Annotated in this window: 55 protein-coding genes and 2 pseudogenes (2 of these 57 cut by a window edge); 26 read left to right on the forward strand and 31 right to left on the reverse strand. The window is 53.7% G+C overall.

Translation table 11 applies throughout. The features are described 5' to 3' along the window. Positions 1-141, reverse strand: the start of a protein-coding gene (locus HACJB3_RS16650) for an electron transfer flavoprotein subunit beta/FixA family protein (protein ID WP_008415615.1). The gene continues 636 nt to the left of window position 1, outside the view; only the first 141 of its 777 coding nucleotides appear in the window; it begins with the start codon at positions 139-141; its stop codon lies beyond the left edge, outside the window. A 357-nt stretch (positions 142-498) separates the two neighbouring features. Between HACJB3_RS16650 and HACJB3_RS16655 the strand changes: the two genes are divergently transcribed. After that, positions 499-1278 carry an enoyl-CoA hydratase/isomerase family protein gene (locus HACJB3_RS16655; protein WP_238532946.1) on the forward strand — a complete coding sequence of 260 codons (780 nt, stop codon included), beginning with the start codon at positions 499-501 and terminating at the stop codon, positions 1276-1278. Between the two features lie 3 nt (positions 1279-1281). On the opposite strand, the gene HACJB3_RS16660 is transcribed toward HACJB3_RS16655, so the two are convergent. The 3 genes from HACJB3_RS16660 to HACJB3_RS16670 all read right to left on the reverse strand — a co-directional run bounded on the left by HACJB3_RS16660 (position 1282) and on the right by HACJB3_RS16670 (position 3341). Continuing rightward, positions 1282-1875: a flavin reductase family protein gene (locus HACJB3_RS16660; RefSeq protein WP_008415613.1), complete on the reverse strand. Its 594-nt coding sequence runs from the start codon at positions 1873-1875 to the stop codon at positions 1282-1284. A gap of 553 nt (positions 1876-2428) precedes the next feature. After that, complete coding sequence (locus HACJB3_RS16665) at positions 2429-2617, reverse strand: hypothetical protein (RefSeq protein WP_238532947.1); 189 nt, start codon at positions 2615-2617, stop codon at positions 2429-2431. A 121-nt stretch (positions 2618-2738) separates the two neighbouring features. After that, positions 2739-3341 (reverse strand): polysaccharide deacetylase family protein, encoded by a 603-nt coding sequence (locus HACJB3_RS16670; protein ID WP_238532960.1) that lies wholly within the window; start codon positions 3339-3341, stop codon positions 2739-2741. Here HACJB3_RS16670 and HACJB3_RS20855 point away from each other — a divergent pair. Further along, positions 3225-3509 carry a hypothetical protein gene (locus HACJB3_RS20855; protein WP_238532965.1) on the forward strand — a complete coding sequence of 95 codons (285 nt, stop codon included), beginning with the start codon at positions 3225-3227 and terminating at the stop codon, positions 3507-3509. The two genes, HACJB3_RS16670 and HACJB3_RS20855, sit on opposite strands and share 117 nt — an antisense overlap. Positions 3510-3511: 2 nt before the next feature. Here HACJB3_RS20855 and HACJB3_RS16675 read toward each other — a convergent pair whose 3' ends face one another. The 3 genes from HACJB3_RS16675 to HACJB3_RS16685 are packed head-to-tail and all read right to left on the reverse strand — an operon-like array spanning position 3512 to position 6401. Beyond that, a complete protein-coding gene (locus HACJB3_RS16675; protein WP_008415610.1) occupies positions 3512-4462 on the reverse strand; it encodes an HpcH/HpaI aldolase/citrate lyase family protein in 951 nt (316 codons plus the stop codon). Positions 4463-4503: 41 nt separating this feature from the next. Continuing rightward, entirely contained in the window at positions 4504-5502 is a 999-nt protein-coding gene (locus HACJB3_RS16680) for an LLM class flavin-dependent oxidoreductase (RefSeq protein WP_274378068.1), read from the reverse strand. 2 nt (positions 5503-5504) lie between these two features. Continuing rightward, positions 5505-6401: a DUF6282 family protein gene (locus HACJB3_RS16685; protein WP_008415608.1), complete on the reverse strand. Its 897-nt coding sequence runs from the start codon at positions 6399-6401 to the stop codon at positions 5505-5507. A 154-nt stretch (positions 6402-6555) separates the two neighbouring features. Here HACJB3_RS16685 and HACJB3_RS16690 point away from each other — a divergent pair, with 154 nt between their 5' ends. After that, on the forward strand, positions 6556-7470 hold the full coding sequence (locus HACJB3_RS16690; protein WP_008415607.1) for a ketopantoate reductase family protein: 915 nt from the start codon (positions 6556-6558) through the stop codon (positions 7468-7470). Between the two features lie 9 nt (positions 7471-7479). Here the strand turns inward: HACJB3_RS16690 and HACJB3_RS16695 are convergent, their stop codons facing one another. The 3 genes from HACJB3_RS16695 to HACJB3_RS16705 are packed head-to-tail and all read right to left on the reverse strand — an operon-like array spanning position 7480 to position 9686. Next, positions 7480-7911, reverse strand: coding sequence for a PaaI family thioesterase (locus tag HACJB3_RS16695; protein WP_008415606.1), 432 nt, complete (start codon positions 7909-7911; stop codon positions 7480-7482). A 5-nt stretch (positions 7912-7916) separates the two neighbouring features. After that, on the reverse strand, positions 7917-8696 hold the full coding sequence (locus HACJB3_RS16700; RefSeq protein WP_008415604.1) for an SDR family oxidoreductase: 780 nt from the start codon (positions 8694-8696) through the stop codon (positions 7917-7919). Between the two features lie 54 nt (positions 8697-8750). Continuing rightward, complete coding sequence (locus tag HACJB3_RS16705; RefSeq protein ID WP_049934800.1) at positions 8751-9686, reverse strand: BKACE family enzyme; 936 nt, start codon at positions 9684-9686, stop codon at positions 8751-8753. Between the two features lie 386 nt (positions 9687-10072). On the opposite strand from HACJB3_RS16705, the gene HACJB3_RS16710 reads away from it, so the two are divergent. The 3 genes from HACJB3_RS16710 (at position 10073) to HACJB3_RS16720 (ending at position 13157) form a co-directional block, all read left to right on the forward strand. Then, positions 10073-10846, forward strand: a complete 774-nt coding sequence (locus HACJB3_RS16710) for an IclR family transcriptional regulator (RefSeq protein ID WP_238532948.1) — start codon at positions 10073-10075, stop codon at positions 10844-10846. Positions 10847-10963: 117 nt separating this feature from the next. After that, the gene (locus tag HACJB3_RS16715; RefSeq protein ID WP_238532949.1) at positions 10964-12235 is read left to right on the forward strand and encodes an acyl-CoA dehydrogenase family protein; all 1272 of its coding nucleotides are present in this window, start codon (positions 10964-10966) and stop codon (positions 12233-12235) included. Positions 12236-12380: 145 nt separating this feature from the next. Next, entirely contained in the window at positions 12381-13157 is a 777-nt protein-coding gene (locus HACJB3_RS16720) for an enoyl-CoA hydratase/isomerase family protein (protein ID WP_008415599.1), read from the forward strand. 11 nt (positions 13158-13168) lie between these two features. On the opposite strand, the gene HACJB3_RS16725 is transcribed toward HACJB3_RS16720, so the two are convergent. From HACJB3_RS16725 to HACJB3_RS16735, 3 genes are all read right to left on the reverse strand, one after another. Continuing rightward, entirely contained in the window at positions 13169-14632 is a 1464-nt protein-coding gene (locus HACJB3_RS16725; protein ID WP_008415598.1) for an aldehyde dehydrogenase family protein, read from the reverse strand. A gap of 187 nt (positions 14633-14819) precedes the next feature. Further along, positions 14820-15866, reverse strand: coding sequence for a TAXI family TRAP transporter solute-binding subunit (locus HACJB3_RS16730; RefSeq protein WP_238532950.1), 1047 nt, complete (start codon positions 15864-15866; stop codon positions 14820-14822). Positions 15867-15981: 115 nt separating this feature from the next. Further along, positions 15982-16728 (reverse strand): SDR family oxidoreductase, encoded by a 747-nt coding sequence (locus tag HACJB3_RS16735; RefSeq protein WP_008415596.1) that lies wholly within the window; start codon positions 16726-16728, stop codon positions 15982-15984. A 233-nt stretch (positions 16729-16961) separates the two neighbouring features. Here HACJB3_RS16735 and HACJB3_RS16740 point away from each other — a divergent pair, with 233 nt between their 5' ends. After that, the gene (locus tag HACJB3_RS16740) at positions 16962-19001 is read left to right on the forward strand and encodes a TRAP transporter permease (RefSeq protein ID WP_008415595.1); all 2040 of its coding nucleotides are present in this window, start codon (positions 16962-16964) and stop codon (positions 18999-19001) included. Positions 19002-19038: 37 nt separating this feature from the next. Here the strand turns inward: HACJB3_RS16740 and HACJB3_RS16745 are convergent, their stop codons facing one another. The 4 genes from HACJB3_RS16745 to HACJB3_RS16760 all read right to left on the reverse strand — a co-directional run bounded on the left by HACJB3_RS16745 (position 19039) and on the right by HACJB3_RS16760 (position 22225). Beyond that, positions 19039-19470, reverse strand: a complete 432-nt coding sequence (locus HACJB3_RS16745; protein ID WP_008415594.1) for a universal stress protein — start codon at positions 19468-19470, stop codon at positions 19039-19041. A 55-nt stretch (positions 19471-19525) separates the two neighbouring features. Then, the gene (locus tag HACJB3_RS16750; protein WP_008415593.1) at positions 19526-20524 is read right to left on the reverse strand and encodes a hypothetical protein; all 999 of its coding nucleotides are present in this window, start codon (positions 20522-20524) and stop codon (positions 19526-19528) included. Then, a complete protein-coding gene (locus HACJB3_RS16755; RefSeq protein ID WP_008415592.1) occupies positions 20525-21130 on the reverse strand; it encodes a UGSC family (seleno)protein in 606 nt (201 codons plus the stop codon). A gap of 69 nt (positions 21131-21199) precedes the next feature. Next, positions 21200-22225: a hypothetical protein gene (locus tag HACJB3_RS16760; protein ID WP_238532951.1), complete on the reverse strand. Its 1026-nt coding sequence runs from the start codon at positions 22223-22225 to the stop codon at positions 21200-21202. A 68-nt stretch (positions 22226-22293) separates the two neighbouring features. Here HACJB3_RS16760 and HACJB3_RS16765 point away from each other — a divergent pair, with 68 nt between their 5' ends. Beyond that, on the forward strand, positions 22294-23481 hold the full coding sequence (locus tag HACJB3_RS16765) for a CaiB/BaiF CoA transferase family protein (RefSeq protein WP_238532952.1): 1188 nt from the start codon (positions 22294-22296) through the stop codon (positions 23479-23481). Between the two features lie 7 nt (positions 23482-23488). Here HACJB3_RS16765 and HACJB3_RS16770 read toward each other — a convergent pair whose 3' ends face one another. Then, the gene (locus HACJB3_RS16770) at positions 23489-24097 is read right to left on the reverse strand and encodes an RraA family protein (protein WP_238532953.1); all 609 of its coding nucleotides are present in this window, start codon (positions 24095-24097) and stop codon (positions 23489-23491) included. A gap of 83 nt (positions 24098-24180) precedes the next feature. Between HACJB3_RS16770 and HACJB3_RS20380 the strand changes: the two genes are divergently transcribed. Beyond that, the gene (locus HACJB3_RS20380) at positions 24181-24321 is read left to right on the forward strand and encodes a hypothetical protein (protein WP_008415585.1); all 141 of its coding nucleotides are present in this window, start codon (positions 24181-24183) and stop codon (positions 24319-24321) included. Between the two features lie 65 nt (positions 24322-24386). Beyond that, entirely contained in the window at positions 24387-24908 is a 522-nt protein-coding gene (locus HACJB3_RS16775) for a pyridoxamine 5'-phosphate oxidase family protein (protein WP_238532954.1), read from the forward strand. A gap of 4 nt (positions 24909-24912) precedes the next feature. On the opposite strand, the gene HACJB3_RS16780 is transcribed toward HACJB3_RS16775, so the two are convergent. Then, positions 24913-26337, reverse strand: a complete 1425-nt coding sequence (locus HACJB3_RS16780; protein ID WP_008415582.1) for an amidase — start codon at positions 26335-26337, stop codon at positions 24913-24915. Between the two features lie 144 nt (positions 26338-26481). Here HACJB3_RS16780 and HACJB3_RS16785 point away from each other — a divergent pair, with 144 nt between their 5' ends. Further along, positions 26482-27684, forward strand: coding sequence for an MFS transporter (locus tag HACJB3_RS16785; protein ID WP_049934712.1), 1203 nt, complete (start codon positions 26482-26484; stop codon positions 27682-27684). 59 nt (positions 27685-27743) lie between these two features. Then, positions 27744-28709: an alcohol dehydrogenase catalytic domain-containing protein gene (locus tag HACJB3_RS16790; protein WP_013199630.1), complete on the forward strand. Its 966-nt coding sequence runs from the start codon at positions 27744-27746 to the stop codon at positions 28707-28709. 4 nt (positions 28710-28713) lie between these two features. Here HACJB3_RS16790 and HACJB3_RS16795 read toward each other — a convergent pair whose 3' ends face one another. Then, positions 28714-29667: a malate dehydrogenase gene (locus HACJB3_RS16795; RefSeq protein ID WP_008415577.1), complete on the reverse strand. Its 954-nt coding sequence runs from the start codon at positions 29665-29667 to the stop codon at positions 28714-28716. Positions 29668-29709: 42 nt separating this feature from the next. Beyond that, positions 29710-30927 carry a CaiB/BaiF CoA transferase family protein gene (locus tag HACJB3_RS16800; RefSeq protein WP_013199631.1) on the reverse strand — a complete coding sequence of 406 codons (1218 nt, stop codon included), beginning with the start codon at positions 30925-30927 and terminating at the stop codon, positions 29710-29712. Between the two features lie 614 nt (positions 30928-31541). Here HACJB3_RS16800 and HACJB3_RS16805 point away from each other — a divergent pair. Continuing rightward, complete coding sequence (locus HACJB3_RS16805; RefSeq protein WP_013199632.1) at positions 31542-32081, forward strand: carboxymuconolactone decarboxylase family protein; 540 nt, start codon at positions 31542-31544, stop codon at positions 32079-32081. A gap of 19 nt (positions 32082-32100) precedes the next feature. Here HACJB3_RS16805 and HACJB3_RS16810 read toward each other — a convergent pair whose 3' ends face one another. Together HACJB3_RS16810 and HACJB3_RS19175 are read right to left on the reverse strand one after the other, a co-directional pair. After that, entirely contained in the window at positions 32101-32835 is a 735-nt protein-coding gene (locus HACJB3_RS16810; RefSeq protein ID WP_049934715.1) for a fumarylacetoacetate hydrolase family protein, read from the reverse strand. A 295-nt stretch (positions 32836-33130) separates the two neighbouring features. Further along, a complete protein-coding gene (locus HACJB3_RS19175) occupies positions 33131-34369 on the reverse strand; it encodes a Cdc6/Cdc18 family protein (protein WP_013199633.1) in 1239 nt (412 codons plus the stop codon). A 482-nt stretch (positions 34370-34851) separates the two neighbouring features. On the opposite strand from HACJB3_RS19175, the gene HACJB3_RS16830 reads away from it, so the two are divergent. Next, positions 34852-35163 (forward strand): hypothetical protein, encoded by a 312-nt coding sequence (locus HACJB3_RS16830; protein WP_008415568.1) that lies wholly within the window; start codon positions 34852-34854, stop codon positions 35161-35163. Positions 35164-35232: 69 nt separating this feature from the next. Here HACJB3_RS16830 and HACJB3_RS19180 read toward each other — a convergent pair whose 3' ends face one another. From HACJB3_RS19180 to HACJB3_RS16855, 5 genes and pseudogenes are all read right to left on the reverse strand, one after another. Then, a complete protein-coding gene (locus tag HACJB3_RS19180; RefSeq protein ID WP_081461368.1) occupies positions 35233-35631 on the reverse strand; it encodes a TRAM domain-containing protein in 399 nt (132 codons plus the stop codon). Between the two features lie 491 nt (positions 35632-36122). Beyond that, positions 36123-36413 (reverse strand): PadR family transcriptional regulator, encoded by a 291-nt coding sequence (locus HACJB3_RS16840; RefSeq protein ID WP_008415562.1) that lies wholly within the window; start codon positions 36411-36413, stop codon positions 36123-36125. Positions 36414-36578: 165 nt separating this feature from the next. Continuing rightward, a pseudogene (locus HACJB3_RS16845) lies at positions 36579-36919 on the reverse strand (PadR family transcriptional regulator). 3276 nt (positions 36920-40195) lie between these two features. After that, positions 40196-40762 (reverse strand): hypothetical protein, encoded by a 567-nt coding sequence (locus HACJB3_RS16850; RefSeq protein ID WP_008415559.1) that lies wholly within the window; start codon positions 40760-40762, stop codon positions 40196-40198. 977 nt (positions 40763-41739) lie between these two features. After that, the gene (locus HACJB3_RS16855) at positions 41740-42021 is read right to left on the reverse strand and encodes a helix-turn-helix transcriptional regulator (RefSeq protein WP_008415558.1); all 282 of its coding nucleotides are present in this window, start codon (positions 42019-42021) and stop codon (positions 41740-41742) included. Between the two features lie 296 nt (positions 42022-42317). Here HACJB3_RS16855 and HACJB3_RS21355 point away from each other — a divergent pair, with 296 nt between their 5' ends. Continuing rightward, the gene (locus HACJB3_RS21355) at positions 42318-42686 is read left to right on the forward strand and encodes a DUF7344 domain-containing protein (protein WP_008415557.1); all 369 of its coding nucleotides are present in this window, start codon (positions 42318-42320) and stop codon (positions 42684-42686) included. 899 nt (positions 42687-43585) lie between these two features. Here the strand turns inward: HACJB3_RS21355 and HACJB3_RS16865 are convergent. Next, a complete protein-coding gene (locus HACJB3_RS16865) occupies positions 43586-44086 on the reverse strand; it encodes an Lrp/AsnC family transcriptional regulator (protein WP_008415556.1) in 501 nt (166 codons plus the stop codon). Between the two features lie 234 nt (positions 44087-44320). On the opposite strand from HACJB3_RS16865, the gene HACJB3_RS16870 reads away from it, so the two are divergent. The 11 genes and pseudogenes from HACJB3_RS16870 to HACJB3_RS16910 all read left to right on the forward strand — a co-directional run bounded on the left by HACJB3_RS16870 (position 44321) and on the right by HACJB3_RS16910 (position 55191). Continuing rightward, a complete protein-coding gene (locus tag HACJB3_RS16870; RefSeq protein ID WP_238532955.1) occupies positions 44321-45970 on the forward strand; it encodes an ABC transporter substrate-binding protein in 1650 nt (549 codons plus the stop codon). Between the two features lie 108 nt (positions 45971-46078). Then, complete coding sequence (locus HACJB3_RS16875) at positions 46079-47056, forward strand: ABC transporter permease (protein ID WP_008415554.1); 978 nt, start codon at positions 46079-46081, stop codon at positions 47054-47056. A gap of 89 nt (positions 47057-47145) precedes the next feature. Further along, on the forward strand, positions 47146-48090 hold the full coding sequence (locus tag HACJB3_RS16880; RefSeq protein ID WP_008415553.1) for an ABC transporter permease: 945 nt from the start codon (positions 47146-47148) through the stop codon (positions 48088-48090). Between the two features lie 117 nt (positions 48091-48207). Further along, a complete protein-coding gene (locus HACJB3_RS16885; RefSeq protein WP_008415552.1) occupies positions 48208-49266 on the forward strand; it encodes an ABC transporter ATP-binding protein in 1059 nt (352 codons plus the stop codon). Further along, positions 49259-50311, forward strand: a complete 1053-nt coding sequence (locus HACJB3_RS16890) for an ABC transporter ATP-binding protein (RefSeq protein WP_008415551.1) — start codon at positions 49259-49261, stop codon at positions 50309-50311. The genes HACJB3_RS16885 and HACJB3_RS16890 overlap by 8 nt, the downstream gene beginning before the upstream one ends. Then, positions 50311-51069 (forward strand): creatininase family protein, encoded by a 759-nt coding sequence (locus HACJB3_RS16895; protein WP_008415550.1) that lies wholly within the window; start codon positions 50311-50313, stop codon positions 51067-51069. Before HACJB3_RS16890 ends, HACJB3_RS16895 begins: the two co-directional genes overlap by 1 nt. After that, the gene (locus HACJB3_RS16900; protein WP_008415549.1) at positions 51062-52411 is read left to right on the forward strand and encodes a M20/M25/M40 family metallo-hydrolase; all 1350 of its coding nucleotides are present in this window, start codon (positions 51062-51064) and stop codon (positions 52409-52411) included. The genes HACJB3_RS16895 and HACJB3_RS16900 overlap by 8 nt, the downstream gene beginning before the upstream one ends. 4 nt (positions 52412-52415) lie before the next feature. Continuing rightward, entirely contained in the window at positions 52416-52616 is a 201-nt protein-coding gene (locus HACJB3_RS19810) for a hypothetical protein (RefSeq protein ID WP_148258276.1), read from the forward strand. A 305-nt stretch (positions 52617-52921) separates the two neighbouring features. Continuing rightward, complete coding sequence (locus tag HACJB3_RS16905) at positions 52922-53680, forward strand: creatininase family protein (RefSeq protein WP_049934721.1); 759 nt, start codon at positions 52922-52924, stop codon at positions 53678-53680. A 30-nt stretch (positions 53681-53710) separates the two neighbouring features. Then, positions 53711-53878: pseudogene (locus HACJB3_RS20860) on the forward strand (tryptophan--tRNA ligase); the annotation flags it as partial. Between the two features lie 359 nt (positions 53879-54237). After that, on the forward strand, positions 54238-55191 hold the full coding sequence (locus tag HACJB3_RS16910) for a lysine exporter LysO family protein (RefSeq protein ID WP_013199636.1): 954 nt from the start codon (positions 54238-54240) through the stop codon (positions 55189-55191). A 560-nt stretch (positions 55192-55751) separates the two neighbouring features. On the opposite strand, the gene HACJB3_RS16915 is transcribed toward HACJB3_RS16910, so the two are convergent. Together HACJB3_RS16915 and HACJB3_RS16920 are read right to left on the reverse strand one after the other, a co-directional pair. After that, positions 55752-56765 carry a YeiH family protein gene (locus HACJB3_RS16915; RefSeq protein WP_049934723.1) on the reverse strand — a complete coding sequence of 338 codons (1014 nt, stop codon included), beginning with the start codon at positions 56763-56765 and terminating at the stop codon, positions 55752-55754. 150 nt (positions 56766-56915) lie between these two features. Beyond that, positions 56916-57413 carry the end of a tripartite tricarboxylate transporter permease gene (locus tag HACJB3_RS16920; RefSeq protein ID WP_008415539.1) on the reverse strand. The gene runs 984 nt beyond the window's last position, so the window shows 498 of its 1482 coding nt (coding positions 985-1482); its start codon lies beyond the right edge, outside the window; its stop codon occupies positions 56916-56918.

Here is a 57413-nt window from a genome sequence, read left to right on the forward strand (position 1 = left end):
GAGCCGGACAGCCTCCTCGATGGCGTAGTCGTCCCACTCGTTCAGGTCGTACTCGAGGTACCGTTCGTCGATAGCGGTGCCGTCGATCTCGAAGTCCTCCTCGACGGTAGCTACTTCTGCTACTGTGGTGAGAATTTTCATGGAGTGGTATCACTTGAGTACCATCCCGATTAAGTGTTTGGCAGAGATATCTCTATTTAGTTCAGTCAGTGAACAGTCATTGCACCCAAAAAATGCCGTGTCACTATCTCAGGAAGCCACTGACAAGATCACTCGAATGATGTTATGTAGCAACAGTAAAGAGACTCTTGGGAAGAGTCAAGTCAACCCCTCAGTATCGATAATGTGGCGCCGGCTCATTCAATGGCTTGACGGGATGGAAATCATCGTGATAATGGTCGCCATTCTTCCCAGACATTCTATCGGTGGGGTTCTCGCCGGAATTCACTCCAGAGTAGTTGTGGAAACCTTCATCTGCCGACGTGCTGTGCAGGACGTATGGCAGTTACACTCACACAACGAGACAATCACGAACATGTGGCGACGCTCCGTATCGACGGTAGTGAATTGAATCTCTTCGGGACAGATACCATTGCAACGATTCGAGAGAAAATCGAGGCTGTTCCGGTGAACGTGTCTGTATTAGTAATTCGTGGCACAGATGATGACGGCAAGGGAGGGTTGACAGCGGGTATCCCACTCGATAAGGTGAAAGACCTCTCGACAACGGAAGCCCGACAGATGCTGATGGGGCTTCATAGGATGATAGATGCCGTTCGGAACCTCGACGCCGTCACAGTATGTTGTTGTGGCGAGTATGCCCTTGGTGCGGGACTGGAGTTGGCGATGTCGTGTGACTTCCGGGTCGCGACCGCTGAGGCGAAACTCGGACTTCCTGAAATCAACATCGGACTCGTTACGGGGATTCAAGGTAACCTTCTCGTCCGACTTGTGGGCCTGCAGAAAGCAAAGGAACTCGTTTACACTGGCAAGGTAATATCGGGAACAGAAGCTGAGAACATCGGGCTAATCAACGTAGCCGTCTCACCCGGCAACTACGAGGCCAGCATCGACGCACTCGTGGGGCGATTGGCCGAAAAGAGCCCCTTAATCATACAGATGCAGACACGGGTGTTCCGGGGATTACGCTCAAACGGTATCGAGTCCGGCATCGACGCTAGCCTTGAAACCATAGCGGCCTGTTTCGATACTCACGACCAGACGGAGGCGATGGACGCCTTCCTTGAATCACGCGACCCGTCTTTCGTGGGCCAATGAATTTCAGAACTCCCGAGTCAGTTCCATTCGGTTGACGCTAGTGTAGTAGGGGCCGCCGAGGCGCCCGACAGTATCGAGGTGATCCATCTCCACCTTACCGTTGACGAGCACCTCATCGTCGATATGGAATGTCTCGACTTCACCGAAAAACACCGCTCGATCGTGGATATCTAGTGACTCAATGTTCGTGCATTCCAAACTGATGAGTGCGTCGGCGACTCGCGGCGGCGTTACGTGCGTTGAGTCAGCGCGCTCGAGTCTCGCGAAGTCGAACTCGCTTTCATCGGCGGGTAGTTCGGCAGACGTCTGGTCCATCTGTTCGGCGAGTCGTTCGGTTACTACGTTGACAACGAATTCGCCGGTATTGGCAACGTTCCATGCGGTATCTTTCGGCTTTCCTCCTTGCTTAACTTTTGAACTGAACATCACGACAGGGTAATCAGAACTGATGTAGTTGTAGCAACTAAACGGCGCGAGATTATCGACCCCGTCGGCACTCGTTGTACTAATCCACCCGATGGGTCGAGGTGTGACTGCAGATTTGATGATGCGGCTGCTCACCTGTGTATCAATATCGCTAACTCGAAACTCCTTCATTACTATTAATTCTCTCGCATCCGAGGATAAATAGTTTGAGAGTTCGGTCATGACAGGCCGCTCAGTGGTGTTAGAACCGGTGCGGACGTTTACGTCAAAGTATAGTCAAGTTTCTCGCCGGCTTTTTCCTCATGGGTGGGCTCTACGGATTCATCATTTCGGAACAGCCCGTCAACCGGGGAATAGAATCGGTCTCGATAAGTATCCTGATAATGATTAATATGCTGCAAGAATCGCAGTCGTATCTCTCCAAACTACGTCAAACGGCAGCCTCTCGTGCCCCAAATGACATCGAAGCATCTGTGCACTAATAACAAAGTTCTGATAATACGGGCGTTCACGCGTCTTAGCGTCGATGAGCAGTTCCGAGATGAACAGCCCGATGTCGAGTGCTGAACCACGCTGCCAACGGAAACCAAATCACATCACGGTCTTGGACGACCCGCCGCTCGGTCACGGTAGCGCGCTTCGCGAGGGGATGGTAAGCGTTGGGATATGTCGTCACTCGGCGGCCGTCAGCGAGCCCAGCTACAACTAATAGGAGTGCCTTCGTTTAGACGGAGACCTTGTACCGGTAGTTAGTGGCACTCCAGAGCCATGAGACGACGGGATGTTTCTCCACTGAAAGTGCAGTTTCGATACCACTGGGAACGATCATAGTGTCGTAGTCCTCCAGCGATTTGGACACTACGGTCGTCTCGGAGGTGAGCTCACCCGTCGCAGTCACTTGGGGGGCGATCATACATATCCCACTCAACCTCATTGCGGAAGTCCATCGTTCCGGCGCGTGAGGATGGAATCATATGCGCTGACGAAATTGAGTGCCGTGAGACCGTCGTAGACGGCTAAAGCTATTCACATCGCTATCGCACCTGAAACGGTGGGAAACAATCGAGGAGCAGTCCCAGTTGTTCTGTTTCGTCGGCCGCAGCAGTGCTCGGCTTCACGAAAGAACCCTCAGCGAGGAACGCCGCAAACGACTTACGGGCGTCGTGGACAGCATGAATGTTCGGATGACACAGCAACAACGACCCGCCCTCAGCCGTTTCGGCCATCCGTTCGGTGACTGCTGGACCGGCGTTGCCCCGCTCAAACAGTTGAAGGTCGTAGGGAGACTCCGGCTGGAGGAACGATATTGAGGTATCAACATCTGACGGTTCGGTGCCGACAATCCACTCGATTCCGTGTTCCTCGGCCGCTTGGACCGTTCCCCGACTACACCGCATGAAAGGGACGTGAAACCCCGCTGGCTGAACGCCAAGCCTCGAATCGAAGCAGCTGATGATGGCGGTAAGTTCCGCGTTGGCTGTTTCGTAGGGCGTCTCCATGTAAGAGGTGTGTCGGTAGCCGTGGACGACGACTTCGTTGCCCGTATTGACGAGTCGCCGAATCCCATCACGAACGGTCTTGTCTGTTTCAAGGTGACTTGCAGGTATGGAGACGCCGGCCGAGACCCCGGCTTTCACCAGAGCATCGACGAGCCAGTCGATTCCGTCTTCGAAGATGTCGTAGGCGACGTGTTCGATGCGCGTTTTGAGACTCGTCTCAGAATCAAGGTTCCGGACGAACTTGAGATACGGGCTGAGCGCTCGTCGTTTCTGTTCGTGAACAACCGTCGGGTTATCGATTGGTAGTGTCAATGGGATCGTATCTCGGAGAAATCGACGCTGCTGAACTCTACATTGAGATCGTCGGCGAACGCCTCGGCATACTCAATGTAGCGGCGAGCGGTCTCAATGTTGGCGATGTCTATCATATCGCCCTCGTATCGGACGGCGCTTTTTCCCTCGTTTTCGGCCTCCAGCAGTGTCTCCATCGCCCCAACCCAATACTCAATGGTCTCGGTGTCGGGCAGGAAGATTTCGTTGGCGTGTTCGACGTGAGAAGGATGGATGACGAGGTAACCGGTGTAGCCCATCTCCTGTGAGAATTGCATGTCCTTTCGAAGCCCTTCAATGTCGTCTACGTCGATGTACGTGCCTGCAAGTGGGAACTCAATTTCGGCAGCGCGGGCGTCCATCAACGCCTGCTCGCGAAGGTGTAGCGTCTCCAGTCCCTCCCGGCCGGGACCGGTCCACTCGAAGCCGAGCGCGCGGTTGGTGTCGGTACCTTTCACCGCGCCACAACCGATAGTACCGACCCGGTCGGCGGCTTCACAGAGGTCGTATACTTGTCGCATCGCTTGGGCGGTTTCGATGCTGACAGTCAGTTCGATACCGCCGACCGGCAGACCCTCTCGGCGTTCAATGTGGGTCAGTACCGTGTCGAGCCGTTCGATATCGTTCGGTTCCTGAACCTTCGGGACGGTAACCGCCTCTAGTTGTTCACAGGCGATGGCCTCAAAGTCGTGTTCGGCAAACCCCTTACTGGCGTTTGGATGGGCGTTAACACGGACGTGGACGCGTTGGCCCTTGGCGTGGAGCTTCGGAAGGTATTTAGCGACGGTCTTACGGGCAGCTTCCTTCTCGTCGGGTGGGACCGAATCCTCTAGGTCGAGGATAATGACGTCAGCGTCGTTTTCATGGGCGTTTGCGACCCAACTCTCACGATTTCCTGGGATGAACAGTACAGAGCGAGCGGGTTCCATGTATCAAACTCGTCGAAGGAGTGCTTATACCTTGCCCCGAATCATAGCTCGGCAACGCGCGGGCCGACCTCGCTACCAAGGAGTTCGATAGCATCGAGTGCGCGTTCGTGATCCATTCCGGGCCACTGAACACGAGCAATGAGGTGGTTGACATTAAGCGTCTCGCTGAGGAATTCGAGTTCGCCGGCCACCTTCTCGGGCGTACCGATGAGATACCGACCTTCGCTAACTCGCTCGAAGCGCTCGCGACGGCTCAATTCCTCTGCGTCGTCATCGATGATGCCCCATTCCGAGAGGGAGTCGAATTTATCGAGGATGTACGGCGCGGCGATATCAATTGCCTCCTCGGTCGTCTCGGCGACATACACGTCGCGGCGAATCGGTCGACACGTTGGCTCTTCGGTCAGCTCACGTTCGTAGAGCCCAACCGCCTTCTTCAGTTTTGAGACGGGCGAGACTGGGTCAATGAGCCACGCGTCACCGATTTCGGCCGCTCGCTTGACAGCTGCGGGTGCCGACCCCCCGAGCCATATCGGCGGTCTCGATTCTTGAATCGGTTGGGGACGGGTTGTCACGTTCTCGAAGACGTAGTAGTCGCCATCGTAAGAGACGTTGTTCTTACTCCACAGTGCCCGGATAATTTCGATGCCTTCAGTAATTCGCCCGGCGCGTTCGGCCTTGTCGACGCCGACAGTGTCGAACTCGGCATCGCGATAGCCGGCGGCCGCACCGAAAACGACGTTACCATTGGAGATCACGTCCAGCGTGGCAATTCGCTCGGCTACCAGTGCAGGGTTGTGCAGCGGCAGCAGGCAGACGCTCGTGCCAATATTCATTTCGTTACCAAGTTCGCCAGCCATGCGGGCGAGCGTCTGGAAGTTATCGAAGTAGATGTCGTCGGTGAAGTGGTGTTCGCCAACGAACAATCCCTTGAAACCGCTGGCCTCGGCGATTCGAGCCTGTTCGAGCAACTCGGCGAAACACGTCTTGGGGTCGCGGTCGGCGGGATGTTGGGTGAGTCCCATTAGGCTGAGTTCCATGCTTAGACTCCTCCAAACAATGTCTCAGGATTGTCACGTGCCATCTGCTCGATGTCCGCACGGGAGATGCCGGCGGTTTCGAGGTCTGCATGGAAGGCTGCTAAGGCATCCGGTGGCGACATCCGGCCCGGCTGGCCGTAGTCTGTCGACAAGAGGTTATGTTTGGCGCCAGTAGCCTCGATACCGGCGACGATTTCCTTGAACATTGCGCCGTCTGCGAAGGTGTCATGAGCCGACTGCGGTGCGTTCGGTAGGAACAACTCGCGAACCGTTTCATCGGCGACGATAAAGCATCGCTCGAAGTAGACGCCGTCTTTGGCCAAGTGCGCTTGCGACTCAAGGGTGAGACCGACACCATCGCGGGCTGCGTGGAACTCAGGATGCGTGACGATGACCTCACCGTCGGCCTCGGTGACCGCATCGATGACGGCTTCGACTTCCTCGACACCGATATGACCGGTTCCAATGACCAGCCCATGGTTTATCGCTTCGGTGAGGACGGACCAGACAGCATCTTTTAATCCACCGTTCTCATTTAGGAGGTCGATAGTCTTCGGCTCCCCCTGTTCGAGCATGTTCCGTTTCGCGGTCATGGTCGGAAGTTCGACGCGACTCGCGCCCATATTGGCGGCGGCGACAACGGCGTCGATGTTGATACCGCCGACCGAGCGGTTCAGAACAACTGTCGACGCGAGGTTGATATCGGAGTCACAGGCTCGCCCGACGAGCTCTGTGGCCATCGTCGTCGGTGCGTAGTGGTTCTTCAGGACCAATCCACCCATGCCGGCGTCGGCCGCGCGGCGAGCGAGTTCGACGATATCGTGCTTTCTGTCCGTTACGTCCGGTCCCGCGTGAACGTGTGTGTCCCATGCGTCGGAAATAGGGTGTGTAGTTGCCATCTGTTGTCCTCTAAGTATGGGTGTGACTGTCATGGATATTAAACCATCGGAGTAAGAGGCATCACTATTATCTGAAGCGCTCAAGTTATTTATGCTTGGGATGTGACTGGCAATACATGAATGCACGTACGATCGTCCACCAAGGTCGGTACCAGTGAATATCGCCGTCATCGGGGCTGGCGCACTGGGCTGTCTCTTCGGCGGCCGCCTCACCGAAAGCGGCCACGACGTATACCTCCTCCACTACCGTCAAGCGTATGTCGACCACTTGAACGAGGCGGGTTTGACTATCGAAAGCGAGAACGATGAGAAGACCGACATAGCGGTCACTGCGACGACTGATGCGAACGAGATCGGCGTCGCAGATTTGGTAATTGTCTTCGTCAAATCCCATCAAACCCGGGATGCGCTCGCGGAGCACGCCGCCTGTATCGGCCCGGAGACAGACCTGTTGTCGCTACAGAACGGCCTTAGGCACTATGATCGACTGCTCGATATTGCCGACGAAGACCACTCCTTCGCGGGCGTGACGTATCAAGGTGCAGTTGTTGAGGAACCGGGGTATATTCGAGTGACTTCCTCAGGGTCGTCGACGTTCGGCGGGGCCAACGATGGCGGCCTCCATCGAATCGAAGAAATCCTCGTTGAGGCCGGTTTCCCAGTCGAGTTGGTCGACGATCCGCGACCGTATATCTGGGCTAAGCAACTAGTGAGTCTGCCAATCAAGCCGCTGGCAGCGCTCACACACTTGTCGAACGGCGAACTTATTGAAACGCCGGAGACCCGGACGTTGATGAAGGAAATCGTCGCCGAAGCCGAATATGTCGCCGAGCATCACGGTGTCGACATCCCGATGGATGACCCAATGGCTGAAGTCGTTGCCACCTGTGAGGAATCTTACTCTCATTACTCCAGTATGCTACAAGACATTCGTGCCAAACGGAAAACTGAAATTGATGACGTGAACGGTGCCATCGTTGATATTGCCCGAGAGGAGGATGTCGACGTACCGATAAACGAACTCGCGACGAACCTCGTCCGGGCGCTCGAAAAGAGCTATCTCGACTGAGCATCGTTTTTACTCGCCTTCGTCAACGTAATAGGATGCACGTCCAACAACGACAGTCGTCCACTCTCCGGGAGTACGCTCAGAGACGATATCGACCTCGATGACGGCGAGTGACCGCCCGTGGCGGCGTACTCGTGCCTCCGCGCGTAAATCGCCAGTCGCTGGCCGGAGATATGAGAGGTTCATCTCCGTTGTAGCGTATAGTGCTGTCTCGGGGTCCTTGAGGACCGTCCGGAGCGCCGTTCCGGCAGCATTGTCGAGGAGCGTGGCGAGAACGCCACCATGGAGCGTGTCTCCGTTTGGGTTCGTAAGTTCCTTGCGGTGAGGTAGCCGCAGCACTGCATTACCCTCCGACTCCTCTACGATAGTGATGCCAAGCCACGAGAGGAGACCTGTCTCAGCGAGGACCCGCTCAGATGACGTCTTGGAAGGACCCGTCATGGGCGTCAGTTCGGGTCCTCGGAATGCGGCGGCACACCGCGGACGGTTAGAATTTCGCCATCGATAAACGAGGCTGCAGGACTGGCGAGGAACTCTACGACATCGGCGATTTCGGCAGTAGTACCGATCTTCCGATTCACATTCGAACGGTCGATATCGGCAGGGTCGGTATCGCCAGCAGTGACTGCACCAGGAGTGGCGATGAAGCCCGGCGAAACGCAGTTGACGCGGACGCCGGAGGCGGCCCACTCGCTGGCGAGTGATCTCGTGAAGTTGTTGACGCCGGCTTTTGCCGCGCCATAATGGATCTCGTGCGGGGCAGCCTCTTGACTCCGAATGCTAGAGATATTGACGACGGACCCACCGCCGTCCTGAAGTGCCTCTCTCGCGGCATGGGTACAGTTGAACACACCGTGGAGATTGATGTCGACGATGGTCTTCCAGCCGTTCTCGCTAAGGCCGTCGAAGTCACACTTGAAGGCCGCTCCGGCGTTGTTTACGAGAATATCGATAGCACCGAACTTTTCGACGGTGCGTTCAACCATTCGGTCGACTGAATCGCGGTTCCGAACGTCGCACTCGATAGGGAGGATATGTCCTATACTGTCACTGTCATTGTCGTTGATTTCCTCTGCAACCGGGTCGACGTTGCTCTGCTTGCGGGAGCAGATGGTTGTGTCGACGCCTTGATCGGCAAATCCTTCGGCGATGCGTCGTCCGATACCACTCGACGCGCCGGTGATGATGGCACTTGACCCGTCGACGTTGAACTTGTTGTGGGACATGTTGAAGCGTGATTGATTCGTTGTGTGCTTAATTGTATGTGTTGGATAGAGGTATCAGAACGCGACGTTGTCCTGTCCCTTTAGTCCGAGGAACGATCGTACCTCTTCGGGAGAGGCGACGTCGCGTCCCGACACCTCACGGGTCAACTCGACCATCTTTTCGACCTGTTGGGCGTTGCTCTCGGCCAGTTCCCCCTTTCGGATGTAGAGACTGTCTTCGAGACCAACTCGTGCGTTGCCTCCCATGTTGACTGCCGTGGTACCCAGCGCCATCTGCATGCGTCCTGCACCGATAACGGAGTACGAGAAATCGTCACCGAACAGTTTCTCGGCGGTATCGACGAGGTGTAACAGGTGGTCGTGGTCGGCGCTAATACCGCCGTGAATTCCCATTACAAACTGGATATGAATGGGTGTCTCCAGGATGCCGCGGTCGACAAAATGCTTGGCATTATAGAGATGTCCTACGTCGTAAACCTCCAGCTCGGGCATCGTCCCGTAGGACTGGAACATTGGGATGATCTTCTCGAGCGACTCGAACGTGTTCGGGAAGATAAGATCGCGGGACCCCTCCAGATACTCGGTTTCCCACTCGTACTCGAACTCGTCAAAGGCGTCGAGGATGGGGTAAAGTCCGAAATTTATTGAGCCCATGTTGCAGGATGCCATCTCTGGTTCCAACTCTGGCACAACTGCGGTGCGCTCCTCAACGGACATCGTTGGTGCACCTCCGGTTGTCAGCTGGATAACGGCGTCACAGCGGTCTTTGACGCGCTCAGCCACGCTCCGGAATAGCTCCAAGTCCGAAGTCGGTTCGCCTGTTTCGGGGTCCCGGACATGCAGGTGAACAATGCTCGCACCCGCGTCGGCGGCGACGACTGCTTCCTCAACGATCTTGTCAGGCGTTATTGGAAGGTATGGTGACATTGTCGGGACGTGAATCGCACCCGTCACAGCACAGGTCACTATTGCATTATCAAGCGTCCTCATGAGATTGAATGACACACATTCGAGGATAAATGTTCCGGTCAGGACGGATACGGAAGTCATGAGAGATATACTCTGCTGTTCAATAATGCTGAATTCAAGTTTATCATTCTGAGACCGTCTCATTGACCGACTGCAGTAGCTCCCCATAATCAACCTACTAGTCATCTTATTCCTATTACATTCGTATGATTGTCATAAACAGTAGTATGGGAGGGAATGTCACTGATTATATATCAATTTATCGTAATCAAACTGGCGAGTTACATCCGTATGCTTGTAATAGTAAACCGTGATAGTGGACACCACTGTGGCCTATACATAGTCATCGATTAGACCGAGTGTTCATTAATGGTGAACTTTATTACTATCGGTTCCTGATGAGGTGTATGGGAAGCCAACGGGCGCGCGGAAACGAGATCGGGGCGGTTCGAAAGACACTTCGTATCCTCGAGTTGCTGAAGAAGCACGACGGTGCTCGGGTAACAGAGCTCTCGAACGAACTCGAGTGGCCGAAGAGTACCGTCCATAGTCACCTCGAGACCCTCAAAAACGCCGGCTACATTGTGAAAAATGGTGATAGCTACCAACTTGGATTTCGGTTTCTTGACCTCGGTGAGCACGTCAAGTACCGCAGCGATGTATACATGATGATCGAGCCCCGACTCGACTCACTCGCCAACAACACCGGTGAGCGGGTTCAGTTCGTCATTAGTGAACATGGCGACTGTGTGTACGCACGAATTGCTGAGGGCGAACACGCCGTTAGTACGGGTAGCAGGCTTGGACGGCGGCGACACATGCTTCATGCAACTGCTGCCGGAAAATCCATCCTGGCTTTCACCGATCGCGAGGAGGTCAGGGAAATTATTGAGTCAAAAGGACTGCCCGAGTTAACGGAAAACACGATTACCAACGAGGATGCCCTTTTTGAGGAGTTAGCGGAAGTCAGAGAACGCGGCTATGCGTTCAACTATGAGGAACACATCGAAGGTCTTCGAGCGGTGGCCGCACCAGTTCAAAAACCCGATGGAACTGTCGTCGGTGCGATCAGCGTCTCCGGCCCAGCCCACCGAATGCATGGTGAGTCGTTTACGAAGAAATTACCCGAGAACATTCTCGGCGTCTGCAACGAAATCGAACTCGACATCGTCTACCGGTAGTTCCGCGTCGTTTCAACCATGTGCTCAGCCAGCTCCGCTCGAAGTGATTCGATTCAGTGAGAATGGTACCCAAACACTTACATTGTATTTCCGTCTATCTTGCTCTGGTAACACACGATGGAGCTAAAGTTCTCTAATGCAACGAAGATGCTTCGACAGGAGGTGCGGCGGTTTGTCGACGAAGAGTTTCGACCAATCCTCAACGACCTTCCGGACGAGATAGAACGGTACCACAACCTCGACCCTAAGAACCCTGAACTCACAGACAACGTTCGCCCGCACCCGATCAAGATCCCTGAGGAGGATCAACAACGCCTCCGGAAGAAAGCAAAAAAAGCTGGTTTTTGGGCGATGGGTGTCCCTGAGGAGTACGGTGGTGGCGGGCTGAACCTCGTCGAGCGATGTGTCGTCCTCGAAGAACTCTCGAAACACCGAATGGGCTTGTATCAAGCCGGTCTCGGTGTCATCGAATTGGGTCCAGGACTGACTGTCGGCGAGCCTGCGGCATATCTCGACAACGCTGACGACTACCAAATCAAGGAATTCTTCCAGCCGTGTATCGACGGTGAAAGGCAGAGCTGTTTCGGACTCACCGAACCGGCTGCGGGGTCGGACCCCCGTGGAATGGAAACTCGTGCCGAAAAGGACGGCGATGAGTGGGTTATCAACGGCACGAAACACTACATCTCCTGGGCCGGTGACTCCGATTTCATCATTCTTTTTGCCCGTACGAAGCCGAAAGGTGATGACATTAACGACCACGGTATCACGACGTTCCTTGTTCCCTCCGACAGCGACGGAATCTCGATGCGATCGATTCCGGTCATCCGTCCGGAATACCCCTTCGAGGTAACGCTCAACGACGTTCGTGTGCCTGACGAGAACGTCCTTGGAGAAGTTGATGGCGGCCTCGGTATCGCAAAGCAGTGTCTTGGCGAATCGCGCGTTCTCTACGCTGCGAACTCGCTAGGCCCTATCGACCAATCCATTCGGATGGGCATCGAGTGGGCCAACAATCGTGTTGTCGGCGACGAAAAATTGGCCGACAAACAAGCCATCCAGTGGAAAATCGCTAAATCAGCTGTCGACTATCAGGCCGCGAAGTACTCGGTGTATCACGCCGCCCAGCGTTTCGACGACGGTGAGGACATTCGACATGCGTCCTCGATTACGAAGTACCAGACAACCGAGACGCTGTGGACAGTTCTCGACCGGATGGTCCAGATCCACGGTGGTGCAGGCGTCGACGGCGATCTGCCGCTGGAACGGTGGCTTCGAGAGTCGCGGGTGCGTCGTATCGGTGAAGGGCCCTCGGAAATCCAACTTAAGACCATCGCTCGAAACCTCCTGAAGGGCTACGAGGATCCCGATCCGCTGCCACTGAATTGATCGCTTACTTCGCTTTGTCCCCACGGTAGTGTCTATCCATGGGGTTTCATCTATTAGTAAAAACGCGTGCGTGAGGAGAGGTAAATTCCCATCTCGTGATGGGTGCTAACAAAGAATTATATGCCCGTATGGCGACTATCGGTCGATGGCAGACAGAGTACTCATCGAACGAGAGAATGACATAGCGACGATCATCGTTAATCGGCCTGAGAAGCGTAATGCGATGGATATCCCGACGCGAAAAGCCCTCTATGCCGCCTTCGAAGAGGTTAGCGAGGATGACGATGTGCGGGCAATCGTGCTCCGCGGAGCAGGAGATGGGTCGTTTATCGCCGGTGGCGATATTGATTCTTTCGCCGACTTCGACCACATGGACGGCATGGAGTACAGCGAGAAGTACGCCCAAGGGCTGTACAACTATGTTGCGGACCGCCACAAACCAACCATCGCCGCGGTTGACGGCTACGCTCTCGGTGGAGGCACCGAAATCGCCCTCGCTTGCGACATTCGCCTCGCCACGGACGACGCGAAGTTCGGCCTGCCCGAAGTCGGCATCGGCGTCATCCCAGCCGGTGGTGGAACACAGCGACTCGTTCAAGTCGTCGGAGCCGGGCTTGCAAGCGAACTTATCCTCACTGGCCGCATTATCAGCGCCGACGAGGCAAAGAGAATTGGTCTTGCAAACCATGTCTACGCCGCCGAGGAATTCGATAATGAAGTCCGAGCCATGGCCGAAGATCTTGCCTCGAAGGCGCCTGTCGCCCAGCGACTTGCAAAAGAATCCATCCGACGTAGCCTTGATATCGACGCCGGCCTTGAATACGAGCGACTGGCCGGAGCGTTTCTGTTCGGCACCGACGACCAGAAAGAGGGTGCAAACGCCTTCCTTGAGGACCGAGAGCCGAAGTACCGAAACCGGTAATTGAACCGTCGTTACTCGCCGATACTTAGACAAACGTTCTTCGTGGTGGTGAACTGGTCAAGCGCCTCCAGTCCCTTCTCGCGACCGAAGCCGCTCTCGCGGTGGCCGCCGAACGGTGTCTCGACGCCGCCGGCGAACCACTCATTGATGTACACCTGCCCAGCAATCACGTCGCGGGCGAATCGGTGGGCCCGTTCGAGGTCGTTGGTGAAGATCCCGGCCGACAGCCCGTAATCGCTGTCGTTGGCTATTTCGAGTGCCTCCGTCTCCGTTTCGAACGGAATCACAGTGAGCACCGGTCCAAAGATTTCCTCGCGTGCGATGCGAAGGTCATTGTTTGCATCGTCGAAAATTGTCGGCCCAACGAAGTAGCCCGCCATCTTATCCGTGTTCTTGGGAACGCCGTTGACAAGCGGCTCGCCCAGTTCTCGCCTGCCAATTTTGATGTACTTCCGAACCTTCTTATACTGTTCTTCGGAGACTAGCGCTCCAATATCGGGATCCTCCAATCCCGGTCCTACGGTCAGCGCTTCGACTCGCTCAACAAGTTCCTTGAGGAACTCCTCATGGACCTCCTTGTGGACGAGCAGTCGGTCACCGGCCGAACATACCTGCCCCGCGTTCCGGGTAAAAATTGATATCAATGTCCCCTCAATGGCCGCTTCAAGGTCGGCATCGGGGAAGACGACATTCGGATTCTTCCCGCCGGCCTCAATGTGGACGTGTTTCATTTGGCGTGCGGCAGTCGCAGCGACTTTCTTGCCTGTCGGCACTGACCCGGTGAAAGCAATAGCGGTGATGTCGGAATGGTTCGTTAGCGCGGCGCCTGCCTCGGCACCGTAGCCGGGAACGACGTTGATTGTGCCATCGGGAATACCAGCTTCATCCAGCAGCTTTCCCAGTTCGACCGAGGTTAGCGGCGTCTGTTCGGCGGGTTTCACCACGACAGCATTGCCGGCGGCCAGCGACGGCGCGACACTCCGAGCGAATAGTGACACCGGGAAATTCCATGGAACGATGTGACCCGTCACTCCGAGTGGTTCGCGAATAGTGAAATCAACATACTCACGACCGAGGGGAATTGTCTCGCCCTGAATCTTGTCGGTTGCGCCGGCATAGTACTCGAAGTAGCGAGCACCGACCTCAATTTCGGTGCGGGCCTGCGAGATTGGTTTACCGTTTTCTCGCGTCAGCAGCTCTGCGAGCGACTCTTTGTTTTTGCGAATCAACATCGCCGCTCGATTGAGGACTCGCCCTCGTTCAGGCGGCGACATCTCGAGCCACGCCGTTGTTGATTCGGAAGCGACGGTGGCCGCTCGGTCGATATCAGACGCCCCACCTGCGGCGATCGTCGCGAATGTCTCCTCGGTTGCGGAATCGACGATGGGAATTGTCTCGCCAGATTCAGCGGGAAACGACTTGCTATCGATAAACAATTCGAACTGCTGGATAGAGGTCGTACTATGACCAGTCATGACCTAACGTTGCTCGACGGGAGAATTAACCTTTCGCACCGAAAACGAGTTACAAGTACCGACTGACCGTGACCTCGATTACCTTTCTTGAGCTATAGTACTTGGAGACAATAAATTGGATCGTATCTGTGACGTCGGAGGTGTTGGAGATTCGATTCTGTGGAAACAACTGACCAACAGAATTGGATTATCCCTCGAATTGTTCGAGTGTGGTTAAGTTCTCGTTCCACATATCGTTGTCCTTGTAGTACTGTTCAGCGCCGGGGTGGACGGGAACGCCACTGGGCTGAAGCCATTCTGTGGCAAAGTCAGGGCCGAATCGTTCAAGAACGGCACTGGCGCTACGAACTCCCTCGACGTTGTTCATTAGGATCTCCGTGTACTCGTAGGCAAGCTCTTGAGAGATATCCGACGGGATGACTGTGGTATACCCCAGTGGTAGCGCGGTATAGGGATCATGGGAAATCTCTTGATTCCACGTATCGCCTGGCACGTCGGTGACTGCGACGGGCACATCTGCACTGTTGGCTTGATCGGCAGAGATGCCCCACTCAAGAACGTCAACGTCGACTTGTGCGTCGAGTTGTTGAATCCAGCCTATAAGCGTCTCCTGATTCGCAGTGTAGCACGTACACACATCGATACGACCTTCGTTCATCGCGGTGGCCTGATCGCCGAGTCCCATCGTACTGACGTTGAAGTACTCTTGGGAGTTATCGATGCCGACGAGGCCTAAACCGTCGTTGGCCATGTCCCATGCACTTGTTCCACGTGGGCCGAACGAGATATTGGTTCCCTCCGGAAGGTCCTCAACGCGAGTAACACCTTCGAGACTGGATGCGCCCTGCCGCTTGACGAGAAAGATGTCCAATGTCATGTATGAAAACGTCTGACACAGGGTTTTTTCGACTGGGGGTTCAGAGTACGGACCTTCATCACGGTTGGCACGCCACAAGAGGTTGTGCGTCGTCTGGGCAATGTCAATCTGGCCTTGATCGACGAGTCGGTTGTTCGCTGTGGTACCGCCCGTAGTCTGGGCGCTCATCTGGATCTGATCTGAGTTTTCGTTGATGACTGAGGAGAATGCGACACCTGACGCGTGAGTCGCGGTCTCCTCACCGCTGGTACCGATAGTCCACGAACCAGAATTGCTGCTGCCGCCACTCCCCTCCCCATCTCCATTACCGCCCCCGGAACACCCGGCGAGGCCGAGCATTCCGACGGTTGCTCCCATCGTTTTGATGACTGATCGGCGGTCAAACTTGTTGCTACCTACCATGTCTATCGATACATAGAGACAATGATTTATAAACACTTGGTATGTGCCAGCAACGGGCATCACTTTCTGCTTACAGTGTCGACTGGAGCGCACCGCCGTCGATAGGAATTGCCGCGCCAGTGAGGTAACTTGAGTATCCCGAACAGAGAAACGCGACTACATCACCAAGCTCTCGGGCCTCGCCCATCCTATCTAATGGCACGTCCGAGAGGTCAACACCGGCCTCGCCCGCGTCGTGTCGTCGCGGCGTGTAGTACAGTCCTGGTAAGATGGTGTTCACTCGGATCTCAGGTGCGAGTTCATCCGAAAGGACTTTCGCCAATCCTTGCACGCACATCCGGACCGAACTCGACAGGACGTTCGCCCCCGATGCTTCCTTCGTAACCATCGAAGTGATATTGGTAATAGTTCCTCCTACCTCTCTGAGGTGCGGTATTGATTCCCGAACCGCTCGGACGACGCTCATCACGAGCATGTCGTATGCGTAGTACCAGTCGTCGTCCTGGGTTTCTGTAAAGGTGTACCGCGTCGGCCCGCCTGCACTGGTCACGAGGTGGTCAAGACGACCGAACTCATCAACCGTCGTCTCAACGAGGCGTGTAATGTCGTCCGGGTTTGTCATGTCGCCCACACAGCCGATAACTTGGCCCTCTGCTGTCTCGCGCAATTCCTCGACCGCGTTCTCAAGTCGTCCTTCATCCCGTCCGTTCACGATCACGTCGACGCCCGCTTTTGCTAAGGAGGCTGCCGAGGCCTTTCCGAGACCACTGCTTGAGGCGATGACTAGTGCTGCATTACCCTCTAGGTCCAATTGCATACGCCATTTTCTACCGAGGGAGTTGTGATAAGCCTTTGTGGCATGGTATCATAACTCTCTTCTTTTGGTTTTTAGCCATAGAGCCCCTGTGCTTGAGCGCCTATTTTGGAGTCGTAGGTTGCATTTCTAAAATGATATTTCCCGACAGGTATATCACCGATTCCAGTTACTCATTAACACATACCATGGAAACCTCCCGATTATCTTGGCTGAACCGAGAGGAACCACTACTGATGGGTAAGTACATCTTCCTGGTTCTTCTCGGGATTGCCGGTGTTATCTATCATCTATGGTTCGCGCTAACTTACGGCATTGAGATGCAACTGCACCTAGTCGCTCATCTCGGGTTCATGATGGTCGCCATCACTGCGGTCTGCTTTGACCCGCAAGTAAACCGTGAAGACGGCTGGCTTTCGGTACTTGATAATTATTTAGTCTTACCGGCTGAGCTCATCGGCTCCGCTGGAATCGCCATCTATCTCTGGATGAACTATGAACGCCTGGCCGTCTTTTCGATAGGTGTCTACACCGACGTTGACTTCTACGTCGGTATTTTTCTGCTTCTCTTCATTATCGATCAGTCGCGCCGAGCGTTCGGAAATATCTTGCCAGCTGTCGGTGTCATCGGCCTCATCTACGCCATCGCAGGACCGTACTTCCCATCAATTCTCCGGCATGGAGGTATTGAGTTCCGTCGGCTTATCACTTCACAAACCGTCGCGTTTGCTGGTGTCTACGATACGCTTGTACAGGTCGCCGCGACTTATATTGTCATTTTCATTGTCTTTGCCGCGTTCCTTGAGGCCTACGGCGCGATGAATTACTTCGTTAATATTGGAGCAAAGGTCGGCAGCTACGTCAAATCGGGTATCACTCAGACAGCCGTCGTCACAAGCGTCGCAATGGGCTCGGTTAACGGGAGTGCGGCAGCCAATGCCGCGACAACGGGCGCATTTACCATCCCACTAATGAAGAATCAGGGTATCAGCAAAGAGACCTCAGCGGCCATCGAATCCGTCGCATCCAGCGGTGGACAGATCATGCCACCGATTATGGGCGCTGCAGCGTTCGTCATGGCCGAGATTACCGGAACCAGTTATCTCCATATCATCACTATCGGTCTGCTTCCGGCACTGCTATTCTACGGCACTATCGCCGTCGCAGTACACTTGATTACGTTAAAGGAGGGGGCCGGACTGACAAACCTCGAAGACGTCGGGAGCGACAGGGATGAGAGTAAAATAAACGAAGGGGATAAGACTATCGAGGATATTTCAATGGGAACGACGACACAACCCAGCGATATGTCGATGCTAGCTGAAGCGAGTCAGACTTCTTTCCTCGCCTCTCTCGCAAAGGGGATGTATCTCTGGTTGCCGGTCTCAATTCTCGTCTACACGCTGGTCATCCTCCAGTACGACCCGGTCTACGCCGGGTTCTTTTCCACTCTCTCGATATTCCCCGTTGCACTGCTTCAGGGGTTGTACTTTGGTGACGACAAGAAAGTCGCCGTTAGGGACTTTGTTGAAAACACTATTGAGGGATGTCGACTAGGTATGAGCAACGCGGCACCGATTACCCTCGCAGTCGCAGTTATCGCTATCTTCGTCGGCGTGTTGAACCAGACCGGCTTCACGCAGGCGCTCGCACAGAGCCTAATTTCGCTGTCGGGCGGCGAGCTGGCCTTACTGCTATTCTTTGCAATGTTCGCAGCAATCCTCTTCGGTCTAGGAATGCCAACTGTCGCCGCTTACATCGTCGCTGTATTGCTCATCGCGCCCGCACTGGTGAATCTCGGCGTGCGACTGGAGACGGCACACTTCTTTGTGTTCTATTTTGCCATCCTCTCGGCGATCACACCACCAGTCGCCATCGCCTGTATCATTACTGCGGAGATCTCGAAGGGGAACTTCTGGCGCGTCGCCGCGAAGTCCCTCGTCATCGGTATGCCGCTGTTCCTGCTTCCGTACGTCTTCATTATGAACGACGCTGTCATGTATTGGGAATTCCCGCAGACGCTCGTGTTGTTCCCGATGCTACTCTTGGGATTAATCTGTCTGTCCATCGCCAGCATCGGCTACCTCAACGGAGACCTCAGTTGGCCGTTCAGAATCGTTATCGGAGCTGTTGGTTTCGGCATCTTGTTCGTTCCAGTTCTTCCAGTCGCCGACCAACTCGTCCGCATGGTACTGGTAGCTATTGCCGGCGGCATGTTATTTTATCAGGGCACGTTTGATGGCCTCCAACAGCATCTCACGAAGGTACTGCCGTAACTTGTCGCGGTTCGGTTTTGGAATCGCTCAAAAGGCGTTAACTGACTCTCCTTACTTCTATATTAGTTGTCAGGACCGGACACTCTGCGTCGAAGATAACTTTTTGCACGACACTACCGAAGACAGCCTTTCCGACTGGACTCCGTTTGCGACCACCGAGAATGATTTGGTTGGCGTCTGCGTCTCGTGCCGCTCTGATAATTTCCTCGGCAGGGTCTCCACTTCGCTGTTCGGCTCGAGCAGTAATTCCTTCCGATTGAAAGAACGAGAGCGCGTTTGACGCGCTCTCGGGCATATCGGCATACTCCTCTATATTGATTTTCCCGCCCTCGTCACTCTGAATCTCCTTTGCGACATTAACAATCAGGACCTCGATTTCCTCGCTCGCACAGGGATAGTCCGCAACGGCCTCCACTTGGGCCATCACGCGTTCTTTGTGACCGTCTGTCGCTAAGACTACTGTGAACATATCTCAACCGAGATAGCCCAATGATATAAAAGTATACGCCCAGCGACCACCGCGGTCAATGGCCAGGGATTCGCTTCGTCACGGACTCGGTGTCGCCGAAACTCGGGTGAAACAGCGAGTGTCGGCCCGCACCACCGGTGACTGTCACGAGGACGTTTTCCGGTTTTGCTGCGAGCCCCACGTCTTGGTACTCGCGGAGGCCTCGAAAGTGAGTAGGCCAGCCACCACCCGCCTCGTCGAACATCCCTTGGTCGCGCAACTCCTCTTGTGGGATTCGGGCGTGGTCGTAGATGAACCGTTTCACGTCGTCTTTCGACCAGCCGTCGCGAGCGATAGTCGCCGCATGCTCTGGCGACAATACGAGGTGTGGTTCGCCGTGTGCGTTGAGATATGCGAGGTTTGTCCCTACTTTCGCCATTGTCTGGGCTGCGGTGGTGAGAACGCCGGCAGCCGTGTCGGCAACGTGGTCATTGATGTTGTGTGGGGATTCCGAAGCGACGACTGTGACTGCACTTTCGTCGGCATCGAAACCGCGTTCGACGTGCAGCGGTTCCCACGGACTTTCGGCTTCGTTCTCGGCGACACATAGCCCGAACTTGTGTGGTCCCCCATGGGTCGCCTTATCGCCTTGATCGGGGATAGCACCCCCAATATTCATGTAGGCGAAGGTGAGCGCCCGGCCGATGGTCGCATTCGATTTTGAACCCTGTCCATAGGCGTTGGCACCGCCGTTGATATCGAGTTCCTCGACTATCGGCCCGTTGACGACGATAGCTGGCCAACAGGGGTGGGTCGTCGCGAGCGCGCCGTAGAGGTTGAATTCGGGTTCCAGCGTCGCTTCGAGTGCCGTCAACACGACTGGAAAGTACGCCGGCTCACAGCCGGCCATCACCGCGTTTGCAGCCGATTTCTGAACAGTCATGCTTCGATAGGCAGGGGGGATCTCCCCAACGGTCTCTAATGGGTCGCGGTCGACGGTTTCGAGGAACTGCTTGACTCGCTCCCGAGTGGGTTGTACGATCGGGAGGCCGTCGGGTGAGTCTATCTCGGACATTCAGACTAGTTCGCTCGATGCCGCGCCGGTATACTTTCCCTGATACAGGTCAACGAGTACTTCGGGGTCGGTTGTCAGTGCTTCGGTGACCGAAGTAAGGATGTCGTCGGTGACACGATCACTCGCGACCGCCTCAGGCGAGAGGTCGGCAATAGGGTGTTCTATTTCGACGATTGGAAGCCCGGGAACGCCCTGATTTTCTGCCTCGTACTGACACAGCGTCGTAAACTCCTCGGTGCAGAAGACGACGGTTGGGACGCCCGCCTCCTCGAGTTGGAAGGAGTCGTGCATTGTCCACGACGAACAGGAGCCACAGTCACCATAAGCAATGAGGACGGCATCATACCCTAGGAGTTCTTCGTAGATGTCCTCGTCGGCCGCACTAGTCGCGACGTCCTTGTAGACGACCTCAGAAACGTCGACATCGTAGTCGGCTTCGAGTTGTGCACCGACCTCTCGAAGGAAGTAGTCGGCGTTCTTCTTTGTGTTCGAGAATAGCCCGATTCGTACGGAATCAACAGTCGATAATCGGTCGGCCAGTACGGTTCCTTTCGCCTCGATTTCGTCGGCGAATGGGTTGAGTATCTCTTCGTCTTGGCTTGTCATCCGTTACCTATCTTCGTGCACGAATAATAAGATTTGCCTAGCACGGATGCCGAGTATGACTGAGTCCGCTTACTGAATGAGACGTGTCACTGATCTACTGTCACCGAACGACGATAGAAACAACGAGTGTCGGCCTGTACCGCCTGCAACGAGGACGACCGGGTCCTCGGGGGAGCGACAGATGGGGACGTCGGCGTTGTCGGGGAGGCCGGAGACCGGGACATGATGCGGTCGGCTCCCATCTTGAGTATCGTACATCCCTTGGTCGCGGAGCTCCTTATGGGAAATTCGAGCGTAGTCATAGATAAACCGCTTCACGTCGTCTTTCGACCAGCCGTCGCGAGCAATAGTCGCCGCATGCTCCGGCGATAACACGAGACAGGGCTCTGCCCGCTCGGAGAGATACGTCGTATTCGCACCGAGGACTGACATGCTCTGTACCGCGGTGGTGAGGACGCCGGCGGCCGTGTTAGCGATGTGGTCGCTGATGTTGTGGGGCGCTTCGGTCGTCAGCACTGTGACCGTATTTTCGTTGGCGTCGAAGCCGCGTTCGACGTGCAGCGGTTCCCACGGGCTTTCGAATTCATTTTCGGCAATACAGAGCCCGAACTTGTGGGGGCCGCCGTGAGTCGCCTTATCTGTTAGTCCCGGTGTCGCCCCCGCGACATTCATGTAAACGAAGGTGAGTGCCCGACCGATGGTCGCGTTCGGTTTCGAGCCCTGTCCGAAAGCGTTGGTACCGCTATTGATGTCAAGTTCCTCAACCACAGGGCCGTTGACGATGACCATTGGCCAATGCGGTTCCGTTGTTGCCAGCGTGCCATAGAGATTAAATTCGGCTTCTAATGTTGCCTCCAGTGCTGACAATACCACTCCAAAATACGATGATTTACAGCCTGCCATCACCGCGTTCGCCGCCAACGTCTCCATAGTCGCCGACCGTTCGCTTAGTGGGAAGGGACCGAGTTGATCCTTGCTTGTGACGCCGGCGGTGTCCAGAAACCGCTCGACCCGCTCTCGTGTTGGGTTAACAACAGGAAGTCCGTCCGGGGACGAAGCCGTAACCATACTTCCACGGTACACCGGGTAGCTCATACCTATTGTGCTGAATTGACTTCGATCCGCGGAAAAAGCTTAATAGAATCACTACCTCCTCTATGAGTATGAGCGATCAGGTGCTGGACAGCATCGACGTAGTCGACCTTGGGCAGATATACAACGGTCCCTACTGCTCTCTGTTGCTCTCCTATATGGGTGCGAACGTTACAAAAATCGAACCACCACACGGCGAACCGCTACGGGACCGCGTCAAGGACGGCGAGGCACCGGAGTTCGTAATGCTCAATTCCAATAAAGAGGGCATGACGCTCAATCTCAAGACGAAAGAGGGTAAGGAGATATTCAAGGAACTCATTGAAGACGCCGACGTACTGATCGAGAACTTTTCTGTCGGTACTATGGAACGACTTGACCTTGGCTATGGCGACCTCACAGAGCTGAATCCGGAACTCATCTACGCACACAGTAGCGGCTTCGGTGAGGAAGGTCCCTACAACGAGTACCCTGCGATGGACCTTACAATTCAGGCGATAAGCGGCGTAATGGATGTGACGGGATTTCCGAACGGCCCGCCGACGAAAGCTGGTATCGCCGTCGGCGACTTCATGGGCGGCATCCACCTGCTAGCTGGCGTCCTTGGTGCACTGTACGAACGGGAATTGACCGGCGAAGGGCAATTCGTGGAGGTGAGCATGCACGACTCGGTGTTCCCGACACTCATGTCTCCGATGGCCGCCCATTTCAACGACGACAACGTGCCCCCACGGACCGGTAATCGACACAGCGGCCTCGCCCAGAGCCCCTACAACGTCTACGAGACAGCCGACGGCTACATTGCAATCTTCGGTGTCACCAATCGCCACTGGCACTCCCTGCTGGAAGTCATCGGCCGGGAGGATTTGAAGGACGACCCACGCTTCGAGAGCAACGTCAAGCGCTCGAATCATCTCAATGAGGTCGACGAACTAGTTGAGGGCTGGACTATCGAACGCGAACGCGACGACATTGAGGAAACACTGCTCGACGCAGGCGTTCCTTGCGGCCCGGTCAAGAAACTCGAAGAAGTTGCTGATGACCCACACCTCAAGGAGCGAGGGATGATAAACGAAATCGACCACCCTGACTACGGCAAAATTTCGGTCCCCGGCCTTCCGATTCGCTTCTCCGGTTCGGACCTTCCTGACATCGAACCGTCTCCCTCGAAGGGACGGGATACCCGGAAAGTGATGTGTGAACGCCTTGGATATTCCGAAGCGGAGTTCGAGGAATTGGAAGAGAAAGGCGTATTTTAACTCTCTATCAGAACTCGTGGTCGTTGCTCTGGAGGTCTGTGACCGTCGCGCCATTCTCAATCTTGCGTTCGACGAGTAATTCTTCACGAAGCGTTATTTCGGCTGTTTCGGCCACGTCTACCGCATTCTCTGCAGGGACGACGACGACGCCCGTTGCGTCGGCAATGATGAGGTCCTCAGGGTTCACTACGACTCCGTCGATTTCGAGCGGTTCGCCGATCGACTCAACCGTGAGACGGTATTGGCCCGACTTTGGGGTTGGCTGGCGTGCGAATACCGGAAACGCCCCTTCGCAAATTTCTGGGATGTCACGGTAGCCTCCGTTGATGACTACGCCACTAACGCCGGCGTTTTCGGCCAGACGCGAGGCGTTCCCTCCCCAACAGGAGATGTCTGGACTGACGCCATCAATGACGAGGACGCGGTCGTTAAGCAGTTCATTTAGCATCGTGTATGGGAAGTTCGTCTGCTTGCCCGGGTTATCAGCCCATTCGAAGCGCATTGTGTGAGCACGGCCGACCGCAGTTTGTCCAGACTCCGCGGGCGGAAGTCCAGTGATAACGCCGTCAATGTCGTACTTGTCCAAGGCGTCGGAGACGACGCTGGTGTCGAACATACTATACACGTCCGTGATACTCAATGCCATATAGCCGTTTGTTGCGTACGGCGCTTATAAGTAACCCCCGTCGTGCGGTCGAGATGCCTCTGTCTGCCGCGGGTAACGTCACCGGCGGCCTCTTCTACAATAACTACCTCGGCGGGACTGGTCCCACGAACGCGGCCGTCTTCGGGGAAATTGCTCGAGAGAATGCCGATGAGTTTGTCGACGAGTATTCGTGACTCATCACTGCTCAGCATAACTCTTTGTGTGCCCCCATCACATGATAGGTATGCGAGGAATGGACATGGACGATGCGGAATTGGAGGTATTCCTTGAAAGCCAGCGTACTCTGTATATAGCGACCGTTTCGGAAAACGGATGGCCCCACGTCGCGCCAGTGGGCTTCGCCCGACTAGACAACGGACACTTCTACGTTCTCACGCATCCAAGCCAGCGGAAAAGTAGGAACATCTTCTATGATAACCGAGTAGGCCTCACAGCTGATGCAGGCGAGAGCTACACTTCACTTAGGGGCATGTTCGTCCACGGCTATGCCACAGTCGTTACCGACGACCAGAAGCGCCCAGAACTTGAGAACGCATGGGTCGAACGTTTCTATGATGGCGAGATCCCCGACGTGGTCAAGAAGGTCTACTCGAAACGCGACGGCTGGATCTGGTTCGACGTTGAGCCGGTCCATACCGTCACTTGGGACAATCGGAAACTTGACCCTGAACGCTTGGTCGACGAGGACGCTCCCGATGGGATGCCGTTCAGCTATGGGCTGCCGGATGACATAGGCGCAGCGACGCCCGATGACAAGTGATCGTCTATGCAGAGAGTCGCTCGACGAGTCGCGCGGCCGTAATGGCCGTCCGGTCCTCGAACTGCGGTGCGAGCAGTTGGGCGCTCACCGGAAGGCCATCACGTTCTGTGAAGGGCACCGACACCGCCGGAGTCTCCGCGAGACTGAACTGTTTGGCGATCGTGTAGTTGAAGCCCCCCTCGGAGTCGCGCAGCTGCTCAGGTTTTGGAGGAAGTGTCCGTAGCGTCGGCGTGAGCAGGACGTCGAAGCGTTCGAAGTACGTCTTAAGTGTGTGCTTGAAGGCGACGACCTGCTCCTGTGCGAGGGCGTAAGCCCGGCCGTCGGTGAGCGCATCTAGGTACGCGCCGGGAAGGAGACGCCCGATGATGTGGTCGTTGAGCGCCTCGCCGTCGACGAGGGAAATCATCTCCGGTGGGGTGGGAACCCCACCACGTTGGGCGAAGGACTGCCGGAGGAGCCACGCGAACTCCGCACCCGAGATGATCGAGTAGGCCTCCTCAATGTCCTCCATATCGAGGTTGACCGACCCCACCGACACGCCTGATTCGGCGTCGAGATCGGCCGCGAGTTCGGCTATCGCCTCGGTAACCGGTGCTGAGATGTCGTGCGGCTCGAGTTCGAGGACGCCGATCTGGAGTGAGTCGAACGATTCGATGTTGCGGTTGAGTGGAACCACGTTGATGGCGCTCGTCTTCGGGTCGTGAACGTCAGGACCGCGAATCGCTTCGAGAACACGGGCGGCGGTTTCCACGTCACGTGCCAGCGGTCCGATGGTGTCTGCTGATGGTACATTCTCGACGAAGCCGTACCGGGATACGAGACCGTGTGTGGGTTTGATACCGACGACGCCACAGCAGGCCGCCGGTGACCGGACGCTACCACCGGTGTCGGATCCGAGGCCGACGTCGGCCAGCCCGGCGGCAACGGCGACGCCACAGCCGCTGGAGGTGCCACCCGGAATTCGATCGGCGTCTATTGGATTCCGCACTCGGCCGCGCTCACTCCAGAGGCCGCCGGGACCGAATGCGAAGGCGTCCATGTTGGCCTTTCCGACGACGCTGCCGCCGGCGTCAAGTAGTCGATTGAGAGCCGTCGCGTCGATGGTTGGAACGGTCTCGAGTATCTTCGATCCGCAAGTCATTCGCAGCCCCTTGACGGCGATGTTATCCTTCAGGACGAACGATAGCCCTGAAAGTGGACCTTCTGTGCGTCGCTGGCGCGGTTCGTCATACACGTCGAGGAGAGCGTTGTACTCGTCATCAGCCCAGTGGCCACGCGAGACGCTCGCTTGCTTGTTGGGGGGGCAGTTCCACCGGTCAGCGTAGGTCGCCAACTCGTTAGCGTAGCGCAGCGCCGCGGCTTTCGTCTCCTCGTCAGCCGTGAGACCGAACTCGTCGATGAGCATCTCAATACGTTGCTCGGCATCCATGCGGTAGCAACCGATACAGAAACCGATAAATTCTCGGTTGGGACTCATCTTATCAGGGGCCACTTGCAACATATCGGCAAAAACATCCCCTTCAGGAGTTATAACCAAGTGGGTTAAGAAACGGATAAGACGGAGTCATCAGGTGTGGTCAATACAGCAACAGTCGGACAGAGAGTACGTGCCGTCTGGGACGACAGTCGGAGTCGGACGCTCCTCGCGATCTCCGGCGGGTGGTTTCTCTCGATGGGTGTCCGACTCACCTACCCAGTGCTGTTGCCATTCCTCCGGGGGACCTATGATCTCAGCCTCACCGCTGCTGGGTTCCTATTGAGCCTGTTGTGGATGGCCTACGCCGTTGGACAACTTCCGGGCGGTATTCTCGCTGACAAATTCGGCGAGCGCCGAATTCTTACCATCAGTACAATCATCTCGTCGATTGCCATCGCTTTCGTTGCGGCGGCTACCTCGACGTGGGTGCTATTCGTCTCGACGACACTATTCGGACTCGGAACCGCTCTCTACGGCGTCTCTCGATTTACCGCCCTTTCGGAGATATACCCTAACAAGGACGGGTCCGCCATCGGTGTGACGATGGCTGCCGGGGAAGCCGGTAATGTCGTCATGCCGGCTATCGCGGGCGTTGTTGCCGTCGTCGCATGGCAACTCAGCTTCGGTATCGCCATCCCCCTGTTCGTCCTCGTTGGTGTCAGCCTCTGGCTGTTCGTCCCAGAGCAAACGGCCGACGACGACAGTGCCGTCGACAGCGTCTCGCTGGAGTCGGCCCGCTACGTCCTCGCGGAAATATCACGGCCGTCGATTCTCCTCGTCGGGCTGCTGCAAATTCTCGGATACAGCATCTGGCAGGCCTTTACCGGCTTCTACCCGACGTATCTCATAGAGGTCAAGGGTTTCTCCTCGTCGGTCGCGGCGGGGCTGTTCGCGCTGTTTTTCGCCGTCGGTATCCTCGTTCAACCGCTTTCAGGTAATGCCTACGACCGAATAGGACTCAACCGAATCCTCCCACTCCTCATGGGACTGACTGCCCTCGGCATGTTCTTCGTATCGTTCGTGGAGTCCTTCTGGGCCGTCGTTGTCATCACCATCACGTTAAGCAGTTTACTCGGGCAGGCGACGGTGACGCTATCTTACATCACATCGGCGCTGCCACGCGACATGCGAGGGACAGGACTGGGTGCGATCCGAACGGTCTACATGGGGTTGGGCGCAGCGAGTCCGATACTATTCGGTGCCTTCGCTGATCGCGGGTTCTTTGACGAGGGATTTGCCGTGCTGTCCATCGTTGCTGCAACCGTCTGCGTTCTCAGCCTGCGCTTTCCGCACCGGTAGGCTTCCTGAATGGCCCGCCTGGAGCAATACCTATGTTACCGGCGACCACTGCTCGAAGCATGCGAGCAGTCCGATACCACGAAGCCGGCGCCCCATCAGTGCTGGAACTCGAAGCCGTTGATCGTCCAACGCCAAAGGGCGACGAACTGCTAGTCGCCGTCCGGGCAGCCAGCATCAACCCGACCGATGCAAAGCGGCGGCAGTGGGGACCGAAACATCTCCCGAAGACAACCGGTTCAGACTTCGCCGGTGTCGTCGAATCGGTCGGCGACCATGTGACTGCGTTCGAATCCGGCGATCGAGTGTGTGGTACCGGCCTCCACACAGACCGCTTCCAGCAGGGCTCCTTCCAAGAGTACGTCACAGTACCGACCGACATCGTCGCGATGCTACCTGATTCGGTGTCATTCAAGCGGGGGGCCGCGGCTGCACTCGCTGGCGTGACGGCGTGGCGAGCGCTAGTTGACCATGCCGGGCTGGAACCTGCCGAGACTTGCTTTGTTCACGGCGGTACCGGCGGCGTCGGCCACCTTGCAGTTCAGTTGTCGGCAGCGCTCAGTACGGACACGATAACGACGGTCGGCACCGAAGAAGCCGAACGCGCCGCCACTGAATTCGGCGCTGACACCGTTCTCAGATATGATGACCCCGAACTCCAAGAGTCAGTCGACCAACCAGTAGACGTGATCGTCGATCATCGTATCGACGAGTATCTCGGCTTTGACATCGGCATCTCGGCCTTCGGCGGTCGAATCGTCCAGTATGCTGGTGAAGACGGCGATTTCGAGGGTGCACGTGAAGGGCGGAGCAAGAATCTTTCTCTTCATATGATGAATATGTCGAATCTCGCCTCCCGTTCCGACACAACGAATATCTCGGAACCCCTGTCGTCAGTGCTCGAACTTGTTGCTCGGGGTGTGATCAACCCGCAAATCCATCAAAATTATAGTCTTGATGAAGCTGCCGAAATGCACCGAGCGATCCTAGAGGACAGTTTTATAGGGAAGCTGGTCGTGACGGTCTGAGGTGCTATGTGCTGGTCCGGACAACTCGATAGGCGTCCTCGAGGGCCGTGCGCTCCTCCTCGACGAGCGACCACTCGACGATATTTGCGACGCCGTCTTTGTCGAGTCGGACTGGCACACTCAGCGAAACATCCTTAAAGCCGTATTCGCCCTCCAATGGTGTCGACAGACACACTAATGCGTCGGCGCAGTCGTCATCGAGTCGCTGGACCACACTGGCGACGCCGCGGGCCGTGACCCAGCGCGAGGAGTCTTGAGCGCCACGGAGTTTTAACACATCGTAGGGCACGTCGCGGACGTACTCCACAATGTCATCCCGTTCGCTTTCCGAGAAATTGACGGGCTCGCCGCTGACTGTCGCCCGGGAGAAAATGGGGACAATGTGTTCACCGTGTTCGCCCAGAATCGGACAGTACACCTCTCGCGGAGAGGCGTCGGTTTGTCGGGCGATTTCGTCAGCGATGCGGGCCGTTTCCGACAGCGAGTAGCCGAGGAACCGTTGTCGCGGCCATCCGGTTTGGCGCCAGAGACGGTGCGTGATTCGGTCAACGGGGTTGGAGACGACGATGACAGGCGTTGGATCAGCCTCGTTGAGCCATGCGGCAATGTTGTCGACTATTTCGAGATTTCGTTCGAGAAACGTGAGTCGGCCACCACGCGCATCTCCGTCTTTTGGCCGTGGCGCACTCGCTGTTACGACAAGACAATCGCTTTCTGAGACGACTGATGGCGAGGGTTCGGCGACGTGGACAGATCCCAGAGGCTCCGAGGCGAAATCGGGTCTACCGAGTCCGTAGGTGGCGTGACACATTGAGTGTCGAATATCAATTGCGTGTCCCTCCGCCGCATCGATGTCGGTATCAACGAGCGTCACGTTCGTCGCGGGGATCTGTACAGATAGTGTGTAGGCGACAGTGGATCCAACGGTGCCACCGCCACCAATGACGACAACGTCCATATTCGTATCGAGTAAGACTCCTACTTGAAGCTACGTACGAGATTAGCGTTCAGCAGGTAGTTCGATGACTCCCTCTTCGAGGAGATCGTCGATCTCTGCCTCGTCGTAGCCGGAGGCCGCCACCACTTCTCGACTGTGTTCACCGAGTCGTGGCGTGTCAAGTCGTTGTTCCGTGGCGATTCGGTCACCCGACAGCGGTGTCTTCACTGTCCGAAGACGCTTTTCCATCCCATTATGGTAGCCACCGAAGGTGATGATCATTCCTGATTCTTCGAGATGTTCATCATTGAGAAGTTCTGAGGGTTTGTTCACGGGCGCCGCGGGGACACCCTCTGCGAGCAGTGCATCGACTAGTTCCTCGCGATTCCATCCTGTGAGTTCTTCGCGGGCGATAGAGACCAGTTCTGATTCGTGTTCAAATCGAGATTCTGGAGTCTCGAAACGTCTGTCTGCGAGCAAGTCAGGCCTGTCCACCGCCTCACAGAACGCCGGCCAGTGTCTGTCGGAGGTGACGCCGACGAAGACCCACCGGTCGGAGTCAGTCGTCTCAAAAATGTCGTAAAGGGAGAACGCAGGATGTGAGGTGCCCAGCGGCGGGTGGTCCTGGCCAGTCATGTCGGCAAACGTCATCCAGTACCCCATCCACTGAGCCGCCGACTCGAACAGTGTAGCGTCGACCAGCTGTCCTTTGCCGGTTCGGTCTCGTTCTCGGAGGGCCGTGAGAACACCAATAACACCGTACATTGCCGATCCGATATCGGCGATCGAGGTGCCGACACGGACTGGGCCACCACCTGGATTACCCGTCATCGCGGCAAGTCCCGACATTGATTCGGCGACCATGTCCATCCCAGGGCGGTCGCCGTAAGGGCCGGAATGGAACCCTTTGATAGAGAGATATACGAGATCGGTGTTTCGCGCTTTGAGGTCATCGTAGCCGATTTTGAGCCGGTCTGCGACACCCGGACCAAGGTTCTCGATCACCACATCGGCCTCGCTTGCGAGGTCGTGATACGCCTTACGGCCACGATCGCTCTGCAAGTCGAGTGCGAGTGAGCGTTTGTTACGGTTGAGGGCGTTGACCACGGCTTCACCGCTTTCGCCTGCGCTGCGCATCAGGTCACCAACACCGGGACGCTCGATCTTCACGACGTCGGCACCCAGATCTGCGAGGAGGAGGCTAGCAAACGGTGCGGAGACAATGTTCCCTAACTCGATAACCGAGATGTCAGAGAGTGGTAACGCTTCTTGTTTCGTCATTACCCCGGCAGTGGACCGTGATCGGGCTTAATTCTACTGGGGCAGATTGCGTTCCTTCTTAATTGCAGTTAGAATATCGTTGGCTAGTATGCCGAATTCAGGATTGGCGCCGTTACCGACTCACAGATAGATAATTCGACCAGACTCGTCGACGCCGAACACGCTCCGCCCTGTGAGTTACATCCTAGCCGCTCTTTGGAATTCTGCCGTACTACCCAAGCGGCTCGGGGTTTCGATCCGAGCGGTCGAAGTGCTGAGGTCTTGTTGTCGGACTTAGACATTTTGTGCGAACAGGAGGTCGATACTCTGGCTGTACACCTCATCTCCAGTAACGTGAAATCCTCGTAGGTGTTTCGGCAGGAATCTACTTCTTCGAGATACCCGCCTGTGAACATTACGGGTAGAACGTTAACACGATAACATCCGTATTGCGTCCCCTCAAAGGGAGAATAGTTCGATGTCGGCGTACACCTCTCTGCCTGCATCAAGTGGTATGAATGCGGCGCCTGCTCATCGATAGTGAACATATGCCGTCACTCATCAGGGCAAGAATAAGAGTTTACGTAGACTGCCGTTGCCGAGGGCTTCTTTATCTATGGGTGACTTTCACCGGTATGGTTCGCGTGCCACTGCTCGAACAGTCGGAACTCCCTAGCGACTATCAGCACCTTCTCAGTGAGGACGCAATGGGGGAAATAAACCTCCTCTGCGCGATGGCGAACAACCCCGACATACTTCAATCGTACATGCGCTACGGAACGACCCTCTGGCAGAACAGCGGCCTTAATGGGGACGATCTCGAGCGCTGTATCCTCTCGATCGCCCGCACCCTCGACGCCGCCTACGAGTGGAACCAACACGTTCCCATCGCACGGAACCTCGGGGTCTCCGATGCCGACATTGAGGCGATTACCATAGAGAACTTTGATTACTTCGACGACCGACGGGCCGCACTCTTGCGGTACGTCCAAGCTGTCGCCAAGGGCGATGTCGACAACGAGACCTACGCCGCACTAGCAGAACACGTCGATAAGGCGACCATTGTTGGGGCGACACAGCTCGCCACGCACTATCTGGCGACGGCACGGTTCCTTGACGCTCTCGAAATCCCGCTTGAGGGCGAATTCGTCGGCTGGACGCCCAATGAGAACTGATACGAACGCTTACGAACGCTTATGGGATTTGGACCGAATGCTGTAGCGTTCCGATACCCTCGATTTCGACTTCGACTTCGTCGCCGTCAGCCAGCGGTCCCACACCCTTCGGTGTTCCCGTCGAGACGATATCGCCCGCTTCAAGCGTCATATAGGTCGTGATTTCAGCTACGAGTTCTGGTACAGAGAAGATAAGATCCGTCAGTTTCCCATCCTGCTTTTGTTCTCCGTTCACTCGAGTACGGACAAAAGCGTCGTCCGGCACGTTGTCGGGCGTTGTCACTACCGGACCAAGGGGTGCAGCGCCGTCGAACCCCTTCGCTCGGACGTAGTTCTGTTCGATTTGTTGATCGTCGCGGTTGGAGATATCGTTCATACATGTGTACCCTTCGACGACCTCCATTACCTTGTTCTCCTCTACGTGTCGACACTGTTTTCCAATGACGACGGCAAGTTCCGCCTCGTATTCTAGTCGTTTCTTGCCAGCGGGTAGCATCACCCTCGTGTTATGGTCCGCGACCGTGTTCGGCGGTTTGAAGAACAGACGAGGACGGTCTGGTGGTTCTTTTCCAAGTTCTTTAGCGTGTTCTAAGTAATTTAGTCCGACGCAGACGATTTTCGACGGTTCACACGGTGCTAATACATCCACATCGGTTTCCTTGTAACTCTCTCCGCCGAAGCGAATCTCTTCATTGTTAATCCACGTCCCACGGCGTACGGCTCCCGCTGGGTCACGAAATCTGACGTACTTCATATCTGAATTATCGTGAGATACTTAACCAATGTTGAGGTATCGGCAACCGAGGATAGCGACGCCAGCCGTTACCCTCATCAAGATATCGTGAGACAGTCATTTTTGGTTTCCACTTTATGAAAAAATTTGGTTCACCTTGGAACGCTTTGTAAGGTAGGTTACTAGATCGATGATGGTATCGCGAGCTCTCAATGTATATGAGGGTAGAGTGATGGAAGTCTATATTGATTCAAAAGACTAATTTGCACGAGTATTTTCCGGCAAACAGATCTTAGTCTGAACAGGGTGGACTAATTCACATTAATTCCTGTTTTTTTGCATTTTCGCGTAATGACTCTAAACCGAGTTCAGTACTCAAATGAAGATGCTCCAATGTGGAAATCGCGGCTTTCATCGATACGTCAATCTCGTATTCGTAGTAGATACCGCCACCACGTCCTTCATTGCGTTTTCTCCGATCGAGAATTCCAAGCATCGAGAGTTCAGCTAAGTGATTATGGAAAGCACGCCCACCGAGAGGATCTTGATCAGTAGCGTGGGAGAGATCACAATACTGCTCGTAGATTGACTGTTTCTGTAATGGAACAGAAGATGGATCGCTCACAGTAGAGGAAACTACTGCAAGGAGAGTGAGGTGACCATGAGAAGTGAGTTCTTTCATACTTTCTTCTATTCGCTGCTTTTCAAGCAGCTGCTTTGCTTCACGAACATGAGGTTCTGTGACCTGTTGGTCACTACGCCGACGTGCTAGATCACCTGCTTCAAGAAGCAGATCTAGCCCTTGACGGGCACTTCCTTTATCTTGCGCAGCGAATGCAGCACAGAGAGGAATAACATCACCATTGAGTACGTTATCGTCGAATGCCAGCTCAGCGCGCTTTTGCAGGATATTGCGGAGGTCTTCCGCATCATATGGAGGAAAGTGGAGCTCGCGTTCACAAAGTGTGTCTTCAACACGCGGGTCGAGCTTCTCGCGAAATTTGAAATCGTTACTGATGCCGATGATTCCGATACGAGCGTTCTCGATCTTTCCGTTACTCCGGGCACGGGGAAGCTGGTAGAGGATGCTATCGTCATCACCAATGTAATCGACCTCATCAAGTACAACCAGAATAGTGCCGCCGATCTCGTCGAGTTTCTCCCAGAGCATATCGTAGACAGCATTCAGGGGATATCCAGTTCGACTGATCTGATTATTCGGTGCACGAAGATCGTTAACAAGAGAAACAGCAATGCGATAGCTACTCGTAAGATCCTCACAGTTTAGATATACGGACTGAACTTGCAAGTCATCATATTGAGTAGCGTCCTGTTCAAGATGTTGGAGAAGATACTTTGTAACTGCAGTTTTACCAACCCCTGTTTTTCCGTAGAGAAATACGTGCCGGGGCTGAGAGCCGTTGATAACCGGTTGTAAGTACGCCGTAAACCGCTCGACTTCCTCCTCCCGTTCTTCGAGCGACTGTGGCTGATAGTCATCATGCAGGACGTTTTCGTCCTGGAAGATTTCCTCAGACCGCTCGAAGAGGACCATGCTCACCTAATGGAAGAACGGGTATATAATACCTCGGCTGCAATCGATACAAACGATTCATTCGTTTCCTACGTTCACTGGAGAGACACCACCGATTCAAACGTTATGGCTAAAGAGTGGGGGGAGACTTAGGAATGGTTCTAGTTTGAAGAAAGATTTAATACATAAGCGTGAAAACCAGAACCGTACTAGAGAGAGTATAGAAACGAATGAAATAGTGGTGGGTCTAGCAGGGGTCTAGTAATTGAACCACTTCTATCCCTGTCTAAGGGGCTCTTACTAGGTGATACATTTGAATCAGTGGTGTGCTTGAGGGGGATTCTACCCTCTATCTCATCTGGAAACGTTTGAATCGGTGGTGTCTCTCTCCTCTACAACCGATTATCTTCGTGCGATGAACTCTCACCACCTGTACGGTGAAACGCGTAGATCTCTCTATTGAACACAATCTCTATACTCATAACGTCCGATTACCCTCTGTGATGGAGACCGACGAGTGGTCAGCAATCTCGTATCAGTTTGGCGAATCTACTGACCTTCTTACAGCGTTCGAGCACACAGGAATCGAACATCTCGAGGTCTCGGGTGAGCGGACGATCGTCATCTACAGTCGCACTATCTTCGATCTCGAAGCCGATGACGGGAACTTAGCGGACACACAGCTTGTCACTGTTGAGGTCTTTGATGTCTCACCGAATTATTCTATGACTGATGATTCTGATCCAGTCGCGCTTACCGATCCCTTGATCGAGGAACTTGCGGGTGCAATTGGTATCGACTGGGAACGTTGCTGAACACTCTCTTGGTTGATCTTGTGCATCCGAACCATACATTCTACGTAGCAGCTATTCGACGATCTGGCTCTATTTGCTTCGTTCGACGACGCTCGCAAAGGCGACGTTCGACTGGACGGTATCGATTTCAACGGTCACCTCCTCATCGGGTTCGGCATCCGGGACGATTACTACGTATCCCCGTTCGATACGAGTAATTCCATCTCCCTGATCGCCGAGCGTATCGATCGTCACTGTTCGGATCTCACCCTCGTTGACTGGTGGCTCCGGACCCTCTGCCGGAGAGGAAGATGTGTCGTCTGCTGCGTCCTTAGTCTTTGTAGGAAGCACGGCGATTTGATAGACTTCTCCTGGAGCAACCGTCCCTTGCTCGACTAGCTCTTTTGGAATCTCGATCTGCATGTGTCCCGCTGTCTCGGTCGGGCGAGACGTGATAAGCGCGTGAAGACGATCTGGAATTGAAACCATTGATACGTATTACGAGTAGTTGCATGCACGTCACTCTATATAATCTCTTTCGGCAAATCTGTCTGCTAGAATGTGTTCTTTGCTGCGTGTCTCCGTTATCTCACTCAATACGATGTCGTCGGAGCAATCTGCAGATTCTTCGCTTGGTGAGCAGCTTCAGGCGCTTCACGATACTGCGCCTCAACGCTATAGTCTGCTTGAACGCCATGTAGAAGACCTCCGGCAGGCTCTCGAGCAGTCAACGCGAAATTACGCCTCGGCAAAGCAGCTGTATTCGATGTGGGACGATCCGCCGTTCGAACCACAGCTCTTCGGCCAACTCCTGAGTACTGCCGCGAATCTCGAGATTCTACGGGTCTATACCCATCGGAGCAATCGCAACCGATACGATCTCACAGCGTATGATTCGGCGCGGATGGATCAGCTCGTATTTTTTTTCGATGAGGTGGCATCGACGATTACTACGGACTCATCTGATCGATAGTCTTTCTTTAGGCCGCGCTCAGTGTGTCCTGGAGGTACTGCTGTTCCCACTCTCGACGAGCATCAATTTCTCGCTGCCCACGGGCCGTGAGTGCATAGAGGTTCGTCCGGCGATCAAGCTCTGATTTCTCGATGAGCCCTTTATCGACAAGCGTATCGAGGTTAGGGTAGAGCCGCCCGTGATGGATCTCTTTCTCATAGTACGTTTCGAGTTCAGCTTTGATTGCAAGTCCATGTGGATCGTCTAGTCCACTAATGACGTAGAGTAGATCCCGCTGGAAGCCAGTGAGGTCGTACATATCCCAGAATTATCCAGTGACATTGTCAATTTATCGCATGGTGTATACTGAAAAAGTATCTGAACGAACACAATTCGATACAGATCAATGCACGCCGGTAGTACCAGCGACTGCAAGCCTCGTTCGAGTCCTGGTGCTTATCTTACTACGCGGCTCGGCAGTAAACTACTCAGCGAGCGCTCTGAGATCGCGTGCCCGATTGTCGGTGGTGAGGAGCTTCGATGCTCGCCACTCGAGTTCACCGAGGAGGACCTCGTAGCCTTCCTCAGTCAGTTCATACTCATTCGTTCGCTTTTCCCAACGAACCCTCGCTCGACGAGGTCATTGAGGTTGGGATAGAGCCGTCCGTGATTGACTTCCTCGTCGTAGTACGCTTCGAGGTTGCGTTTGATCGCGAGGCCATACTGGGGTTCCTCACTGAGGACGGTCAGAATGTTCTGCTGGAATGCAGTCAAGTCGTGTGCGGTACGCTCTTCTCCGTCGGGTGTCGACTGTGCCTCTGACATCTTCTTGAGACTGACTGTCGTTCTCTATAACTGCTTGGAAATCGATTGCGTTTTAGATACCGTAATCACCGACAAAACGCGCTCATAACTGATATCGGTAAGTCGGGTAATGGTGATGCCTCTGCGTGGAACGTGAGGGTCGACGTCATTCATCAACCCACCAATGAATCCAGAAGAGCAGTACATTCTCAACCGGCCGCCGCATGGAGATCATTTCGAAGAGCACGCGGCAGCCCTCGATCGAATATTTCCTCTTCTGAACGTGGGTAGGGTAGGGACTATCTCCTCTATCCCCACATATAAGTCACTGTGGCATTAAGTAACAATCGCACACTCCTGAGGATGGGTATGCCTGAGGGGGTGCGACTCGTTCCGATCCGCGGTGTCGAACCGCGCGAAGTACAAAGAAACTACACACGGTTTGCAGCCCACCATCGTCTACCGACGGTGGCCCTCTAGACCACCGTCGTTAGCATCACCACAATCGGATCTCCCGCTGAGTGGATATACAGGTGTCCAAGAGGGATTGGTACCCAGTCTCCTACCAAGACCGGGCCCGATGACTACATTGCGTGACTGCCAGACATATGTATCATCACACTGCTCTACTAACCACCTGCTCTAAGGATCACATTCCTGATTATTAACCGACAATTCTGGGTTGGCTTTGATTATCCATCCCGACGTTGTATAGCGATTCCATTCCAGCAATGAAGTCATGTATGTGATCTCTATTAATCGCGTCTCGAAAACCTCCCCGAATTGGAGAGGTTCAACATGATCGACGGAATGGGCTTCCGCCGTGGCGGTTACCCGCCATTGAGTTCTATGCTGTCATTGGTTTTAGTTATGCGATAGTTATCCTGTGAAAATATCCGATTTGAGGCGATAGTTGAGTCTCAGACCTGCCGCTTACTCGTGTTTCCATTCTTTGTAGCATTCTACCTGTACAGATCTCTCTGAGTTCTCGTAGAAAACCTCTCTTTGGGAGAGAGGTACTGTGGGTGGGTGGATCGTACGCGACTGACCATGAGTCGCGGTGACCGCATCATCTCGTAGATTGTCAATTGTATTGATTATGTAGATGATACCCCACGTAGAGTTTCTACGTAATTCGACTTCGGGGATGACATACGACCAAACACCTACTCAAGAAATTCTCAGTCAGTGCCGACTTTCTGTCCAACCCAACAAAAAGACTATATTATAGACTCTGCTACAGCAAATCGCCCTACTCGATTACGGAACGAAGGTAATGTCAGAGGCACCTTCACGACGCCAGTAGGGTGAGTGCAATCCCCCACTTTCTACCTCTCGGCTCTGGCGCCGTACCTGAGGATATGTACAACAGTGAGAAATACGTTGGCATTTGTGGAGAAAATGAGAGGATCTACCTCACACCGGCCTCCAGACGAGTAGAGACCTGTTCGATGCCGTCCTCGAATAGCAACTCCACCGCTGACTATCGATTAGACTCCTGAAAACCTCTCCAAACTGGAGAGGTCAACCATAAACAAGGGGGAGGGGGGATATATGTCCGATCCCTATGAGCTCCGCGACCGCAGTAGTTCTTTGGATATCACCTGTATTACTTATACACTGATTATTGATCGCGACAGTCATTCATCTTCATCGAGTACTGTTGAATAGCAACGAAGCGAAACGAGACGGTACGAAGCCGCTACAAGGCGTTTGACACCCAATAGATTGTCATACCTTCCTGCAGGGGGACTAGTGCCGGACCAGCCGATACAATCCTAGCCTCGCTCCCGACGGCAGCACTCCGCATGGGTGGTGTACCTCGCCGTCACTGCAATGCTCGACGTCCATGGTGGGCAGTGGTGCGGGCCTCTCTCTGATAGTCGTGTCGCCAGTTGTGTACGCGCTCGCCCGTCGAATAGGCGTCTTGAGGATCTGAGTACTATACCTGATCGAAGGCCTTGTGCAACGATCGCCTTTCATAATCGAATGGTGTTGCACAAGGCAAAGAGCAGAGGAACACGCTTTCTGATGACAGAGTATTGAGCGCACGTCCATTCTATGAAGTGGCGAGTGAGGTCTACTCGCCCCAGGCCGATCCTGGTATTGCCCTCACATGGGTTTCGTAAACCCACATTGAGATCTGTCATATATCAGTATAAGGTTGTTGGATGCTGTAGCTGCAGTGGAATAACCTGAACCAAAGAGTAGGTATCAAAGGTACACAGCACAGTCTATCGCGGTGGAACACTAATTCAGGATACTCACTTCAGAAGCCACAGCCGATAGCTCACGAGCGTCCCTCCGCAGCTTCTCTCGCCGGCATTCCCTCATTGAAATAGCCGTATTGGCGACTTCTCAACCAAGCGGACCTGTATCGCGAGGTTGATCGCACCAACACGAGCACGTTTTCTGAATCGGCGACCAGTGTGGTCGATGGAAATTCGCGAGCCTAGCGTGAATATGAGTTCATTATTGTCACTTTGTAACTAATTACTATAGACTATTAATTTACTTGCTGGCCGAAAAGCCAAGTATCTGGGCGTGTAATTATCTCACGCGGCGTAGTCTCACCCCACTACGCTGCGGTTGGGTAGGTGTTCGTCACCCACTGTTCCCTTAGCCCAACCAACCCAGGAACGAGGGCCTTTCACTAGGTCCTCTCGGAGAAATATCACGCCTGGTTCTAGTCTACCTATTCCGACGAGCCACCTCTTTACAGGAGTGAGCACTACGACATCGGCGTTTCGTTTCGCGACTATCTGCTCTCTTTGATCGCTCTGACTGACTCGGTGTGCTCTTCGAATTGACAAAAATTTGCCGTTTCTCCCGTCGAAAGCGTTTGATTGCAAATTCTCAGCAAATCAGATCACTTCCTCGTTAAGCCGGACGGCGATTTGTTTCATGGTGGAAACTTTCGGAGCGGGATCGGCTAAGAGTGCGTCAGACGTCCGTGCGCTCATTTCGACTGGAGCGTTTAGCACAGTGGGTTAAAAAAGTAATATTTCTTAGATGATTCAGTGAAATACGCTAAAACGGTGTGCCGCCAAACAGTAGGTTAGCGTTCGTGACTGGATGGGGCAGTTAGTCGAACTCATCGCGCAGATCACCGAGTTCGGTGCCAAGCGTTCGATTGGTGGAAGTCGTGGTCCGTACAAGCGGCGATGACGATACTGTCCATAGCCACCGTCCCTGCATTGTGTATGACGCTATATGGGGTTCAGTCTATGAGAAGTGTCGTCTGGATCTCTTCTGGGATCGTTACTTGCTTGGACCGAAAAGCTGGCCTATTTCTGCTTAGCTAGCAGGATTTCCTGGCCCATCGTCGTCTTCGACAGCTCCAAGGATCATAAGAATCCGATTTACGAATTCCTCAGTTGTGAGATCGCCGAACAGACACTCACGCAGCCACTCCACATCCAGGTAGAGTGCGGCCCGCCGGACGTCGCACTCATCATAGAGAGCGAATTTGAACTCCTCAACCGCTTCGAAGAACTCATCAACGTTCGCCTCACGAATCGCTCGGTTGAACGCAGGGACCAGGGCTCGTAATTCCTCAGCGAGAATGTCCTCATCAGTCGTCTCAACGATGAGACTGAGTTTGAGTGTCCCTTCGTGGAACCTGAGGTCTTTCACGGAGAGGACGTCGCTGTTGAGCTCGAACTCCTCGCGATCGAATCCAGGGATTCCATCGTACTCATCGTCCTCTTCCTTTTCTTCCTCGTCTTCGTGCTTTGTGTGCCCGTTCTTTTCTGATTTCGTGTGGTCGTCCTCGCTGTCGTGTGCTGAACTAATGCTGGAATAGCCAACGAGGGTAGTTGTGAGCAGGCCGCCGGTTCCGATGAGCATCTGTCGACGCTTCATACCCAACCTATCAATCTACGTATATATAATTTTTCTGGTGGTAAAAAGATAGAATTATATGTATAACGAATAGCGCCATTGGTGAGCGGTCGAAGAACTAGAGAAGTGAAGGGAAGTACCTTGTGCAACAATCAACTTGCTATGAATGGATTGTTGCACAAGGCTGGAGGAAGGAAAGACTGATAAAGATAATAGATTCGTCATATCATGGTAGATTTAATAGTTAGCAAGATGCTACTGGTTGATAGGGTCCACGCCCAAATGAGAGTGGAGGACTGAGGCCATAGTTGACTCCTGCACTCCACTGCGGTTGCTCAGGCGTGGATACCCTTTCTCCAGAACCCACCCAGGGACTGAATTGTAGCACCTGGGGTGAGGATCTAGAGCAGAGAGTATCCACGCCTGTGCATGTACTAGTAGCACTCACGGGAATATATATCGTTTGAATCTGGTCGCAGCGACATAACCTTACGAAGTATTTATCTATTTGAAAGACAGGAAGAGATCTCAAAACACTCGTTACTATCCTACTAACTAACATCTATCCGTGACTACTTTTCTATGGGAGAGGCACCCTCTCCCGCTCCCGGCTACGGCCTCAGGGCCGGGAGCCTGCGTTTCACACTTCGTCGGTTAGACGCTGTAAAACTCAGTTGAACGATATGGTACAAGGGAAAAACAAGAGTCGATTCCTCGAGCAGCGTGATTCACCTGTGGAACCACCTCTCTCACCTGGCGGCAGATCACGCCTCCCCCGCGCCGAAGCACCGACGGTACCCTTCGCGAAGTGATACTCCTCTTTCTCTTCGCTTTCACTCAGCATCTGATTACTCCCTGCGTTGCGAGTATATTGCTCGAAGAACAGTCCGATCATCTCGCGAAGAAGCAACATCACCCGTCGACTAATGTGTGAAGTTTTCCGAGTTGGGCGATCAGTCCCTCGGAGGCGTCAGTTACCCGTGTCGACGTCTGCCCGCTCAGTCGTCCTCAAGAAGTGCGTGCCCCTCGTCAGTCAGCGTGTAGATAATCGCTGGAATCCCGGTCTCATGTTCGCCAACGTACTGGGTGCCAACTGGCGTAATGAGGTCCCACGAGTCAAGCATCGAGAGCTGATAGTGTTTGCTTCCCTCCGGGATCTCGGCCCGATCACGAATCTCACTTGAACGGAGTTCGTCGTGTTCAGCAAGCACTTCGAGGATCCGATAGCGATCGTCTGTCAGCGCAGCCTGAAATTCCTCAATGGTTGTCGGTTGTTGCATATTGATCTGCTTGGTGTTGGTGTGCTTCGATTTTACTCAATTACTGCAAATAAGGTACACCGATCTAATCAGTATTTCTCTTTTAATCGTGTACATAGTCGGGTACTCAATTAGAAATAGAAGTGTGGCGCATAGCAATTCAAATACCATCGCTTAGGGGAAGCTCTGTCTGAGGAAGTATGGCACCGCCGAGACTGCCCGTACTTTTGGTCGTCGCCGCTGAAGGAGGCCGTCCACTCGTCGGATCGATACAATAGCGTTATACCTCTCAGTTATTGTAGACTCCCCAACGGCACATGACTTCGTCTTCGCCACCCTCGGATTCTGCGGTACTCTCGCCGCTGTCACTGGATACGGTCTTGGAACTCTTAGCCAACCAACGCAGGCGGTTTGCACTCTACTCACTGCTCACTGCCGATGGTTCGTCCGTCGAATTCGAGCCACTGATTGAGGACGTTGCGACGCTTGAGGCAGCGCTCACGGAGGACGCGCTCACTCGCGAGCGGTATCAGGACGTTGCAGCGGATCTCTACCAGTGGCATCTCCCAGTGCTTGACGACGTAGGTATCATCGACTATGACCCCCGGCAGGACCTCATACGCGTGTTTGAGGATTCATGTCTTCGCAAATGGACACTCCGTGTGCAGCAGGACGAATTCTTGTAGTTCGAGCGTTCTAGGAGACGCAGTAGACGCCAGTGATACACGCAGCAATCGCCACTACGACGGCCAGCGTACTGAAGATGGCGTATACGCCGACGGCGATACTAACGATGGTCACCAGTCCGGTGAGCACTGAGGGTTGTCGCGTAATGCGTTCGCGCTGACGTCGTTGTTCGTGTTCCAGTTCGGCTCGTGTTTGAGGTCGTTGCATTGGATGTCGGGGTATTGCCCGAGTACGACGGAGAGATGTCTCTCCGGGCCCCGAGTGCTTGCTGTGGTCAGGTACCGACCGCCCAGAAGACGTGATCAACCACGAACGGCAAGTCAGCACCGTCTCTATAGTGCTGACTGCATTATGGCCGTTAGAACACGCGCCAGACGTTTCCCACTATGTGGTAGGGGGAGAGAATGGCGCGATGGGACGTCGAAAACGCGGCCGGATAGTGCATGCATTGATGGAATCAACGCGTGAATCCGGCCATCGGGGAGTGCCCGATCGTGACCGGACCTAGCGTCGATTGAAGAACGCGAGTGGTCCGAGCATGGTTGTGTATCCGCTCACGACTGTGTAGTCAATAGTTATAAAATTATTTGAGAATGGATAGCATTAGTCAGACAGAACCTTGTGCAACAAAACGCTTCTTAGACGTGAGGTGTTGTACAAAATCTACCATTTGACCTCGATTGGGATCCGTGCCACCGTTGGAATGATGAGGACGATTGGCGCGAGCAGTAGGCGTTCGTTGAATTGAGGGGCTCTTCTCGGCTGCCTCACCTGACCGCTCTATTGGAGTGTAATTCCGCCGACGCGCCGGCAGATAGCTTTCGCTCTACTCTAAAAAGGCATTGCTCGTTCAGTCCGGTAGCCCGATTGAGACAATCCTCTACTCCTATGTTGTCTATTATTCCTCACTAAACGTCGGGAGGTAGTCCATATTTAGATACTGAGTCATATCTTGATTTCGACTCGTTACCACGATATAATCCACTTTACTGACGCAGTCCGCCTCACGGACTCGTGTGACAAGTTCGTCAACCTTCTGGAGCGAAGGGAGGCTGCCGACGGCATACAAGTCGTATGTTCCGATCCCACGCGAGACGTGCCAGAATGGCTGTTCACAAAGAAGCCCGAACGCTTCATGCTTGGAATCTTTGGTATCTTTTGTAGACACTGCAACACGGAGGATTTCCCACGAGACCGTCTGGGGGTCCACTAGGAAGAATACAGTGGTCAGTTCGATGATCTTATCAACCCGGTATCTGACCCCCTCTGGACTCATTTCGTATCCCATTTCCGCTAAGGTGTCCGTGATCTCGGAATAGGGGACTCGTGGATTCTCCGCGAGTGCACGAAGAATTATCCCGTCAATATCGTCAAACGACTCGAATGTCTGTTTCGCCATAGGATCTCAATTAGTCCCACTGGCAGCTAAATGGTGTTGGCCTAACTGATTCCGCCATTCTTCTACTGAGTTTATGATATAACATTGTATCGAACCTGTGAGAGAGTACTTGAGATCTGCATTTGAGGATTTCGGTTATAGAATATCCCTTAAAGAGGTGCTCAATTCACTGTATCACAGGCAAATCGTGTATGTATAGTAAAATTATAAGTAGTAGTAGCATTACACCTAAATATGCGACACGTTACCAAAAGTCGTCGAAGCGTACTACAAAGCACTGCAGGGGCTATGGGTGGAGTATCACTTGCCTTGGCTGGTTGTTTAGGTGGAAGCAGCGAGGAGGGTGCTGTCGAACCCATCGAACTCATCGTAACGACCGAGGATTACGATCCGATTCGGTACGAGTTCGGCAACCTTATCGCCGAAAACTGGCGTGAACTAGGATTTGAGGTCGAAGTCACCCCACTAGCGTGGAATACGATCGTCTCACGAACGTTTGACGAGCAGAATTTCGACACGTTTACGCTAAACTGGGCCGGTCGTGCCGCGCGGCTGGATCCAGACGTATTCTGCTACTCACTCCATCATTCCTCTCAGACTGATCAGGGAGGCAACAATATGGTGAACTACGAAAGTTCTGAGTACGACGAATATGCAGAGGCCCAACGGAAAGCCTACGATGAAAACGAGCGGCAGGAGGCGGTCATGCAATGCCAAGAACTCTTCGCCGAAGACCAGCCTCGGACGCCTATCGCAAATCAGACACAGGCGATGCCATACCTTGAGGCTCGCTTTGACGATATTGTCAATATGATGGGCGAGGGACTGATGTCCTTTTGGACGGCGGTTGATTCCATGCCGGCAAATGGAGTTGAGCAGATCAGTCTTGGCTACCCCTCAGACGTCAATAACCTCAATCCGGTTGATGGGACGGCGAGTCACGACACGCAGACGATGCGGCTTATCTACGACAAACTCGTTCGGATCGATCAGGAGGGGATGGCGACCAATTGGCTCGCTGAGGATGTTACAGTGGTTGACGATACCACAATCAGAGCGACGATTCGTGATGGTCACCAGTGGCACGACGGGGAGGATCTGACGGTTGAGGACGTGAAGTTTTCCTTTGATTACTTAAATGAATATTCGTCTCTCCTCAGCTCGTTCATGGGTCCTTTAGAATCTACCGAAATTATCGACGAACGGACAGTCGAATTCACGCTGTCGGACTCGTTTGCGCCGTTCATTCCGGTTGGACTAGGTCAGGTCTTCATCATCCCTCAGCACATCTGGGAGAATATCCCCGAGGACCTGGATGGCGTCTCGGAGCCGGTTGGATGGGAGAATCCCGAACCCGTCGGGAGTGGCCCGTTCGAATTTGTCAGCTGGAATCGAGATGAACAGATGGTTCTCCAAGCGAATCAGAACCACTTTCATACGCCGAACATTCCAGAGCTTATCAAGATCCCCGGGGCCGACATGCAGAGTCTAGTGCGGCTCCTCGAAGATGAGTCGCTTGACATGATTGGGTGGGTGCCGGGTCCTGACACTGTCAACCGTCTCGATTCCGAAATTGATCATGTCACCATTAGCTCGATTGATAGCCACAATTGGTACCATATCAACTACCAGCTTGAACGTCCCCCGTTCGACGATGTCGCGGTCAGACACGCACTTGCAGACGCGATTCCGAAACAGGACATTGTTGACATCGTGATGGACGGTATGGGGACGGTGACCCACACATTCATGGCCGCTGTCAATGACTTCTGGCATAATCCCGACGTCAGAGAGTTCGGGAATGATCTCGGAAGGGCACAAATTACGCTCGAAGAAGCCGGCTACACGCTTGAAAACGGTCGGCTCTATTACCCGGAGGAGTAACTTGAGGAGAACGTATTCACCTTCCCTTTGGCGAACGAGAGATGCGCCACTACCAGTCGGACGGCACTGGCAGTGTTATCATCTGAATTTACGGGGGTACGATCGATAATGGGGCTTCAAGAATTCGTTGTTCGGCGTATCGCCCAGCTAGTTTTCACTTTCTGGGTATTCGTCACGATGCTCTTCGTCCTGTTTAGGGCCGCACCGGGCGATCCGACTTCAATGTATGTCACCCAAGGGATGTCCGCAGAGGCACGTGCGGCAACGATTAGACGCCTCGGATTAGATCAACCGCTCCACCAGCAGTACATCGACTACATCGGCCAGTTGCTTACAGGCGAATTCGGGACCTCGTTTCGGTACAACGAACCGGTATGGGATATTCTCGTCGTAAAGTTCTGGAACACGGTCATTCTGATGGGATCGGCGCTATTGCTAGCGTACGTACTTGGCATCACGTTTGGCGCTTTGCTAGGATGGTACCGTGGATCGTCGTTCGAGCGTGGCGGAATTATCGTCGCACTGATGGCCCGCTCCTCGCCAGAGTTTTGGACAGGTATTATCATCCTCTCGATCTTCTCATTCGGACTTGGCCTGTTCCCCTCGGGGGGAATGCGTGCCGTCGGAACGCAACCTGATAGCTTCATGGCGAGGTACCTCGCTTGGGACTTTGTTTATCACATGATCTTACCGATGCTCGCCGGCGCCATCTACTACATGGCAACCCCAATGCTGCTGATGCGAAACACGATGCTTGATGTTCTGAAGGCTGATTTCATCGAAATAAAGAAGGCGGAAGGTCTCTCCGAGCGCCGGATCCTGTTCCGACACGCTGCGAGGAACTCTGTGTTGCCCCTCGTCACGATCATCGCTATCGTCTCCGGAACGGCGATCGGTGGTTCTCTGATAATCGAGACAGTATTCAATTGGCCTGGAATGGGCCGTGAAATGGTTGAGTCAATCAGTTACAATGACTACCCCGTCGCTATGGGGACGTTCTTTCTCATGGGATCGGTGGTTATCATTATGAACTTCTTCGCCGATCTCGCTTACGGCTACCTTGATCCGCGGGTACAGTATGATTGAGAGAACACCAGATAGATCACATATGATATTGAAAATAGCACACACGACAGGGCGAACAAACCCCGAAACGACGATTAAGAGGTGTAGCAATGGGAACTGACGGTAATCAGACCGAAGTTCTCAACTCCCAGCCCGGGACCTCGCATAGGTTCACAGTGACTGATCGACTCAGCAAACAGTTATCTGAAATCACCGGATTGCTACGCGCCAACCGGATGGGACAAATTGGGGTGACCCTTCTCTTCGTCTTCGTACTAATGGGTCTATTTGGTCGATATCTTGCCCCTCACGATCCAAATGCGATCAACCGTGCTGCTGACGGTTCCGCTCTTCGGCTCATGGAACCATCTCTCACACATCCGCTGGGAACGACAAACCTTGGTCGTGATGTCGCGTCGCAAGTTCTCGTTGGTGCTCGAGTATCGCTGCTTATCGGCTTTCTTGCCGCATTCGTTTCCGTATTCATCGGCGTGAATATCGGACTCATCAGCGGGTACTTCGGCGGCTGGGTCGACGATGGACTGATGCGTCTAGCAGATATCGCGTACGGATTGCCCTTCCTCCCATTCGTCCTCGTACTTGTGTTTCTCTTGGGACCGAGTCTCTGGAGTATCGTTATTGTTATTAGTCTGATTCTTTGGCGCTCGACGGCCCGGGTAATACGATCGCAGGTTCTCAGCCACAAACAGCGTCCGTACGTTGAGTCAGCGCGGGCTATCGGTGCGAGCGACCTTCGGATTATGTATCGCCATATTCTCCCGAATGTACTTCCGCTCGCATTTCTGTATGGCTCGTTCTCGGTTGCGTGGGCGGTCATCGCAGAGGCGAGCATCTCATTTCTCGGCTTCGGTGATCCAAGCATGACGTCATGGGGCCAGATGCTCTTCGATGCCTACACTGCTGGCGCCGTCCGGTTCGCGTGGTGGTGGGTGGTTCCACCGGGAATCTGCATCATGCTGATGGTGATGTCTGTGTTCTTCATCGGCCGTGCACTTGAACAGTTGACTAATCCAGAACTCCGTCATTCCGAATAAAATGAGTATACTCCGAACCGACCGGACGAAATCGTCCGACCGAATTCGAGTACAGTCGTGGACGCGCCAACGCGTCTTGAAGAATCCAACACGAGTCCAGCAAGAGGGACCAACCCAATGACGCTGGTACGAATTGATGGGCTGAAAACGCACTATCAAACGGAGGAAGGGAATGTCGCGGCAGCCGACGGTGTGTCTCTGTCAGTGTCCCCCAACGAAACGCTGGGGCTTGTCGGAGAGAGCGGTAGCGGCAAGACAACCGTCGCTAAGTCGATTATTCGGCTTCTCCCCGATAACGGCGAGATCGTTGAGGGGACGATCGAGTACGAGGACAGGGATATTACAGAGATGTCGATGAAGGAAGTCCGACGAGAACTCCGCTGGAAGGAAATCTCTATGATCCCGCAAAACGCAATGAACGGGTTTGACCCCGTTCACACCGTCTGTAACCAGATCATCGAGGTGATCCAGGCACACGAATCCGACACTTCCAAGGCCGAGGCTCGCAAGCGAGCCGAGGACCTGTTCGAAGAACTCGGACTCGACCGGGATCGGATCGACGATTATCCCCACCAATTCTCCGGCGGAATGGCCCAGCGGGCGATGATCGCGCTCGCGCTGGCGGTTAACCCTGCAGTTGTCCTTGCAGACGAACCAACGACCGCCCTTGACGTAGTAATCCAAGACCGGATTCTGCAGACTATCTCGGAACTTCAAGACGAGTTCGACACCGCGATGATCCTGATCACCCACGACATGTCCGTGGTCTCGGAAACCTGCGACAGGATCGCGGTGATGTACGGTGGTCGTGTCGTAGAGTCTGCCGACGCTGATACAATTATTAGAAACCCTCGACATCCGTATACACTTGGGCTCAGAAATGCGTTTCCTGACATTACCGCCGATTCTCAAGAATTGATATCCATCCCAGGAACACCACCAAATCTCACAGATCCCGATGAAGGATGCCGCTTTGCCCCGCGGTGTCCGTTCGCTGAGGAGCGCTGCTGGGAGGAGACGCCCGAACCAGAAGAGTTCGGAGACGGGCACGTCGTTGAGTGCCACCGTGCTGATGAGGCTGAAATGCTCCGCAAGGAGGCCAGCAAACGTGAGACGTGGCAGAAACTGCGCAATCAATCTAAAGAAACTGCCTCGGTTGGAGGTAACAATGAGTGATGGACAAGTAGTCCCTCCTGAGGACGCCAAACTTGCCGTCGAGAACCTGGTTAAGCACTTTCCGGTTAACGAGGGTATCGTTTCCCGGCTTTTCAACCGGGGAAGCCGTGAGCACGTTCACGCCGTGGACGGCGTCACTCTGTCGGTGAAGGAAGGTGAGACATTCGGCCTAGCCGGCGAGTCGGGATGTGGAAAGACGACGCTCGGTAAAACAGCAATTCGTCTCCATGATCCCACAGCAGGGCGCATTTATTTCGACGGGGAGGATGTGAGCGAATTCACTGACAATGAATTATTTGATTTTCGTCGGGAGGCACAGGTCATTCATCAGGACCCGTATCAGTCGTTGAATCCAAAGTGGACCGTCTATCGGTGGGTAAAAGAGCCCCTTGATGTCCACGATATCGGAACACCAGAGGAGCGAGCGAACAAGGTCTACGACACTCTTGAAAAAGCGGGTCTTCGGCCAGCACAGGCGTATGCTCAGGAGTATCCCTCAGAACTGAGTGGTGGAGAACGTCAACGAGTCGGCATTGCTCGCGCGCTGGCGCTGGACCCCTCATTTCTTCTTGCAGACGAACCGGCGAGCATGCTTGACGTGAGCATTCGAGCGAGTATCCTCGATCTCTTCGAGAATCTTCAAGAGGAGTTTGGACTTACGGCAGTGTACATTAGCCACGATCTCTCCCTTCTGAAGCATATGTGTGATCGGATTGGCGTCATGTACGCCGGGAAGATCGTTGAGATCGGACCAACTGAGAAAATAATATCTGATCCAAAACATCCGTACACGCAGGCATTAGTCGGCTCTATGCCGATTATCAACCCCGATATTGAACGTGAGCCTGTCGAGCTAGAGGGGGAGGTACCAGACCTCACGGAGACAATGAATCGATGTCGGTTTTACGACCGATGTCCGGAAGCAATGCCGAGCTGTCAGGACGGAGAGCCACCTATGTTCACCGTCGACAAGAACCGACACGCACGATGTATTCTCTACGATGAATACGCTGCTGAGACGGCAGAAACAACGGAATCAGTATAATGGAACTTAGATCGGAGCTGCTAGAGGAGTTGACCTGGATGGAGATCGAATCAGCAATCGACCGTGGAGTGAAGACGATTCTCGTTCCGGCCGGATCCGTCGAACAGCACGGGCCACACCTTGGTATCCTAAAAGACGCCGCCTGGGCCGAAGCCATGGGAGTAGAACTAGCGAAGGAGCTTGGTGATACGCTTGTCGCGCCTGTGATTCGACCGGGGTGCTCAGATCACCATATGGGCTTCAGCGGGACGATCAGTTATCGACCGGAAACGTTGATGCGCGTTTTGGAGGACTACTGTCGAAGTCTCGATTCCCACGGGTTTGAACACATTGTCCTGTTCTCGCTCCACGGTGGGAATTTTCCTGCGATGAATGCGATCCTACCGTCTATCGCGGACGAGGTCGATGCACAGATTATCACGCTGCTCGACAAGGAGTTGCTAATCGACCCATTGATGGAAAGCCTGGCTCAAATGGAAATCCCTTCTGAAGCTCGAGGCCACGGTGGGGCAGCAGTGACTGCTTCTGTATGGTACCTACGCCCAGATCTCGTGCTCGAAGAGGAGTTCACGCCAGGATTTATTGGAGACGTCTCAACGTCGAAATTGATGACAAATGGCCTCGACGCGGTAACAGAACTGGGTCATATGGGTGATCCAACTTATGCAACACGTGAGCTCGGCGAAGAGGTGACGACCCGACTTGTGAGCGCGTTCTCTGAACGTATCCGAACTGAACGAGGTGATTCTCATGCATAAAATCGAAACCACAATAGATGATCAACTCTCGGCGTATCGCTCTACCCTGTTCGAACTGCTAGCTCAGCCGAGTATCAGCGCGACGGGTGAGGGAATGGAGCGCTGCGCGGAGTTGTTGCTGTCGATTCTTGACGAATACCAGTTTGATCGAGTCGAGCAGATCGAGACGAGCAGGTATCCGCTTATCTATGCCGAACGTATTGTTGATGAGTCAGCACCAACGGTCACGTTCTACGGACATTACGACGTCCAACCGCCGGGAGTATCAGACGACTGGGAGTCGCCGGCGTTCGAGCCGACGATCCGCAATGAGTCGATATACGCTCGTGGTGCTGGAGACAACAAGGGACAGTTCCTCACGCACGTCTTCGCATTCGATGCGTTGAGCCGCATTGCCGACGATACGGACGTCAACGTCAAGCTTCTCGTCGAAGGTGGTGAGGAGAGCGGAAGCACCGGTCTAATCGAATACCTGGGCGACGCCCCGACGGAACTTGCTGACACTGACTTGGTCTATGTCGCGGATGGGCCGATGCATGCATCGCGGAAGCCGACTATTATCTACGGCAACCGGGGGATCCTTTCCTACCAGCTTGATCTCAAGACTGCAGATGCGGACCTGCATTCGGGCAACTTCGGAGGACCGATTCCGAACGCAGCTAACGAGTTGATTGCTGTTGTCTCCTCAATGTTTGATGGTGACAAGGTGACGGTTGAGGGCTTCTCTGAAAATGTAAACATCTCAGCCACGGATCGGGAGTTAGTCGAGGACATCCCAATTGATGAGATGGCTCTAAAATCCGACCTTGGAATCAAGGAGTTCGCCACTGACGACCCTTACTACGAACGGCTGCTCCTAGAACCAACGTTGACGGTCAACGGACTCTCAAGCGGCTATGAAGGTGAGGGGAAGAAGACAATCATCCCACATCAGGCGACCGTCAAGCTTGACTCGCGGCTCGTACCAGATCAGGACCCTGATCAGGTCTTTGAGCGGATCACTAACCATGTCAAGCGTGAGAACCCCGATATCGAGGTGACAAAGATGGGCTCGTTCCCACCGATGAAAACACCGATTGATACGCCGGCAGCGAGGCCACTTGCAGCAGCTCTCAAGGCGGTGTGGGGCATGGACCCCGTCGAGATGCCGCTACTGGGTGGCAGTCTTCCCGCAGCACACTTCCGGACGAAGCTGAACGTACCTGTATTGGTCGTTCCGTATGCGAACCCCGATCAGGGAAACCATTCGCCGAACGAGCATCTTGACTTAGACTGCTTCCGAAATGGGATTGAAACAACCGCACGGTTCTTACAGAAGTTCCCCGATGACAGTGGCCTCTAACATCATGTATAGGGAACTCGAACCCGGTGTTCACTGGCTGTATGAACCGGGACCAGATCGATCTGGAATGATCGAGGAAATGAACCCAGTTCCGAACTGGTACGATGAGGATGAATCCGTCCATATCCCGCAATGTGCATATCTTCTCAACGGCGGCGACGTGACACTCCTAATAGACACCCTCTCCCCAGCAAGCATGGATTAACTCCCTTCGGAACTTTACACACTTCTTGAGGATGATCTGAATTACCGCATTGTATCACACCCGGACGTCCTGCACGCGGGCGGAACGGGCGTGACACACCGAGTATGATTCAACTGTTGTCGCACTACGCTCTGGGTACGGATGTGGTTCGGGCAATTCGGTAAACTCGTGCTGAAAGTGGCTGTGAGAACTGTCGAACTTGCTTCCTAGCTTCGGCTAGTAGAGAGACTATGCTACCAAATTTCGTGTGGGTCGACACCATACCCTCCCAAAGGTCTTTGTTTCGACAAGATAGATGCAGATGCATGTCTTCTCGCAAACCAGTATGCCTTGAGGAGATGGTATGGCCAGAGGTCGAATCTGCCCTTGAAAACGGAACACGGACAGCAATCGTGGCTGTCGGTTCGATCGAACAACACGGCCCACATCTGCCGTTGAATATGGATACGCTGGACGGGGACGAGCTTTCACGCCGAATTGCGAGAGAGCTAGGCGATGCCCTCGCCGCCCCTACGATTCGCCCCGGATGCTCGGGCCATCACATGGAGTTTCCTGGCACGATCACTCTCCCACCCGAAACACTGATGGACGTGATCCGGTCGTACTGCCGATCCCTCGACGCACATGGCTTCGAGTACATCGTCCTCGTTCCGACCCACGGTGGTAACTTTGGGCCGGTCAAGACTGTGGCTCCCGACATTGCCCGCGAACTCGAATCTACGGTGATTGCACTTGCCGATCTTGACGAACACATGCAGTTGCTGAACGAGGGGCTTAGCGAAGCAGGCATCGAGTACGATCAGGACGTGATCCACGCCGGGGCAGCCGAGACGGCGATGGTGCTGGCCATCGACGAGGGTCTCGTCAGGGTTGAGAACATCGAACCCGGGCCCGAAGGCGAGATTTCGACAGCCCGTTTGCTAAGTGAGGGATTCAAATCCATTACCGAAAACGGTGTCCTCGGGGATCCAACCAGGGCCACCTCCGACGCAGGAAACGTGATTATCCAGAACGTCGTGGAGACGTACGTTGAGCATATCAACACTGAACGCGATGCAGTCTGATTGAGCGACCTGCTGACCCTTGTGTGATTTGCTGTTGGCTTTGACCCGAATCGGATACGTCTCATCATCGACACGGCGGATACAGATGTTGTCTATCCACTTGCAGCGGCATTCGCGACCGAAATAACGCAATCGACAGTGAAATCGACCTATGGAACCCCGGCAAACATCGAGCTCTCGTTCTATCCCGGACTGCAATGAAGGCCCCGGGATCAAGCTCGTGCTTGAACAACGGGTTATCTCGCAGCTTTCGAAACATCAACTATCCGTTCTTAGTTCGTTCATGTAAAGATCAAACCGTTCGACAAGGTTGGGCGGCTTGCCATCCGTTTTTAGTCCGCTTCTTCAACAGGATGAACACGTTGTCTGCCGTCACCATCGGCGATCGGTCGTACTTGTTTGTCAACGTGAGCTGAACTAGCAAGTCAATAGCGTACCGCATGAGATATCAGATAAGTCTTCAACATCCTTTTTTCAATTCTCTGCTTATATGTCAGATTTTTACTCCCTTCCTGTGATATGGAACCATTTTATACAGCATCATTCAATGGTGACACATGAGTGTCGGAGCCCTGCTTATCGCCTTGTTGGTTGGTGGTGTGCTTGGATATTACTTACCGTTTAGCCGAACCCAACAGATAGGTGATGGCATCATCTTCGTTGGTCTCGCAATCCTCCTCATTGCGATCGGTGCACAACTCGGAGGTGATGACCAAATCTTGCAGGATTTGAATACGATTGGTGGATCTGCACTTGTGCTGTGTCTAGGAACTATCATCGGTAGTATCATGTGTGTCTACCTAAGCTTAGTGATCACGTCAATCGCCGACCCACTGTCCGCCCCATCCGAGGAGAACGAGCTCACTGATCAAGGCTCACCATCAGAGCGAGGAGCTGATGGTTTCGATTGGAAGATCACGGCTCTCATTTTCATCTCGCTCGTGGTTGGTCTCAGATTCTCGACCATCGGACTTTCAGAGCATCTCGTCACAAGTCTTGGATTTATCTCCGATTATGCGCTCTTGGCGCTGCTATTCGGCGTTGGCGTTACAGTTGGAAGCGATACCGAAGCCTTGCGTCATATCGTACATATCGGATGGGCCGTGCTTTTGATTCCAGTCGCTGTGGCTGTCGGGAGCATTTTGGGTGGCGTACTGGTTGGAATGGTCATCAACATGCCCGTCACCCACGCTGCAGCAGTCGCAGCAGGGTTCGGCTGGTACAGTTACGCGGGGGTCGTCGTGTTTGATCTCGGTGGGATGAAACTGGGCGCGATTGCGTTTCTCGCGAATCTCTTTCGAGAAATTGTTACATTCTTAGTGCTGCCAGCCGTTACTAAGTACTTCGGTGGGGTAACAAGTATTGCGCCTGGTGGCGCAACGACGATGGACGTGACACTTCCACTGATTCAGCGTGTTTCTGGTGAGAAGTTCGTGATTCCAGCACTGATCAACGGACTCGTACTGTCTGTAACCGCGACTGTTCTCATTCCGATCATACTGGAGATCTAATGACGAACACGAAACCCCTCATCGAATAAACCGGCTCATCGTCGCAGTGTCACTCCTAGGCAAACAAATGCATGGAGATCCACAATATCAAATTTAAATAATTTGTAAGTTGAAACTACAGCAGATTTATCGGATCTGTGATGCGTAGTTTTGAGGATGAGTGATTAGAAACTGCTTCAGATAGGTTCTTTATCGCTCTCTCCTGTCGTACCGCCTAGCCATATCGGTGACTCTCTAAGATTTCTTGCAGTCTTCCCACTCAGAAACCGCCCTATCATGGACTGAACGTCTCACTACCCGATCCCCCGTTTGTTCTTTAGCGGCGTGAGCGTATTATCCACCGTCACGATTGGCGAGTGTTTATACTTATTAGTCAATCAGTCCACATAACCAGATCAACCGCTCATCGGATTGAATACAACAGACACGCGAATATGAAACACAAGAACCACAGCACGAGCGTCTCTACTATCGTCACAACCAGGAATCATTTGGTACTCTTACAGCGGCTCTCAACCTTCCGCCGGTAGCTGTACTTGAGATCGGTATAGAGTGACTTCCTATATTCCAAACAATACTGCGATTAGTATAAGCGAAGTGGTACTAACGATGACGAGTGAAAGGAAGACTAGGAGTATAGGTTTTAGGCCTGTATTTCTGAGGGTCTCGAAACGTATCTCGAGACCGAGGCCAGCAAATGCAAGCAGGAACAACCAGTTAGAGACGTTTTCAAGGGAAATAATTTGCTCGTTAGATAGGATTCCAGAATTTGCGATAATCATCACACCAAAAAACCCAATGACGAATTTTGGGAATGTATCCCTTATTGCTTTGATTGAGAAGGATTCTTCAAAAGACTGGAACTGATCACGCTGCATATACCAGAATGAATATACAATAACTGCACCACCAATGAGTGCATTTCGAGAAAGTTTTACTAATACTGCCCACTGGCCGGCCGTATCAGAGAATGCGAACCCTGCAGCCGCAACCGGACCAGTACTGAACATAGTAGTCCCTGCCCAAATGCCGAATGCGACGTCTGAAAGGCCTAGTGCCCGCCCCAACAAGGGATAAGCAAATATTGTGAGAGCGTCGAATAATAGTACTGTTGCGGCTGCGTAGGCAATTTGATCTTGTCGTGCTCTGATTGCTCCGGCGACCGCGACGATAGCAGAAACACCACAAATGCTGGAACCAGCTGCGAGAAGTGAACCAACTTCTTCAGGAATATTGAAAAATGTGCGAGTTAGCAGCTCTAATATAATAATGGAAAGAGATGAGATAAGCACGATAAATAACAATATTTGTGGTCCTGCCTCAATGACTTGATCAAACGCAATACTAGCACCCATTAGAACAATCCCACATTCCAGCCAGAGTTTATGTGTCTTTGAGCCAGGTTGTGCCCAAGTGGGGGTTCCTATTGTATTTCCGATAATCAGCCCAATGAGAATAGATAAAATGAGATAGTTTACGCCAGGTAATCTACTTGCAATGAATCGGCCAGTGAGTCCAATAACTAACAAAACGAAGAGACCAGGAATGTATCGTTTAATACTGGAAATCACCATGGTATATAAACTTCGAAGATGATGATCGTTATCAGTATCATTGAACTGATCACAACTGCTTGCCATCCCCGCTCAAGTTGCCTCCAACCACGACTAATACATGCGAAAAACTGAAAAATTGTATTCTGTGATTGAACTGCTCTCATTCGATTATCCTTGGATCATCCTTTTAAGTGGTTTACTCGTGAGTGCGAAGAGTGCTAAGAGCCAAAGTACAATAGTAATTGGACTAGATATAAATAGAATTGATGGGTCACCTTGACTCAATTCAAGTGACCGCCGGAAGGCACCTTCTGCTAACGGTCCAAGAATGACACCAAGGACTAATGGAATGAGAGAGTAGTCGTGTTCTCTCATTGTGAATCCAAGAACACCAAAGAGAATCATAAACCAAGCATCAAACAAGGATGAATTGAGAGCATACACTCCAATAACGGTCAATACAAGAATAATTGGAACTAACCATTGAGTAGGAAGCAGAACGACTCGAACGATATACCGAGAAATAGCGAGAGCAAAGAACAATAGAACGATATTAGCAGCGATAAGCGAGAGCATGATCGCCGTCGCTTCAGCACCAAATACTTCCATTAGCTGAGGTCCTGGTTGAAGTCCGTGTAGTAACAACGCGGCCAGCATCACCGCAGT

This window comes from Halalkalicoccus jeotgali B3, assembly GCF_000196895.1.
GTDB classification, from domain to species: Archaea; Halobacteriota; Halobacteria; order Halobacteriales; family Halalkalicoccaceae; genus Halalkalicoccus; species Halalkalicoccus jeotgali.

Bases quoted from the DNA above. Each gene is read 5' to 3' on its own strand.
- HACJB3_RS16655 (WP_238532946.1), top strand. From the start codon at position 499: ATGGCAGTTACACTCACACAACGAGACAATCACGAACATGTGGCGACG.
- HACJB3_RS16660 (WP_008415613.1), bottom strand. From the start codon at position 1,875: ATGAAGGAGTTTCGAGTTAGCGATATTGATACACAGGTGAGCAGCCGC.
- HACJB3_RS16665 (WP_238532947.1), bottom strand. From the start codon at position 2,617: ATGATCGCCCCCCAAGTGACTGCGACGGGTGAGCTCACCTCCGAGACG.
- HACJB3_RS16675 (WP_008415610.1), bottom strand. From the start codon at position 4,462: ATGGAACCCGCTCGCTCTGTACTGTTCATCCCAGGAAATCGTGAGAGT.
- HACJB3_RS16680 (WP_274378068.1), bottom strand. From the start codon at position 5,502: ATGGAACTCAGCCTAATGGGACTCACCCAACATCCCGCCGACCGCGAC.
- HACJB3_RS16685 (WP_008415608.1), bottom strand. From the start codon at position 6,401: ATGGCAACTACACACCCTATTTCCGACGCATGGGACACACACGTTCAC.
- HACJB3_RS16695 (WP_008415606.1), bottom strand. From the start codon at position 7,911: ATGACGGGTCCTTCCAAGACGTCATCTGAGCGGGTCCTCGCTGAGACA.
- HACJB3_RS16700 (WP_008415604.1), bottom strand. From the start codon at position 8,696: ATGTCCCACAACAAGTTCAACGTCGACGGGTCAAGTGCCATCATCACC.
- HACJB3_RS16705 (WP_049934800.1), bottom strand. From the start codon at position 9,686: ATGAGGACGCTTGATAATGCAATAGTGACCTGTGCTGTGACGGGTGCG.
- HACJB3_RS16710 (WP_238532948.1), top strand. From the start codon at position 10,073: ATGGGAAGCCAACGGGCGCGCGGAAACGAGATCGGGGCGGTTCGAAAG.
- HACJB3_RS16715 (WP_238532949.1), top strand. From the start codon at position 10,964: ATGGAGCTAAAGTTCTCTAATGCAACGAAGATGCTTCGACAGGAGGTG.
- HACJB3_RS16720 (WP_008415599.1), top strand. From the start codon at position 12,381: ATGGCAGACAGAGTACTCATCGAACGAGAGAATGACATAGCGACGATC.
- HACJB3_RS16725 (WP_008415598.1), bottom strand. From the start codon at position 14,632: ATGACTGGTCATAGTACGACCTCTATCCAGCAGTTCGAATTGTTTATC.
- HACJB3_RS16730 (WP_238532950.1), bottom strand. From the start codon at position 15,866: ATGGGAGCAACCGTCGGAATGCTCGGCCTCGCCGGGTGTTCCGGGGGC.
- HACJB3_RS16735 (WP_008415596.1), bottom strand. From the start codon at position 16,728: ATGCAATTGGACCTAGAGGGTAATGCAGCACTAGTCATCGCCTCAAGC.
- HACJB3_RS16740 (WP_008415595.1), top strand. From the start codon at position 16,962: ATGGGTAAGTACATCTTCCTGGTTCTTCTCGGGATTGCCGGTGTTATC.
- HACJB3_RS16745 (WP_008415594.1), bottom strand. From the start codon at position 19,470: ATGTTCACAGTAGTCTTAGCGACAGACGGTCACAAAGAACGCGTGATG.
- HACJB3_RS16750 (WP_008415593.1), bottom strand. From the start codon at position 20,524: ATGTCCGAGATAGACTCACCCGACGGCCTCCCGATCGTACAACCCACT.
- HACJB3_RS16755 (WP_008415592.1), bottom strand. From the start codon at position 21,130: ATGACAAGCCAAGACGAAGAGATACTCAACCCATTCGCCGACGAAATC.
- HACJB3_RS16760 (WP_238532951.1), bottom strand. From the start codon at position 22,225: ATGAGCTACCCGGTGTACCGTGGAAGTATGGTTACGGCTTCGTCCCCG.
- HACJB3_RS16765 (WP_238532952.1), top strand. From the start codon at position 22,294: ATGAGCGATCAGGTGCTGGACAGCATCGACGTAGTCGACCTTGGGCAG.
- HACJB3_RS16770 (WP_238532953.1), bottom strand. From the start codon at position 24,097: ATGTTCGACACCAGCGTCGTCTCCGACGCCTTGGACAAGTACGACATT.
- HACJB3_RS20380 (WP_008415585.1), top strand. From the start codon at position 24,181: ATGCCTCTGTCTGCCGCGGGTAACGTCACCGGCGGCCTCTTCTACAAT.
- HACJB3_RS16775 (WP_238532954.1), top strand. From the start codon at position 24,387: ATGGACGATGCGGAATTGGAGGTATTCCTTGAAAGCCAGCGTACTCTG.
- HACJB3_RS16780 (WP_008415582.1), bottom strand. From the start codon at position 26,337: ATGGATGCCGAGCAACGTATTGAGATGCTCATCGACGAGTTCGGTCTC.
- HACJB3_RS16790 (WP_013199630.1), top strand. From the start codon at position 27,744: ATGCGAGCAGTCCGATACCACGAAGCCGGCGCCCCATCAGTGCTGGAA.
- HACJB3_RS16795 (WP_008415577.1), bottom strand. From the start codon at position 29,667: ATGGACGTTGTCGTCATTGGTGGCGGTGGCACCGTTGGATCCACTGTC.
- HACJB3_RS16800 (WP_013199631.1), bottom strand. From the start codon at position 30,927: ATGACGAAACAAGAAGCGTTACCACTCTCTGACATCTCGGTTATCGAG.
- HACJB3_RS16805 (WP_013199632.1), top strand. From the start codon at position 31,542: ATGGTTCGCGTGCCACTGCTCGAACAGTCGGAACTCCCTAGCGACTAT.
- HACJB3_RS16810 (WP_049934715.1), bottom strand. From the start codon at position 32,835: ATGAAGTACGTCAGATTTCGTGACCCAGCGGGAGCCGTACGCCGTGGG.
- HACJB3_RS19175 (WP_013199633.1), bottom strand. From the start codon at position 34,369: ATGGTCCTCTTCGAGCGGTCTGAGGAAATCTTCCAGGACGAAAACGTC.
- HACJB3_RS16830 (WP_008415568.1), top strand. From the start codon at position 34,852: ATGGAGACCGACGAGTGGTCAGCAATCTCGTATCAGTTTGGCGAATCT.
- HACJB3_RS19180 (WP_081461368.1), bottom strand. From the start codon at position 35,631: ATGGTTTCAATTCCAGATCGTCTTCACGCGCTTATCACGTCTCGCCCG.
- HACJB3_RS16840 (WP_008415562.1), bottom strand. From the start codon at position 36,413: ATGTACGACCTCACTGGCTTCCAGCGGGATCTACTCTACGTCATTAGT.
- HACJB3_RS16850 (WP_008415559.1), bottom strand. From the start codon at position 40,762: ATGAAGCGTCGACAGATGCTCATCGGAACCGGCGGCCTGCTCACAACT.
- HACJB3_RS16855 (WP_008415558.1), bottom strand. From the start codon at position 42,021: ATGCAACAACCGACAACCATTGAGGAATTTCAGGCTGCGCTGACAGAC.
- HACJB3_RS21355 (WP_008415557.1), top strand. From the start codon at position 42,318: ATGACTTCGTCTTCGCCACCCTCGGATTCTGCGGTACTCTCGCCGCTG.
- HACJB3_RS16865 (WP_008415556.1), bottom strand. From the start codon at position 44,086: ATGGCGAAACAGACATTCGAGTCGTTTGACGATATTGACGGGATAATT.
- HACJB3_RS16870 (WP_238532955.1), top strand. From the start codon at position 44,321: ATGCGACACGTTACCAAAAGTCGTCGAAGCGTACTACAAAGCACTGCA.
- HACJB3_RS16875 (WP_008415554.1), top strand. From the start codon at position 46,079: ATGGGGCTTCAAGAATTCGTTGTTCGGCGTATCGCCCAGCTAGTTTTC.
- HACJB3_RS16880 (WP_008415553.1), top strand. From the start codon at position 47,146: ATGGGAACTGACGGTAATCAGACCGAAGTTCTCAACTCCCAGCCCGGG.
- HACJB3_RS16885 (WP_008415552.1), top strand. From the start codon at position 48,208: ATGACGCTGGTACGAATTGATGGGCTGAAAACGCACTATCAAACGGAG.
- HACJB3_RS16890 (WP_008415551.1), top strand. From the start codon at position 49,259: ATGAGTGATGGACAAGTAGTCCCTCCTGAGGACGCCAAACTTGCCGTC.
- HACJB3_RS16895 (WP_008415550.1), top strand. From the start codon at position 50,311: ATGGAACTTAGATCGGAGCTGCTAGAGGAGTTGACCTGGATGGAGATC.
- HACJB3_RS16900 (WP_008415549.1), top strand. From the start codon at position 51,062: ATGCATAAAATCGAAACCACAATAGATGATCAACTCTCGGCGTATCGC.
- HACJB3_RS19810 (WP_148258276.1), top strand. From the start codon at position 52,416: ATGTATAGGGAACTCGAACCCGGTGTTCACTGGCTGTATGAACCGGGA.
- HACJB3_RS16905 (WP_049934721.1), top strand. From the start codon at position 52,922: ATGTCTTCTCGCAAACCAGTATGCCTTGAGGAGATGGTATGGCCAGAG.
- HACJB3_RS16910 (WP_013199636.1), top strand. From the start codon at position 54,238: ATGAGTGTCGGAGCCCTGCTTATCGCCTTGTTGGTTGGTGGTGTGCTT.
- HACJB3_RS16915 (WP_049934723.1), bottom strand. From the start codon at position 56,765: ATGGTGATTTCCAGTATTAAACGATACATTCCTGGTCTCTTCGTTTTG.